Source organism: Pseudomonas sp. WS 5079 (genome assembly GCF_012985465.1).
Classification (GTDB): Bacteria; Pseudomonadota; Gammaproteobacteria; order Pseudomonadales; family Pseudomonadaceae; genus Aquipseudomonas.
The window spans coordinates 1-55,757 of the sequence record NZ_JAAQWN010000006.1 but is presented as its reverse complement, the minus strand read 5'-3'; the positions used below and the strand labels follow the sequence as shown (position 1 = coordinate 55,757).

The window sequence follows — 55,757 nt, the reverse complement described above, 5'->3', positions numbered from 1 at the left end:
CCAGAACAAGGTACCGCTGCCCGAATCCTTCGGTGCGCGAACCCCGATCTTGCCCTCGATCTGCCAGCCATCAATGCTGCTGAGCTGATCCTTGTGCTGTCGCCATTGTGCCGGGTTGCCCTGGCCTTCGACGGACTCACGGGCACCGAAGCCCGCACAACCGGCGAGCAAGGCGATAAAACTGAAAACGATGGCGTGGCGCAAAAACATAGAATTAAAGAGTCTCGGATCCGGTCAGGCGCTTGATGGTGCTGCGCAGGATAGGGCTGTCGGGTTGTTCCTTGAGGAACTTGGCCCAGATTTGTCGGGCTTCGCGCTGGTTGCCTTTGGCCCAGAGCACTTCGCCCAGGTGCGCGGCGACTTCCTGGTCGGGGAACCGCTCCAGGGCCTGGCGCAGCAGGCGTTCGGCTTCGTCGAGGTTGCCCAGGCGGTAATTCACCCAGCCCAGGCTGTCGAGCACAGCCGGGTCTTCCGGGTTGAGCTGGTGGGCCTGTTCGATCAGGGCCTTGGCCTCGGCATAGCGCGTCGTACGGTCTGACAAGGTGTAGCCCAGGGCGTTCAGTGCCATGGCATTGTCCGGGTCGCGCTTGATGATCAGGCGCAGGTCTTTTTCCATCTGGGCCAGGTCATTGCGTTTTTCGGCCTGCATGGCGCGGGTGTACAGCAGGTTCAGGTCGTCGGGGTATTGCAGCAGGGCCTGGGCGAGGATTTTCCAGGCGCGCTCCCCCTGATTGTTGGCCGACAAGGTTTCGGCCTGGATCAGATACAGCTGGATAGCGTAGTCCGGCTCGGCATCACGGGCAGCGGCCAGGCGTTTTTCGGCTTCGTCGGTGCGGCCGTTGTTCATCAGGATATCGGCCTGGCGCAGTTGTGCCGGCAGATAGTCGTTGCCGGGGCCAACCTGGGCGTATTCGATCAGTGCGCCTTGCGGGTCATCCCGTTCCTCGGCGATGCGCCCCAGGTTCAGGTGGGCCGAATCGACATGGCTTTCCCGCGCGATCAGGTCTTCCAGGTAGCCCTTGGCTTCTTCCCAGGCCTTGGCTTCCAGGCAGACCAGTGCCAGGGAGTAACGCAATTCGTCATCGTCCGGGTATTGCTGGACCAGGCTGGCGAACTCTACCTTGGCGTCTTCCATGCGGTCCTGTTCCACCAGCATGCGTGCGTAGGTCAGGCGCAGGCGCTTGTCGTCCGGATACTTCTTGATGCTTTTTTGCAGCAGCGGCAAGGCTTCCTTGCCGCGATTGAGGCTTTGCAGCAGGCGTGCGCGCAGCAGCAGCGGGGCGATTTCACCTTCTTCCGGCGGGTTCTGCTCCAGCAGCTTGAGAGCCGCTTGCGGTTCATCATCCTGTTGCAGCAGCAGCGCCTTGCCAAAGACCAACTGGCCATTGCTTGGGTGCTTTTGCAGCAGGCGGTCGAAACTCTTCATCAGGCCATCGCGGGTGTCCTGGTCGGTGTCGGCGGCCGACAGGGCGAGGAAGTCGAAATGAGTGTCGCCCTTGCCCTGCAAGACTTTCTCCATATAGACCATGGAGTCGTCGTAGCGCCCGGCACGTGCCAGTTGGATCGCCGCGGCGCGCTGGGCTTCCAGGTCGTCCGGGGCGTTTTTCGCCCAGATCAGCGCGGTATCCAGGGCGGCCTGGTCGGCGCCCAGGTACTCGGCGATGCGAAACGCGCGCTCGGAGATCCCCGGGTCCTGGGTGTTGATGGCCTGGGTCACGTAGTTATCCAGGGCAATGTCGAAACGATTGCGCTGGCCGGCCAGCTCCGCGCTCAGCAGGCTGAACACTGTTTCTTCGCTGAACGAGGAATAAACCTTGGGTTTTTCAGGGGCGGGGGTGCTGTCTTCCACCGGCGCAGGATTCTGCGGCGATACGGGGGCCATGGACTGGCAGCCGCCGAGGAAGGCAAGGGCAAGGAGCAACGCGGAAGATCTATTCATATAGGAAGAGGACGACTAACCTGCGGTCGGATCATCATGACACAAGCCCTCGGCCAAACATAACCGAGTCTCAATTGGCGCCTTTATAGACACAAGGCATTAGGACAATAGACGACGGTGGTTGTTCTGGATGAGTCGAAGTAGGACAATTGTCGGCTTCTCGACATCATCAGCGATATTGAATGGCCTTCCTTGCTCTGGGTATCAACCACAAGACTGCTTCTGTAGACGTCCGCGAGCGCGTGGCGTTTACCCCGGAGCAGTTGGTTGAGGCTTTGCAGCAGCTGTGCCGGCTCACCGACAGCCGCGAAGCTGCGATCCTTTCCACCTGCAATCGCAGTGAGCTCTATATAGAGCAGGAACATCTTTCGTCGGATGGGGTGCTGCGCTGGCTGGCTGATTACCATCATTTGAGCCTGGATGACCTGCGCGCCAGCGCTTATGTGCATGAAGATGATGCGGCAGTTCGTCACATGATGCGTGTGGCATCCGGGCTCGACTCCCTGGTTTTGGGCGAGCCGCAGATCCTCGGCCAGATGAAATCGGCCTACGCCGTGGCCCGTGAAGCCGGGACCGTGGGGCCGTTGCTGGGGCGTCTGTTCCAGGCCACCTTCAATTCGGCCAAGCAGGTGCGTACCGATACGGCGATTGGCGAAAACCCGGTCTCCGTGGCATTCGCCGCTGTCAGCCTGGCCAAGCAGATCTTCAGCGACCTGCAACGCAGCCAGGCCCTGCTGATCGGCGCCGGCGAGACCATCACCCTGGTCGCCCGGCACCTGCATGACCTGGGGGTCAAGCGGATTGTGGTGGCCAACCGAACCCTGGAGCGCGCCAGCATCCTGGCCGAAGAGTTCGGCGCCCACGCGGTGCTGCTCGCCGACATCCCGGCGGAACTGGTGCGCAGCGATATCGTCATCAGCTCCACCGCCAGCCAGTTGCCGATCCTTGGCAAGGGCGCGGTGGAAAGCGCGCTGAAGCTGCGCAAGCACAAGCCGATTTTCATGGTGGATATCGCCGTTCCCCGGGATATCGAGCCGGAAGTCGGCGAGTTGGACGACGTTTACCTCTATAGCGTCGACGACCTGCACGAAGTGGTCGCCGAAAACCTCAAGAGCCGCCAGGGCGCTGCCCAGGCCGCCGAGGAAATGGTCGCGATCGGCGCCGATGACTTCATGGTGCGCCTGCGCGAGCTGGCCGCGGTGGATGTGCTCAAGGCCTATCGCCAGCAAGGCGAGCGCCTGCGTGACGAGGAATTGATCAAGGCCCAGCGCCTGCTGGCCAATGGCGGCAACGCTGAAGATATCTTGATGCAATTGGCCCGTGGCCTCACCAACAAGCTGTTGCATGCTCCCAGCGTACAGCTTAAAAAACTGACAGCCGAAGGCCGCCTCGATGCGCTGGCCATGGCCCAGGAACTCTTTGCCCTCGGTGAGGGCGCGTCAGACAGCTCTTCGGATAAAAAACTGCAATGAAAGCGTCACTGCTCAATAAACTGGACGTGCTCCAGGACCGTTTCGAAGAACTGACCGCCTTGCTCGGCGACGGCGAGGTTATTTCCGATCAGACCAAGTTCCGTGCCTATTCCAAGGAATACGCCGAAGTTGAGCCGATCGTGACCACCTATTCGCAACTGCTCAAAGTGCAGGCCGACCTCGAAGGCGCCCAGGCGCTGCTCAAGGACAGCGACCCGGACATGCGTGAAATGGCCGTGGAAGAAGTCCGCGAAGCCAAGGAAAAGCTCGTCGAGCTCGAAGGCGACCTGCAACGCATGCTGCTGCCCAAAGACCCTAACGATGGGCGCAACGTCTTCCTGGAAATCCGCGCCGGCACCGGCGGTGACGAGGCGGCGATCTTCTCCGGCGACCTGTTTCGCATGTATTCGCGTTATGCCGAGCGGCGCGGCTGGCGCGTGGAAATCCTCTCCGAAAACGAAGGCGAGCACGGCGGCTACAAGGAAATCATCGCCCGCGTCGAAGGCGAGAACGTCTACGGCAAGCTGAAGTTCGAATCCGGCGCGCACCGCGTACAACGTGTGCCCGCCACCGAGTCCCAGGGCCGTATCCACACCTCGGCCTGCACCGTGGCGGTATTGCCAGAACCGGACGAGCAGGAAGCCATCGAAATCAACCCGGCGGACTTGCGCGTCGACACTTATCGCTCATCGGGCGCCGGTGGCCAGCACGTCAACAAGACTGACTCGGCGATCCGCATCACCCACTTGCCGTCCGGCATTGTGGTGGAGTGCCAGGAAGAGCGTTCCCAGCACAAGAACCGGGCGCGGGCCATGTCCTGGTTGTCGGCCAAGCTCAACGACCAGCAGACCAGCGCCGCGGCCAACGCAATTGCCAGCGAGCGCAAGTTGCTGGTGGGCTCGGGTGACCGCTCCGAGCGCATTCGCACCTATAACTACGCCCAGGGCCGGGTCACCGACCATCGGGTCAACCTGACCCTGTATTCCCTGGACGAAATCCTTGCCGGTGGCGTGGACGCAGTGATCGAGCCGTTGCTCGCCGAATACCAGGCCGACCAACTGGCCGCGATAGGTGAATAAATGACCATTATTGCCAGCTTGTTGCGCGCCGCCGACCTGCCAGATTCGCCTACCGCCCGCCTGGACGCCGAATTGCTGCTGGCCGCTGCCTTGGGCAAGTCCCGCAGCTACCTGCACACCTGGCCGGAAAAAATCGTCAACAGCGAAGACGCGCTGCGCTTTGCCGATTACCTGCAACGTCGCCGCAGCGGTGAGCCGGTGGCCTATATCCTCGGCCAGCAAGGCTTCTGGAAGCTCGACCTGGAAGTCGCGCCGCACACCCTGATCCCACGCCCGGACACCGAGTTGCTGGTGGAAGCAGCCCTGGAGTTGTTGCCCGCCACCCCGGCCACTGTCCTGGACCTGGGCACTGGCAGCGGCGCCATCGCCTTGGCCCTGGCCAGCGAGCGCCCGGCCTGGCGCGTGACGGCGGTGGATCGCGTGCTCGAAGCGGTGGCCCTGGCCGAGCGCAATCGCCAGCGCTTGCACCTGGATAACGTCACGGTGCTTAACAGTCACTGGTTCAGCGCCCTGAAAGATCACACCTATCACCTGATCATCAGCAACCCGCCCTACATTGCCGACAGCGATCCGCACCTGGTGGCGGGCGATGTGCGTTTCGAGCCGGCCAGCGCACTGGTGGCCGGCCACGATGGCCTGGACGACCTGCGCCTGATCATCGCCCAGGCGCCGCAGCACCTGGAGGCTGGTGGCTGGTTGCTGCTCGAACACGGTTATGACCAGGCCCCGGCCGTGCGTGACTTGCTGCTGACCCAAGGTTTCGAAGAGGTCCACAGCCGTATCGACCTCGGCGGCCACGAGCGCATCAGCCTGGGGCGCCGGCCGTGCTGACCGATCAGGAGCTGTTGCGCTATAGCCGACAGATCCTGTTGCAACAGGTGGACATCGACGGCCAGTTGCGCCTGAAAAACAGCCGCGTGCTGATCGTCGGTCTCGGCGGCCTCGGTGCCCCGGTGGCCCTGTACCTGGCGGCTGCCGGCGTGGGTGAGCTGCATCTGGCGGACTTTGATACCGTCGACCTGACCAACCTGCAACGCCAGATCATCCACGACACCGACAGCGTTGGCCTGAGCAAAGTGGACTCGGCCATCCGCCGCCTGAGCGCGATCAACCCCGAGGTCCGGCTGGTTGCCCATCGCACGGCGCTGGACGCCGACTCGCTGGCCGCCGCCGTGGCCGATGTGGACCTGGTGCTCGACTGCTGTGACAACTTCACCACCCGTGAGGCGGTGAACGCGGCGTGCGTGGCGGCTGGCAAGCCCCTGGTCAGCGGCGCGGCGATTCGCCTCGAAGGCCAGCTCTCGGTGTTCGACCCACGCCGCCCGGAAAGCCCCTGCTACCACTGTTTATATGGGCACGGCAGCGATACCGAATTGACCTGCAGCGAAGCCGGCGTCGCCGGCCCATTGGTAGGCCTGGTCGGCAGCCTGCAAGCCCTGGAAGCCCTGAAGCTGCTGGCTGGCTTTGGCACACCGCTGGTTGGGCGCCTGCTGTTGATCGACGCCCTGGGCACACGTTTTCGCGAACTGCGGGTCAAGCGCGACCCCGGTTGCAGCGTCTGCGGTAGCCAGCATGGTTAAGGATGCACCGATTGGTGTGTTCGACTCCGGTGTCGGCGGTCTGTCGGTGCTGGACGAAATTCATCGGTTGTTGCCCCATGAATCGCTGCTGTACGTGGCAGATTGCGGGCATATCCCCTATGGCGAGAAAACCCCTGCATTCATTCGCGAACGTTCGCGGGTGGTCGCAGAGTTTTTCCGTGGGCAGGGCGCCAAGGCCTTTGTGATTGCCTGCAACACGGCAACCGTGGCGGCGGTCGCGGATTTGCGCAGTGATTACCCGGACTGGCCGCTGGTGGGCATGGAGCCAGCGGTCAAGCCAGCCGCCGCCGCAACCCGCAGCGGTGTGGTCGGGGTGCTGGCCACTACGGGCACCCTGCAAAGTGCCAAGTTCGCTGCGCTGCTGGATCGTTTTGCCACCGACGTGCGGGTGATTACCCAGCCATGCCCGGGGCTGGTGGAGCTGATCGAAGCCGGCGACCTGGACAGCCCGGCGCTGTGCCAGATGCTGCAAGGTTATGTCGCGCCGCTGGTCGAGGCCGGATGCGACACCATCATCCTTGGTTGCACTCACTATCCTTTCCTCAAGCCACTGCTGGCGACGATGCTGCCACCGTCGATCATCCTGATCGACACCGGGGCGGCCGTGGCGCGCCAACTGCAACGCCTGCTGGGTGAGCGTCAACTGCTGGCCGAGGGCAATCCTCGGGCCGCGCAGTTGTGGACCAGCGGTGATCCGCAACATCTCAGAAATATCCTACCCACACTATGGAAATTCAGCGGCGTTGTGCGAAGCTTCGCCCTGTGAAAAATTCGTGAAATAGCGGGTTTTCCGGCTGAACTTCTGCGTTGTCCGTGATTTCTATAGCTCTTGATGAGCAGTACAAAACCATACAACTTCGTTTGGAAAGGATGTTTCTTATGAGGCGCTTGTTCTGTTTGGCTGCGATTGCGGCCGTCGTGGTGGGACACTCGGTTTCGGCCCAGGCTGCCGGCCTGGAGTTTGCGGTGGGGCATACCAGCGATTCGACCATGACTTATCGTCTGGGCCTGCAATCGGACTGGGACAAGAGCTGGTGGCAGAGCGATGTGGGGCGCCTGACTGGCTACTGGAGCGGCGCTTATACCTTCTGGGACGGTGACGAACGGGCGAGTGTCAGCAGCCTGTCGTTTTCGCCGGTGTTTGTGTATGAATTTGCCGGTGAGTCGGTCAAACCCTACATAGAAGCGGGGATCGGGGTGGCGCTGTTCTCACGCAGCCGGGTCGAAGACAACAACATTGGCGGCGCTTTCCAGTTCGAAGACCGCCTGGGCTTTGGCTTGCGCTTTGCCGGTGGGCACCAGGTGGGGATCCGTGCCACGCACTATTCCAACGCTGGCATCAGCAGCCACAACGATGGTATCGAGAGCTATTCGTTGAACTACACCATGCCGCTCTGATTTTCCCCAGCACAGCAGAACCCATGTAGGAGCGGGCTTGCCCGCGATGCAGACGACTCGGTGCTTCAGACAAACCGAGGTGATGCTATCGCAGGCAAGCCAGCTCCCACATTTGCCCTGGGATCAGCGGTAGACCGTCGCAATCCCCAGGCGCTCTTCAAGGCACTCCGGCGCGCCCATCTCGAATTCCCGGCAGATCAGCGGTCGTTTCTCATAGATCGTGCACATCATCGTGTCGCGATCCAACGCCGCGCACCAGCCGTCGTCCAGGCGCAGCATGACTTCGCCGCCCCAATCGTCCGTATCGATAAAGCGATCAGGCACGCCAGTGTCGGTGATCAGCATGACTTCCAGCTGGCAGCAGCAGGCTGCGCACGTGGAGCAGGTGACGGCAGGTTCGGTGATTTGGGTGTGCGGGATGGTGGTCATAGGCGCGCAGTGTAAGGCAAGCCGGTCTAGCGCGTGTGAAAGCTCTGACAAACGTCAGCGCGCGAGCCGGTGCAGGCCAGGAAATACCACAGCCCACAGCAGCGCGATTGCCACCAGGGTTGGCACGGTGGCAAACCCGAAGCTCACACCGGCCAACTGGCTGCCGGCGTAGTACGACAGCGGCCCGCCCACAGCTCCGAGCAGGCTTGCGCGCCACCAGGGCCGGGCGCTCCAGGCCAGGCAGTGGCGTAGGGTGGTCGCCAGCAGCGCCCACAGCAGGATCAGCCACGCAGGAATCAACGGGCCTGGATCACTGAATTCAAACACCCCGAGCGTGCGCAGCAGCGTGTCCAGCAGGGTGCCCAGCACGGTCACGCTCAAGATCAACCGCCACTCAACGGCCCACGAAGTTATCCACAGCAGGTGGACCGCCAGCACGCCCAGCCCGACCAACAACCACAGGCTGTCACCACCGATCACACAGGCAAACCAACCGCACTGGAACAACGCGGCGTTGGCCAGGTTTTTAAGCATTGAAGCGCCCGAGCAACGGTTGTGTCACCGCGCAGGGCTTGGCCAGCAGCAACTGCGCGGTGCCGATGGTGCGTTCCATAAAGCCGCCTTCGCAGTAGCACAGGTAGAACTCCCACAAGCGCAGGAAGTATTCGTCGTAGCCCAGTTCCGTCAGTCGACCGTGGGCGCGGCGAAAGTTCTCATGCCACAAGCGCAAGGTTCGCGCGTAATGCAGGCCGAAATCCTCCATGTGCAACAGGTTCATATCGGTGTCGCGGCTGACGATCTGCAACATCTTCTGTACACAGGGCAAGGCACCGCCGGGGAAGATGTAGCGCTGGATGAAGTCGACGCTGCCCTTGGCCTGTTCATAACGTTGTTCGCGAATGGTGATGGCCTGCAACAGCATCAACCCGTCGCTCTTGAGCAAGTGCGCGCATTGCTTGAAGTAGGTGGGCAGGAAACGATGGCCCACGGCCTCGATCATTTCGATGGACACCAGCTTGTCGTACTGCCCGCTCAGGTCGCGGTAGTCCTGCAACAGCAGCGTCACCTGGTCCTGCAGCCCCAAGGCCTGGATGCGCTGTTCGGTGTAGGCAAATTGCTCCTTGGACAAGGTGGTCGTGGTGACCTGGCAGCCGTACTGCTGCGCTGCATACAGGGCCATGCTGCCCCAGCCGGTGCCGATTTCCAGCAGGTGGTCCGATGGCTTGAGTGCCAGTTTCTGGCAAATGCGCTCCAGCTTGTTAAGTTGTGCCTGCTCCAGCGTGTCGTCGGCGGTAAGGAACTGCGCCGCCGAATACATCATGGTCGGGTCAAGAAACTCCTGGAACAGGTCGTTACCCAGGTCGTAGTGGGCGGCGATGTTTTTTTGCGAGCCCTTGCGGGTGTTGCGATTGAGCCAGTGCAGGCCTTGGGTGAGCGGGCGGGCCAGCTTGGCCAGGCCGCCTTCGAGGGCGTCCAGGACATCGAGGTTGCTGACCATCACGCGCACCACGGCGGTCAGGTCCGGGCTGCTCCAGAACCCATGGATAAACGCCTCGCCGGCGCCGATGGAACCGTTGGCGGCCACCAGGCCCCACACCGCCGGGTCGAGGATCTGGATCTCCCCCAGCAAGTGCGCTTCCCGTGCGCCGAACACCTGGCGCTCGCCGTCCTCGATCACCACCAGTTGGCCATGGCGCAGCTTGCCGAGTTGGCGCAGCACGGCTTTGCGCAACAGCGCGCCGGTCAGGCCGTTGACGTTCAGGCGGTTGGATTTGACCGATAAGCTAGGGGATTTCATGGCGACGATCCTTGGGATAGCCAATTGCACAGGCGCCATCGGCGGCCTGATGGGGAAAAATCGGTGTGCGTTTAAAGAGCAGGCGCAGCGCTTGCCAGTAGATGGCCAGGCAGGTCTTGGCGGTCATCCACGGAAAGCGCCGCAAGTAGCGATGCAGGCTGGCGCGGTCGAGGGCTTCGCGTTGCAGGCTCAAGGTGGCATCGAACACCTTGGTCTCGCCTTGCCAGTCGGCCATATGCACGCCCAGGCGCTGGCTCGGCGGGCTGAAGCTCATGCGGTATTCCAGGTCTCGGGGCAAAAACGGCGACACATGAAACGCCTTGGCCACCGCGAAATGCTGATGCTCGCCAACCGCCAGGGCCTGGGCCGGCAGCACGTAGTGATAACGCTCGCGCCATGGCGTGTTGGTCACTTCACAGACAATCGCCGCCAGTTGCCCGTCGGCCTCAAAGCAATAGAAGAAACTCACCGGGTTGAACGCCAGGCCCCAGCTGCGGGCCTGGGTCAGCAGGCAGATGTTGCCCTGGGGGGTATGCCCCAGCGCCGTGCCGACCACTTGGCGCACGGCATCGATCAAGCAGGTGCCGTCGCGGGTCAATTCACGCAGGTAATCCTGCTGGCGAAACGCAAAGGGCGCGAAGCGGCCATGACCTGCTAAGGGCGACAGCCCCAGCACCTGTTCCTGTTCGCTCAGATCCAGGTACAGCAGGCCGATGCGATAGCGAAAGGCATGGCCTTTGGGGGTGAAGCGCCGGTGGGCGATCCAGCCGCTGTAGAGCGCGCTGTTCACAGGGTTTCCCCAAAGGCTTGGGCCACGCGCAGGGCGCTGACCACGCCGTCTTCATGAAAACCGCTGGCCCAGTAGGCCCCGCAATAATAGGTGTGCCGGGCGCCATGCAGTTCTTCCCAGCGCGCTTGCGCCGCCACCGCCGCCAGGCTGTATTGCGGATGGGCATAGGTATAGCGGGCGAGAATCTTCAGCGGGTTGATAATCGCCGTCTGGTTGAGGCTCACACAAAAGGTGGTGGGGCTGTCGATGCCTTGCAGGATGTTCATGGCATAGGTGACGGCTGCCGGCTTGTGCGTGCTGGCGTCCATCCGATAGTTCCAGCTGGCCCAGGCCAGGGGGCGATCGGGCAGCAAGCGGGTGTCGGTGTGCAGGGCCACGTCATTGTCGGCGTAGGTTATCGCCCCAAGAATCTGCTGTTCAGCCTGGCTGGGATCGTCCAGCAGGGCCAGGGCCTGGTCGCTGTGGCAGGCGAAGACGACCTTGTCGAAAATTTCACGGCCATCGGCACTGTGGATAACCACGCCTTCTGGCGTGCGCTCGACTTTTTGCACCGGGCAGTTGAGGCGGATCTGCTGGCCAAACGAGCGGGTCAGCGGCTCGATGTAACGACTGGAGCCACCCTCGATCACACACCACTGCGGCCGATTGTTCACCGACAGCAAGCCGTGGTTCTTGAAGAACCGCACGAAGAACTGCAGCGGGAACCCGAGCATGTCCGCCAGGGGCATCGACCAGATCGCCGCGCCCATGGGCACGATGTAGTGGCGGATAAACCGCGGGCCGTAGTTGCCCGCCTGCAAGTATTCGCCCAGGGTCATCTGTGCGCTGATGCGCTGCTCCTGCAAATCCAGGGGCGCCTGGCGATTGAAACGCAGGATGTCGCGCAACATGCCCCAGAAACCCGGGGACAGGAGATTGCTGCGCTGGGCGAACAGGCTGTTGAGGTTGTTGCCGTTGTACTCGACATTTTCCTCAGGGTCGCACACCGAAAAACTCATTTCGGTCGGCTTGAACGGCACGCCGATCTGCCCCAGCAGGCGAATGAAGTTGGGGTAGGTCCAGTCGTTGAACACAATAAACCCGGTGTCCACCGCATACCGCGTGCCCTCGACGGTCACGTCTACCGTATGGGTATGGCCGCCAATCCGGTCGGCGGCTTCGAACACCGTGATGTCGTGACGGCGGCTGAGCAGATAGGCACTGGTCAGCCCGGAAATACCGCTGCCGATTATGGCGATCTTCACAGGTCGTCCTTCTGCGGCGGCGGGCTGCGCAGCATGCGTTTGCCGATGATCAGTTGCGCGCGGTTCGGCAGTTTCGACAGTGGCCACAGGGTGGCGATGAACAGCGCTGGGAAGGCGATTTCCAGCGGGCGTTTTTCCAGTTTGCCGAAAATATGCCGCGCGGCCTTGTCGGCCGGCCAGCTCAGGGGCATGGGGAAATCGTTGCGTTCGGTCAGTGGCGTATCGACGAAACCAGGGCTGACTACCGTGACATCAATGCCTTCGGGAGACAGGTCAATGCGCAGGGATTCGAACAAGTAGCGCAGGCCGGCCTTGGACGCGCCATAGGCTTCTGCGCGGGGCATCGGCAGGTAGGTGACGGCACTGGCGACCCCCACCAGGTGCGGGGTGTGACCGGCACGCAGCAGCGGCAGCGCGGCTTCGATGCAATAACTGCTGGCCAGCAGGTTGGTGCGCACCACGTGTTCGATAATCGACGCATCGAACTGCCGGGCATCCACGTACTCGCAGGTACCGGCATTCAGGATCACGGTGTCCAGGGCGCCCCAGGTCTGTGCGATCTGCTCGCCGATTTCCCGTACGACCTGGCTGTTGGTCAAGTCTCCGGCCACCACCAGCACTTGGCCGGGGTAACGTTGGGCCAGTTGTTCCAGCGGCGCCTTGGAACGTGCACTCAGCGCCACCTGCGCGCCACTGCCGAGCAACTCTTCGGCCAGGGCGGCACCGATGCCACTGCTTGCTCCTGTCAGCCAATAACGGCGTGGCGATTTCAGGCTCATGCCATTCTCCCTTTCAACCAACGGACCAGCCGGCCAAGTACCGGCAGGTGTTCGTAAAGCAGCGCTCCAGCATCAAAGTAATCGCGGTGCCGGTAGACCTTGTCGTGCCATAGCAGGTGGGAGCAGCCTTGCACCTGAATCTGTTGGCCGCCCGCCAGGCGCGGGTGGCAGAAACTCATGGTCCAGCGTAGATAACCCTCGCCTTCGGCCACGTGGTCGAAGCCGTGGAAGTCAAAATGCAGTTGCCTGACGTTGCTGTAAAGCTCGGCGAAGTACGCATTCAGCGCGCTGATGCCGTGGACCTGGTGCAGTGGATCGCTAAACGATATGTCCTGGCTGTACAGGCTGTCGAGCCGGTGCAGGTTGTGTTTGTTAAGACCGGCGAAAGACTGGGCAAACTGGCGCAGGAAATCACTCATACCCACCTCCTGCCGCCTGGCGCGGGGGCAGGGCACGAAAGGCCGCCAGCGCCCGCTCGCGGGAAGACTTCAGGTCGACGATGGGCCGTGGGTAGTCGGCCACGCCAAACAGGCCGCCGACGGCGTCGGGGTTGTGCACTTCCTTTTTGTTCAATCCCGCCAGTTGCGGCAGCCACTGCTTGATAAAACGCCCTTCGCCGTCGAATTTCTCGGACTGGCTCAACGGGCTGAAAATGCGGAAATACGGCGCCGAGTCGGTGCCGGTGGACGAACTCCACTGCCAGCCTCCGTTATTGGCCGCCAGGTCGCCGTCGATCAGGTGCCGCATAAAAAAGCGCTCACCCTCGCGCCAGTCGATCAAAAGGTTCTTGGTCAGGAACATCGCCACCACCATGCGCAGGCGGTTATGCATCCAGCCGGTTTCCAGGAGCTGGCGCATCGCGGCGTCGATGATCGGCAGGCCGGTGCGCGCCTCTTGCCAGGCGGCCAGGTCGGCGGGCGCGTGGCGCCAGGCCACGGCTTCGGTTTCCGGGCGAAAGGCACGATGGCGCGACACCCGTGGGTAGCCCACCAGGATATGTTTGTAGAACTCACGCCACAGCAGCTCGTTGATCCAGGTGATTGCACCGATATCGCCGCTTTCGAATTCACCCTGGTTGCTTTGCAGCGCCGCATGCAGGCACTGGCGCGGCGAGACCACGCCAGCAGCGAGGTACGCAGAGAGTTGGCTGGTGCCGGGCTTGGCCGGAAAGTCGCGTTCGTCCTTGTAGTAGCTGATCTGGGCATCGGCAAATTGCCCGAGGCGCCGCTGTGCCTCGTCTTCACCGGCCGGCCACAGGGCGCGCAGGGTGTCGCTGGGCGGGATGAATCCTCTGACCTGTTCGGGAACCTCGTCGCTGGCCAGTGCCAAGGCCGCCTGGGCCTTGGGCGTCGGCACCCGGCGTGGCAGGGCACTGTGCAGGCGGTTGTAACAGACCTTGCGAAACTGGCTGAACACTTGGAAGTAGGTGCCGGTCTTGGTCAGTACGCTGCCGGGTTGGAACAGCAGTTGGTCCAGGTAACTGTAAAAATACACCCCTTGTGCTTCCAGGGCCTGGGCTACGGCGGCATCACGCCGGCTTTCGTGGATCCCGTACTCTTCGTTGGCGTGGACGGTCTCGACCGCCAAGGCCTGGCACAGCTCGACCAATACCTGTGGCACTTGATCCCATGTATCCGCGTGGCGGATCAGCAGTGGGATATTCAATTCACCCAGGGCCAGGCCCAGACACTTGAGGTTGCGCAGCCAAAAGTCGACTTTGCACGGCGCATCGTCATGGGCCAGCCATTGGTCTGGCGTGATCAGGTACACCGCCGCCGTCGGGCCACGCTGGCAGGCGGCAGCGAGGGCGGTGTTGTCATGTAGGCGCAGGTCGCTGCGCAGCCAGATCAGGTGCATTTAAAGAAGCCCACGCTGGATCAGGAGCTGATGGGCCGACAACGGGTCTTCGGCCAGCAACAGTTCAGGGATGTCTTGGGTTAATACCGCCAACTCGGCCTGGTGGATGCACACCGTTGGTCCGGCGATGAGGATTGGGCAACTACTGCCGCTCAAGAGTTTCGGCAGCGCCGCCAGATTGATGGCCTTGCTGGAGTAGAGCACCACGGCGCGTGGTTGCAGGTGTTCGACCGCCAGGGCCAGTTCGCCGGTGGGCAACGGCCAGTCGAAGACTTCCACCGGGCAATCGGCGCTGCTGGCCAACCAGGCGCTCAACCACAGGTGCGGCTCCAGCGGCAGGTCGCAATGGTTGATCAGCAATAACGGGGAGCCACTGAGTTGGCGATTGTTGTGATACATCCGCGCGCCAAATTTGCTGCGCAGCCAAGAGTGGAAAAACACCCGCTCCATCTGCGCGCCGAACTGGCCTTGCCAGCGCTGTTCCAGTTCCTTGAGCAGCGGCAGCAACAGTTGCTCGCACAGGGTGCGCGGCGGGTAGAGGGCCATGGCCTGGTTGAACACATCATCGACCCGGCGCTCGGCCAGTTGGCTGATGGCTTGCACCAGGGTCTGGCGCAGGCCCTGCCATTCGTTTTCGCCGCTGTCGTCCACCGGCTGGGCGCTGTCGATCAACTGCTTGACCTGACTGACCGGCACGCCACGGTTGAGCCAGGTCAGGATGGCCTGGATGCGCTGCACATGCTCGGTGTTGAACAGCCGATGGCCCTTGGGCGTGCGCTGCGGCACGATCAGGCCATAGCGCCGTTCCCAGGCACGCAGGGTCACGGCGTTGACCCCGGTCTGGCGCGCCACTTCGCGAATCGGCAGCCAGCCTTGTTCCAGGGCCTGGGCGACGTCTTCGACGGGGTGGGTGGGGTGGTGCAGGGAAGCATTCATGGGTTAGATCGCATTACGCAGGCTGAGATTTTCCGGATGCGGTTGCAGGTAGGCCTGCTGCGCGATGTAGCGGTCCGGATGTTGGCGAAAGTGATGTTTGAGCAAGGTCAGCGGCACCACCAGCGGCACGATGCCGTGGCGGTATTGGCCGATCAGGGTTTGCATCTCCTGTTTGTCCTCGGCGCTGAGGGCTTGCTTGAGATAGCCGCTGATGTGCTGCAGCACGTTGGAATGGGTGCCACGGGTGGCGCACTTTTTCAGGGCACTCATCAGCTCGCTGAAATAGTCCCTGGCCAAGGCATGCAGGTCGCAGCCCTTGCCCATGCTGCCCAGCAGATGGCCGAGGCTTTTGTAGTGGGCCGGGCTGTGGGCCATCAGCAGGTATTTGTAGCGCGAGTGAAAGGCCAGCAGGCGGTGGCGGGTCAAGCCCTCGGCCAGTAGTTGCTGCCAGCTGGCATACACAAACACCCGGGTGAGGAAATTTTCGCGCAGCACCGGGTCATGCAGGCGGCCATCTTCTTCCACTGGCAGATTGGGGTGGCGGGCGCAGAATGCCTGGGCATAGATGCCGCGCCCGCCGCCATCCACCGGGGTGCCGTTGTCGCGGTAGACCTTGACCCGTTCCAGGCCGCACGACGGTGACTTCTGCATGAAGATGTAGCCGCACAGGTCGGTGTGCTCGGCGGCCATGTCCTGGCCGTAGGTGTCCAGCGCGGCGGTCACGTTCAGTTCGCGGTGCACCGTGCCCACGGCCTGCGGTTGCTGCGGGTCGCCCACCAGGCGAATCGGCTCACGGGGGATGCCCAGGCCGATGGCCACTTCCGGGCACAGGGGCACGAAGTCGAAGTAGTCAGCGAGGGTCTGGCTGCACAGAGGGGATTGTTTGTGCCCGCCATTGAAGCGCACGTTCTCGCCGAGCAGGCAGGCGCTGATGGCGATCTTGGGTTTGCCGGTGGCGGACACAGGGGTGGACATGGCAAAACCTCTACAAGATTCCTGTACAGCATGTAATTCCTGTACAACTTAATCTCATCATAGGTCTGAAGCTATACAAGTCAAATTATTTGTACAGGTTTTTACTGCCAGCCGATTTTCCACTGCCCGGCATCTTGCAGGCTTTGCCAGGCCAGGCGCTCTGCGCGACGGGTCAGGACCGCTTGCAGTTCTATCTCCAGCACGCGGCCTTGTTCATCGCGAAACAACTCAGTGACCAGGAAATGCTTTTCCTTGTGCCGAGGCTGGGTGGCGGTCCATTTCGAGAGCAGCAATTTCGCCGGGTTGATGCGCTTCATTGCAGGTGCTCAAGCAGGCGCCGCGCGGCTTCCTGGCCGCTGAGCCATGCGCCTTCGACCCTGCCTGACAGGCACCAGTCGCCGCAAACGTAGAGGCCCAGGTCGGCATCCGCCAGCACTCCCCATTCATGGCTGCCCGCCGGGCGGGCGTACAGCCAGCGGTGGGCGAGGCTGAAGGAGGGCGCCGGCATGCTGCAATGCAGCAGTTCGGCAAAGGCGCCGTGGAGCAATTCGATGATGGCTTCCTTGGGCAGGTCCAGGTGCCTTTTGCTCCAGGCACTGGTGGCGTGCAGGATCCAGGTGTCTGGCGTGGCGTCACGCCCTGGTTTGCTGCGGTTGCGGGCCAGCCAGTCGAGGGGGCTGTCTTGTACGAAACAGCCTTCCATCGGCGTATCCAGCGGCGTGTCGAAGGCCAGGGCGACAGCCCAGGTCGGGTCCATTTTTACCCCGGCCGCCGTGCTCGCCAGTTTGGGCGCCGCCGCCAGCAATGCCGTGGCCTGGTGGGCCGGGGTGGCGATGATCACATGGCTGAAGGGGCCATGGTTGCCGCCGTCGGCGTCCAGCAGGTTCCAGTGTTGCTGGCCCTGGAACACTTCGGTGATCCGGCAGCCAAACTCCACCGGCAGGTCATCCAGCAATGCACGGGTGATGGCGCTCATGCGCGGGGTGCCGACCCAGCGGGTCTGTTCGTCGGGGGAGGGGCTCAGTTGGCCGGATTGGCAGTTGTAGAGTTGCGGTTCCCACTCGGCGGCCCAGCCATTGGCTTGCCAGCGTTGCACTTCATTGACGAAGCGTCGGTCGCGCGCGGTGAAGTACTGCGCGCCCAGGTCCAGTGCGCCGGCCTCGCTGCGCTTGCTGGACATACGCCCGCCGCTGCCACGGCTTTTATCGAAGAGTTGTACAACGTGCCCGGCATCTTTTAACGCTCGGGCGGCCGAAAGTCCGGCGATGCCGGTACCGATGATCGCGATGGGAACAGTCATGGGAGGCCTCGTTTTACCGTTGGGTACAGACTACGCCGACACCAATAGCTGTACAATATTGTTTTTTGGTATAAGTTTCGGCATGCCTGAATGTGTCGCGTGACCTATGGTTAAACCCAGGTCGCGGCCGATTAAAAAGATCCCTGCTTATAAAATAGACCAGCGATGCCCGGCCAACGTTACAGGAGGAAGATCTCATGCATATTTTGCTGACCGGCGGTACAGGTCTGATCGGCCGCCAGCTCTGCCAGCACTGGAGCGCCCAGGGGCATCGGTTGACGGTCTGGAGCCGCAACCCCGCGCAGGTCGCCACGTTATGCGGTGCGCAGGTGCAGGGCGTGGCCCGTTTGCAGGACGTGACGCAGCCGGTGGATGCCGTTATCAACCTGGCCGGCGCGCCGATTGCCGACCGCCTCTGGACCCACAAACGCAAGGCGCTGCTGTGGAGCAGTCGCATCAGCCTGACGGAAACCCTGCTGGCCTGGCTTGAAGGCCTGGCGGTAAAACCTGCGGTATTGATCAGTGGTTCGGCGGTGGGCTGGTACGGCGATGGCGGTGAGCGCGAGCTGACCGAAGCCAGCGGCCCGGTGCAGGACGATTTCCCCAGCCAGTTATGCATTGCCTGGGAAGAAACCGCCCAGCGCGCCGAAGCCTTTGGCCTGCGGGTGGTGCTGGTGCGTACTGGCCTGGTGCTAGCGGCGCAGGGCGGCTTTTTGTCGCGGCTGTTGCTGCCCTTCAAGCTGGCGCTGGGCGGGCCTATCGGCAACGGTCGGCAGTGGATGCCGTGGGTGCATATCAAGGATCAAATCGCCCTGATTGATTTTCTTCTGCACAAACCTGACGCCAGCGGTCCTTATAATGCCTGCGCGCCGCAGCCGGTGCGTAACCGCGAGTTCGCCAAGACCCTGGGCCAGGTGCTGCACCGCCCGGCGTTCATGCCGATGCCGGCGTTTGCCTTGCGGGTGGGTTTGGGCGAGTTGTCCGGGCTGTTGCTGGGCGGGCAGAAGGCGTTGCCCGAGCGGTTGTTGGCCGCCGGTTTCACTTTTCAGTTCACTGAGTTGCACGCGGCCCTGGACGACTTGTCCAGCCGCCTCTAGAGATAGGATGTTGCATGACGGATCACGCGTTGTTACTGGTCAACCTGGGCTCACCGGCGTCCACTTCGGTGGCCGATGTGCGCAGCTACCTCAATCAGTTTTTGATGGACCCGTATGTGATTGACCTGCCGTGGCCGGTCCGGCGCTTGCTGGTGTCGCTGATCCTGATCAAGCGTCCCGAGCAGTCGGCCCACGCCTACGCCTCGATCTGGTGGGATGAAGGCTCGCCGCTGGTGGTGCTCAGCCGTCGCCTGCAACAGCAGATGACTGCGCAGTGGACCCAGGGCCCGGTGGAGCTGGCGATGCGCTATGGCGAGCCGTCGATTGAGAGCGTGCTGACTCGCCTTGCTGGCCAAGGTATCCACAAAGTCACGCTGGCGCCGTTGTATCCACAGTTTGCCGACAGCACCGTGACCACGGTGATCGAAGAAGCGCGGCGTGTGGTGCGCGATCAGCAGCTCAACCTGCAGTTCTCGATCCTGCAACCGTTCTACGACCAGCCGGAATACCTCGACGCCCTGGTGGCCAGTGCCAAGCCGCATTTGCAGCAGGATTACGATCACCTGCTGTTCAGCTTCCACGGCCTGCCGGAGCGGCACCTGAACAAGCTCAACCCCGGGCATTCCCTGGAAGGCGCGGGCGACTGCTGCGCCAATGCGTCGCCGCAGGTGCGCACCACCTGTTATCGCGGGCAGTGCTTCAGCGTCGCCCGCGATTTTGCCGCGCGCATGGGCCTGGCGGACGATAAATGGTCGGTGGCGTTCCAGTCGCGCCTGGGCCGGGCGAAGTGGATCGAACCCTATACCGAGGCCCGCCTGGAGGCCTTGGCCCAGCAGGGGGTGAAGAAGTTGCTGGTGATGTGCCCGGCGTTTGTCGCCGATTGCATCGAGACCCTGGAAGAGATTGGTGATCGCGGCCTGGAGCAGTTCCGCGAAGCCGGCGGTGAGGAGTTGGTGCTGGTGCCGTGCCTCAATGATGATCCGCAATGGGCGGCGGCGCTCAATACCTTGTGCGAAAGAGCGCCTGTCAGCCTCTAATGTGGGGGCTTGTGTAGGAGCTGACTTGCCTGCGATGCAGGCACCTTGGTGTGTCATTCATACCAAGGTGATGCTATCGCAGGCAAGCCAGCTCCCACACAAGTCAGCCCCAGGCAAGTCCTACACAAGCAGGCTCCCACATGGCTTCAGTGGTGTTCACTCATGATGGGGCTGGCCGAGGAAGGTCAGTGAGCTGAACAGCGCGCGGGCCTGTACCTGGCTGTCACCCTTGACCGGCACTTCTGTCTGCGCCGCAATCACATTCAATGCCTCGTTGCGCACCAGTACCTGGGCCCGGCCATCCTTGTCGGTCTCGGTGCTCAGGGTATTGGGCGCGCTGCGGTAGTCACCAATCAACTTGATCCCGGCGGCAGGCTTGCCGTCGATCAGCACCCGTACGGGCAGCGATTGGCCGGGGCCGACGGTCAGCGGGTCGACCTCGGGCACAATCACCATTCTCAATTGATCCAGCTTGGGCAGCTTGGCCCCGGCCTGATAGATCGCCAGGCTGTACTTCAGGGCCTGGGTGGTTTCAACGGCGCCAGGTACCTGGCTGCGGCCCTTGTTCACCCACTTCTTGTCCGGGGTTTGCGACCACAAGCCGTTATCAAAGGCCACCGCCAGCACGGCAGGCGGCTTGAGCGGTTGCAGGCGCGCCTGATCGTCCAGACGCTGCACTGTCACCGGGATCATCCGGCCACTGGCGTCGTAGGCCCAGGCGCCGCTGACTTTCCTCGCCTTGAAGGCTTCATCCTCGGCACCGTGGCCGTAGACCACCTCGACATGGCCCCGGCGTTGTTCGGTCCACAGGCCATGGGCCGAGAGCTGGGTGGCGAACAGCAGGCCGAGCACGGCCAATGATTTGAGCGCTTGCATGGTGAGGTCCTTTTACAGGTTGAGGGTCAGGCTGACGGTGAAGTTGCGCGGCTCTCCGGGGTTGACCCAGTAGTTGCTGTAGGAGCGCTCGTAATACTTTTCGTCGAACAGGTTGTTGAGGTTCAGGCCCACGGTGACGTTATCGCTGGCCTTGTAATGGGCCAGCAGGTCGACGGTGTGGTAGGCCGGCAACTCGAAGCTTTTACCGGCCTCGCCCGAACGGTCGCCGACGTAGGTAAACGCCGCGCCCAGGTCCGAGCCACGCAGGGCGCCATCCTGGAACTCGTACACGCCCAACAGGCTGCCACTGCGCTTGGCCACGCCGAGAATGCGGCTGCCGGCGGGGATCTCTTTGTCGCCCTTGGTCACTTCGGCATCGATGTAGGCAAACGCGCCAATCACCCGTACGGCATCCGTCAGTTGCCCAGTCAGTTGCAGGTCGAAGCCCTGGCTGCGGGCCTTGCCGATGGCGCGCTTGGTGTCGGTGGCCGGGTCCGTGGCCAGGGTGTTTTCCTTTTCGATATGGAAGGCGGCCAGGGTAGTGCTCAGGCGGTCGTCGAACAGCTCGCTCTTGATCCCCACTTCATAGCCGATGCCTTCCTCGGGCTTGAGGAAATTGCCGGCTGCGTCCAGCTCACTTTGCGGTTTGAACGAGGTGGAGGCGTTGGCAAACAGGCCCACTTGCGGGGTCAGTTGATACAGCAAGCCCGCCCGTTGGGTCATGACATCGTGGGTTTTCTGGCTCTTGGCACCGTTCCGGGTGAAGTCCTTCGAGCTTTGCTCGACATGCTCCAGGCGCACGCCAACCACACCGCGCAGGCGGTCGGTAAAGACGATCTGGTCTTGCAGGTTCAGCGCCTGGCTTTTCACCTGGGTGAAAAAATCACTGCCGGTGCGCTCGCCATTGGGCTTGGGCTGGCCATAGACCGGACGGTAGATATCAATCGGGTAACGGCCGGCGATGGCGGTCACCCGTTCTTTCTTGCGGTAGTCCTCGTACTCGGTGCCGATCAGCAGTTCATGCTGCCAACTGCCCACCTCGAACAGGCCGCGCAACTCCAGTTGGGTGATGCTGTCGTGCCAACCCATGGAGCGTTGGCGGTAGCGGCGGTTGATAGTATGGCCGTCGGCATTCAGCGCGCGGTTTTCCGACGCTTCGCCCCACAGGCTGCCCTCTTTGTAGTGGCTGGCCAGGCGCAGCTTCCAGGCATCGTTCAAGTGATGTTCGAGGGTGGCTTGCAGGCGGTTGTTGTGGTTGTCGATATCGCCGTCGTTGGGCTCGCCGAGGAAGGTCGAGCGGGACATGCCGCTCCAGCGGTTGTTGGGGGCGACGAGGCCGCGGTCGAAGGTCGAGCTGTGGCGCACGAACTCACTTTCCACCAGCAGGCTGGTGTCCGGGTCCAGTTGCCAACTGAACGAGGGCGCGACAAACACTCGCTTGCTCTGCACATGGTCGCGGAAGCTGTGGTTGTCCTCCACTGCCAGGTTGACCCGCGACAGCACATTGCCTTCGCTGTCCAGCGGGGTGTTCATGTCGATGGCGGTACGGTAGCGGTCCCAGCTGCCGGCGCTGGTCTGCACGGTGGTGAAGGCTTCGGCTTGGGGCTTCTTGGTGACGATGTTCACCGTGCCGCCGGGATCACCACGGCCATACAGGCTGGCGGCGGGGCCCTTGAGCACTTCGATGCGTTCGATATTGGCCACGTCCGGTGTGCTGGGGTAGCCGCGGTTGGCGCTGAAACCGTCCTGATAGAACTGCGAGGTGGTGAAGCCACGAATGCTGTATTCGTAAAGGGTCAGGCCACCAAAGTTGTTCTGCTTGGACACGCCGCCGGCAAATTCCAGGGCGCGCTCGACGTTGTTGCTGCCCAGGTCCTTGAGCACCGTGGCGGGAATCACACTGATCGATTGTGGGATATCGCGCAGGGCCGTGTCGGTCTTGGTCGCGCTGGCCGAACGGGTTGCGCGGTAGCCCTTGACCGGGCCGGTGGCGGACTCATAGGCCTCGCCGGTGATGCTGGTGGTGCCCAGTTCAAGGGGGTGGGTGTCTTCTGCAAATACCGGGTCTACCAGTAATCCCAAGGCGAGACCGGCCAGGGGCGCAAACTTTCGAGACGTCATGGTCTAACATTCCAATATCAATATTGAAATAATATAACATGACTATTGAGAGTGTATCTCTTTAAGGGTCGCCGTTTATTCCTGCTCTTTCACCGTTGCCGGTGCCGGCGGCGGGCGCAGGCCCACTTCGGCCAGCAGCTTGATTTCCTTGCCGTTGCGCATCACCTGGATCGCGACCTTTTCCGTCGGTTTGATTCGCGCCACCTGGTTCATCGAACGCCGGCCGTCGCCCGCCGGTTCGCCGTCGATACTGAGGATCACATCGCCCACCTGCATCCCGGCCTTTTCCGCCGGGCCGCCGCGCAGGATGCCGGCAATCACGATGCCTGGGCGCCCGGTCAGGCCAAAGGACTCCGACAGCTCCTTGGTCAGCGGCTGCACTTCAATCCCCAGCCAGCCGCGAATCACCTGGCCGTGCTCGATGATCGACTTCATCACTTCCATCGCCAGCTTGACCGGGATCGCGAAGCCGATGCCTTGGGAGCCACCGGATTTGGAGAAGATCGCGGTGTTGATGCCGGTCAGGTTGCCACTGGCATCCACCAGCGCGCCGCCGGAGTTGCCCGGGTTGATCGCCGCGTCGGTCTGGATGAAGTCTTCGTAGCTGTTGAGGCCCAGCTGATTGCGCCCGGTGGCGCTGATGATGCCCATGGTCACCGTCTGGCCGACGCCGAACGGGTTGCCGATCGCCAGCGCCACGTCACCCACGCGCAGGCCCTCGGAGCGGCCGATGGTGATGGATGGCAGGTTCTTCAGGTCGATCTTCAGGACGGCAAGGTCGGTTTCCGGGTCGCTGCCCACCACCCGCGCCAGGGTTTCGCGGCCATCACGCAGGGCCACGACAATCTGGTCGGCGCCGGTGCTCACATGGTTGTTGGTCAGGATGTAGCCTTGCGGGCTCATGATCACCCCGGAACCGAGGCTCGACTCCATGCGGCGCTGCTTGGGCGAGTTGTCGCCGAAAAAGCGCCGGAACTGTGGGTCTTCGAACAGTGGGTGCGCCGGTTTATTGATGACTTTGGTGGTGTACAGGTTGACCACCGCAGGCGCGGCCACCACCACCGCATCGGCGTAGGTCACCGGGCCCTGTTGCACCGCGCTGGTTTGCGGCGCCTGTTGCAGGTTGACGTCCAGGCTTGGCAGGCCGACCCATTGCGGATAACGCTGAATGATCAGCATCGCGATCAGCACGCCGGCCAACAATGGCCATCCAAAATAACGCAGTGCCTTGAGCATCAAGTAAGTCCTGACAGGTTGCAGGGGGCGCGGGAGCGCCCATAATGTCGCGCATTATACGAGGCCGCGAGCGCCTCTGAACGGGATATTTAGGAGTCTTTTATGGCCGTCGCCCTGAGCACCTTGGTTGAAGAAGCGGATCGCTACTTGAACAGTGCGAAAATTGCCGATTACTGCCCCAATGGCCTGCAGGTAGAAGGCCGGCCGCAGGTGTTGCGCATTGTCAGTGGCGTGACCGCCAGCCAAGCGCTGCTCGACGCGGCGGTGGAGGCCAAGGCCGACCTGGTGCTGGTGCATCACGGCTATTTCTGGAAAGGCGAAAGCCCGTGCATCACCGGCATGAAGCAGCGCCGCCTCAAGACCCTGCTCAAGCACGACATCAGCCTCTTGGCCTACCACCTGCCGCTGGACCTGCACCCGGAAGTGGGCAACAACGTGCAATTGGCCCGCCAGTTGGACATTACCGTCGAAGGCCCGCTGGACCCGGACAACCTCAAGGTCGTGGGGCTGGTGGGCTCCCTGGCCGAGCCGCTGTCGGCGCGGGATTTCGCTCGGCGCGTGCAGGAAGCCATGGGCCGCGAGCCGTTGCTGATCGAAGGCAGCGCGATGATCCGCCGCGTGGGCTGGTGCACCGGCGGCGGCCAGGGCTACATCGACCAGGCCGTGCTGGCCGGGGTGGATTTGTACCTCAGCGGCGAAGCCTCGGAGCAGACCTTCCACAGCGCCCGGGAAAACGACATCAGCTTTATCGCCGCCGGTCATCACGCCACCGAGCGTTATGGCGTGCAGGCCCTGGGCGACTACCTGGCCCGGCGCTTTGCCCTGGAACACCTGTTTATCGATTGCCCCAACCCGATCTAAGCCCCCATTGCATCCACTGTAGGAGCCGGCTTGCCGGCGATGAGGCCCTTGAGTCATGCATTGATTTCAAGGACACCATCGCCGGCAAGCCGGCTCCTACGGGGCGATGTACGGCCAAACGAGGCGGTATATCCATATACCGTTTCGATCTAGCTGGCTCCCTGAATAGAAGAAGGTGCTGTGCTAGCATGCCCCGCTCGAACACGGCCCGCAGGCCGTCCAAAAAGAATCGTTTTTCCGTGAGTAGCCATGGTCGATAAACTGACGCATCTGAAACAGCTGGAGGCGGAGAGCATCCACATCATCCGTGAGGTTGCCGCCGAGTTCGACAACCCGGTGATGCTCTACTCCATCGGCAAAGACTCCGCCGTGATGCTGCATCTGGCGCGCAAGGCATTCTTCCCGGGCAAGCTGCCGTTTCCGGTGATGCATGTGGACACTCAGTGGAAATTCCAGGAAATGTACAAATTCCGCGACCGCATGGTCGAGGAACTGGGCCTGGAGCTGATCACCCACGTCAACCCGGACGGCGTGGCGCAGGGCATCAACCCGTTTACCCACGGCAGCGCCAAGCACACCGACATCATGAAGACCGAAGGCCTGAAACAAGCCTTGGACAAGTATGGTTTCGACGCAGCGTTCGGCGGCGCCCGTCGCGATGAAGAGAAATCCCGCGCCAAAGAGCGCGTGTACTCGTTCCGCGACAGCAAGCACCGCTGGGACCCGAAAAACCAGCGTCCGGAGCTGTGGAACGTCTACAACGGCAACGTCAACAAGGGCGAGTCGATCCGCGTGTTCCCGCTGTCCAACTGGACCGAGCTGGATATCTGGCAGTACATCTATCTGGAAGGTATCCCGATCGTGCCGCTGTACTTCGCCGCCGAACGCGAAGTGATCGAGAAGAACGGCACGCTGATCATGATCGACGACGAGCGCATCCTCGAGCACCTGTCCGACGAAGACAAAGCCCGTATCGTCAAGAAGAAAGTACGTTTCCGTACCCTTGGCTGCTACCCGTTGACGGGCGCGGTGGAGTCCGAAGCCGAGACGCTGACGGACATCATCCAGGAAATGCTCCTGACGCGAACTTCCGAGCGCCAGGGCCGTGTCATCGATCACGATGGTGCAGGCTCGATGGAAGACAAAAAACGTCAGGGTTATTTCTAAGGGGTTGTCATGTCGCATGTATCTGATTTGATCAGCGAGGACATCCTCGCCTACCTGGGCCAGCACGAACGCAAGGAAATGCTGCGCTTTCTGACCTGTGGCAACGTCGACGACGGCAAGAGCACCCTGATCGGGCGCCTGCTGCACGACTCGAAGATGATCTACGAAGACCATCTGGAAGCCATCACCCGCGATTCGAAGAAAGTCGGCACCACCGGTGACGATATCGACCTGGCATTGCTGGTCGACGGCCTGCAGGCCGAGCGTGAGCAGGGCATCACCATTGATGTGGCCTACCGCTATTTCTCCACCGCCAAGCGCAAATTCATCATCGCCGACACCCCCGGCCATGAGCAGTACACCCGCAACATGGCCACCGGTGCGTCCACCTGTGACCTGGCGATCATCCTGGTGGACGCGCGCTACGGCGTGCAGACCCAGACCCGTCGCCACAGCTTTATCGCCTCGCTGTTGGGCATCAAGCACATCGTCATCGCGATCAACAAGATGGACCTCAACGGTTTCGACGAGAGCATTTTCGAGTCGATCAAGGCCGATTACCTGAAGTTCGCCGATGGCATTGCGTTCAAGCCGAGCACCATGGCCTTTGTGCCGATGTCGGCGCTCAAGGGCGACAACGTGGTGAACAAAAGCGAGCGTTCGCCGTGGTACACCGGCCAGTCGCTGATGGAGATTCTCGAAACCGTCGAGATCGCCAACGACCGCAACTACACCGACCTGCGTTTTCCGGTGCAGTACGTCAACCGTCCGAACCTGAACTTCCGTGGTTTTGCCGGCACCCTGGCCAGCGGCATCGTGCACAAGGGCGACGAAGTCGTAGTGCTGCCGTCGTGCAAGAGCAGCCGCGTCAAATCCATCGTCACCTTCGAAGGTGAACTGGAGCACGCAGGCCCAGGCCAGGCCGTGACCCTGACCATGGAAGACGAGATCGACATCTCCCGTGGCGACCTGCTGGTGCATGCCGACAACGTGCCGCAAGTCACCGATGCCTTCGACGCCATGCTGGTGTGGATGGCCGAGGAGCCGATGCTGCCGGGCAAGAAATACGACATCAAGCGCGCCACCAGCTATGTGCCGGGTTCGATCACCAGCATCGTGCATCGTGTGGATGTGAACACCCTCGAGGAAGGCCCGGCCAGTGCCTTGCAGTTGAACGAGATCGGCCGGGTCAAGGTCAGCCTCGATGCGGCCATTGCCCTGGACGGTTACGCCAGCAACCGCACCACCGGCGCCTTTATCGTGATCGACCGTTTGACCAACGGCACCGTGGCTGCGGGCATGATCATCGCCCCGCCGGTCAGCCATGGCAGCGCCGCGCAGCACGGCAAGTTGGCCCATGTGGCCACCGAAGAACGCGCCCAGCGCTTCGGCCAGCAGCCGGCCACCGTGTTGTTCAGCGGCTTGTCGGGCGCTGGCAAGAGCACCCTGGCCTATGCGGTCGAGCGCAAACTGTTCGATATGGGCCGTGCGGTGTTTGTGCTGGATGGGCAGAACCTGCGCCATGACCTGAACAAAGGCCTGCCCCAGGATCGTGCCGGGCGTACCGAGAACTGGCGGCGTGCGGCCCACGTGGCGCGTCAGTTCAACGAAGCCGGCTTGCTGACCCTGGCGGCCTTCGTCGCACCGGATGCCGAAGGCCGGGAACAGGCCAAGGCGTTGATCGGCAGTGACCGTTTGCTGACCGTGTACGTGCAGGCCTCGCCGCTGGTGTGTGCCGAGCGTGACCCGCAAGGCTTGTACGCCGCCGGTGGGGATAATATCCCTGGCGAGTCGTTCCCGTACGACGTGCCGTTGAATGCTGACCTGGTGATAGATACCCAGGCACTGTCGCTGGACGACAGCGTCAAGCAAGTGCTGGAGCTGTTGCGCCAGCGCGGCGCGATCTAAACCTCGCCGCCACAAAAAAGCCCGCCACCGAGCACTCGGTGGCGGGCTTTTTTCACACTCTAAAGGTCAACACCGTCAATGTGGGAGCTGGCTTGCCTGCGATTGCAGGAGGCCAGGCAATGCACTTACCTCTGACAGACCGCTATCGCAGGCAAGCCAGCTCCCACATGGTGATCACCTATTGCCTGGGTACTCGATGTGAAGTCGGCTCAGCAGAGCATCCTTGTCTTCCCATAACTGGTTGATCCAGCCCTGGAACGCCAGCCGATATTCCCCATCCTGCTCATAATTCTTGCCAATGAACTCGGCCGGGATCTGCACCTCTTCAAACTGCACCACCACCTCCTGCACATTGCCGCACAGCAAGTCCCAGAAACCCGGGCGGCCGCCCGGATAGTGGATAGTCACGTTGACCAATGACTTCAACTGCTCCCCCATGGCATCCAGCACAAACGCAATGCCACCAGCCTTGGGCTTGAGCAGGTAACGAAACGGCGACTGCTGCTGCGCATGTTTGCCTGGGGTGAAGCGCGTGCCTTCGGCAAAGTTGAAAATACCCACCGGGTTGTCGCGAAACTTCGCACAGGTCTTGCGGGTGGTTTCCAGGTCCTTGCCTTTCTTCTCCGGGTGTTTTTCCAGGTAGGCCTTGGTGTAGCGCTTCATGAAGGGGAAACCCAGCGCCCACCAGGCCAGGCCAATCACCGGCACCCAGATCAGTTCCTGCTTGAGGAAAAACTTCAGCGGGCGGATCCGCCGATTGAGCACGTACTGCAGCACCATGATATCGACCCAGCTCTGGTGGTTGCTGGTCACCAGGTACGAGTGCTGGTAGTCCAGGCCTTCCAGGCCCTTGAGGTGCCAGCGTGTGCGGCGCACCAGGTTCATCCAGGTGTTGTTATTGCTGATCCAGGCCTCGTGGGTCTGGTTCATCAGCCATTCGCTGAAGCGCTTGGCGAAGGGCAGTGCCTTGAACAGCGCGACGATAAACAGGAATGAACACAGCAGAATTGTGTTCAACGCCAGCAACAGCGAGGCGATTACCCCACGCAGGGGGGCAGGCAGGAATTCCAGCATTTAGGCATCCATAGGTCGGTTGGCGGCTTGAATCGCGGTCAGGGCGATGGTGTAGACGATATCGTCCACCTGGGCCCCACGGGGCAGGTCGTTCACGGGTTTGCGCAGGCCTTGCAGCATGGGGCCGAGGCTGACGCAATCGGCACTGCGTTGCACCGCCTTGTGGGTGGTGTTGCCGGTGTTGAGGTCGGGGAATACAAAGACCGTGGCCTTGCCCGCCACCAGGCTGTTGGGCGCCAGTTGCCGGGCGACGTTTTCGTTGGCGGCGGCGTCGTACTGCAACGGGCCGTCGATCAGCAGCGAGCTCTGTTGCTCGTGGGCCAGCAGGGTGGCTTCGCGGACTTTCTCCACTTCCTCGCCACTGGCCGAGTCACCGCTGGAATAGCTGATCATCGCCACGCGTGGGGTGATGCCGAAGGCGGCGGCCGAGTCGGCGCTTTGCAGGGCGATTTCCGCCAGTTCCGCAGCGCTTGGGTGTGGGTTCATCACGCAGTCGCCGTAGACCAGCACTTGTTCAGGGAACAGCATGAAAAACACCGATGACACCAGGGTGCAGCCCGGCGCCGTTTTAATCAGCTGCAAGGCCGGGCGGATGGTATTGGCGGTGGAGTGGATGACCCCGGAGACCAGGCCGTCTACTTCATCCAGCGCCAGCATCATGGTGGCGATCACCACGGTGTCTTCCAGTTGCTGCTCGGCCATCGGTGCGTTGAGGCTTTTGCTCTTGCGCAGCGCCACCATGGGCTCGACATAGCGCTCGCGGATCAGGTCCGGGTCCAGAATTTCCAGGCCTTCAGGCAGCTCGATGCCATGGGCGCGGGCTACGGCTTGGACATCGGCCGGCTTGGCTAGCAGCACGCAACGGGCAATGCCGCGGGCCTGGCAGATGGCGGCGGCTTGCACGGTCAGCGGCTCGCTGCCTTCGGGCAACACAATGCGCTTGTTGGCGGCCTGGGCGCGCTGGATCAACTGGTAGCGGAACACCGCCGGCGACAGGCGCATCTCCCGTGGCGTACCGCAACGCTGGTGCAGCCAGCGCGCATCCAGGTGGCTGGCGACGAAATCGGTAATGATCTCCGCACGTTCGCGGTCATCAATCGGGATTTCCTTGTTCAGGCTGTTGAGCTGGTTGGCAGTGTCATAGGAGCCGGTACTCACCGACAGCACCGGCAACCCGGCCTGGAATGCACCACGGCACAGGTCCATGATCCGTGGGTCGGGCAGGGTGTCGCTGGTCAGCAGCAGGCCGGCCAGGGGCACGCCATTGATCGCGGCCAGGCTGACGGCGAGGATGATGTCGTCGCGATCCCCCGGCGTCACCACCAGCACGCCGGGCTTGAGCAGCTCCACGGTGTTGCGCATGGTGCGCGCGCAGATGATGATTTTGTTCATGCGCCGGGTTTCATAGTCGCCGGCGTTGAGCACTTGCGCGCCCATCAGGTCGGCCACATCGCGTGTGCGCGGGGCGTTGAGCTCGGGCTGGAACGGGATGCAGCCGAGCAGGCGGAAATCGCCACTGCGCAGCAACGGCGAATGCTCCTTGAGGCGGGCGGCGAAGGCCTCCATGCTCTCGTCGGTCTGCACCTTGTTGAGGATCACCCCCAGTACTTTCGGGTCTTTCGGGCCGCCGAACAGCTGCGCCTGCAATTCCACACGGCCGGACAGTTCGGTCAGCACCTCGTTTTCCGGGGCCGAGACGAGGATGACTTCGGCATCCAGGCTTTTTGCCAGGTGCAGGTTGACCCGTGCCGCATAGCTGGCGCTGCGGGTCGGCACCATGCCCTCGACAATCAGCACGTCCTTGCCCACGGCCGCCTGTTGATAAAGGGTGATGATTTCTTCGAGCAACTCATCGAGCTGGCCATCGCCGAGCATCCGCTCGACATGGGCCAGGCCCAATGGCTGCGGTGGTTTGAGGCCATGGGTACGGGCCACCAGCTCGGTGGAGCGCTCAGGCCCCGTGTCGCCGGGATGGGGCTGGGCAATGGGCTTGAAAAAGCCGACTTTCAGCCCGGCCCGTTCAAGGGTACGCACCAGCCCAAGGCTGATGGAGGTCAGACCCACACCAAAATCGGTGGGCGCGATAAAAAAAGTCTGCATGCGAATTCTCTGAAGGTGCATGGCTTCGGTGGTGCGCTATGGCTGCGCGCCGACCGGGAATCAGCTGCCAAGGGTATCGTTATCCGGGCGCTGCGCACACCAGCCACAGGCAAAGGGCTGGCCTATTTTTGCCAGGCGTTGCGCCGGATCCATCACCCAGCCCCGGGATTGCCAGGGCGGCTGGTGGCGCAGGTGCTGCGTATGGCCGCAGGACAGCGCGACGACCCAGTGGCCATCTGCATCCTGGTGAAATCCGACGACCGTCGGGTCACCGGATCGACTCCGTCTGTCCGGGTTGTGTTCGCTTTCGGGCAAATCCTTGTTTAGACTTGTCCGTTCTTCATTCTTATGCAAAAGGTCTCGCCCCATGCCGATCGCCGCCAACAAGGCTGTCTCCATTGACTATACCCTGACCAACGACGCTGGTGAGGTCATCGACAGCTCCGCCGGCGGCGCGCCGCTGGTCTACCTGCAAGGCGCAGGTAACATCATCCCTGGCCTGGAAAAGGCCCTGGAAGGCAAAGAGGTTGGTGATGAACTGACCGTTGCCGTAGAACCTGAAGATGCCTACGGCGAGTACTCGGCCGAACTGGTCAGCACCCTGAGCCGCAGCATGTTCGAAGGCGTCGACGAACTGGAAGTGGGCATGCAGTTCCACGCCTCCGCTCCGGACGGCCAGATGCAGATCGTGACCATCCGCGACCTGGACGGCGATGACGTGACCGTCGACGGCAACCACCCGCTGGCAGGCCAGCGCCTGAACTTCCAGGTCAAGATCGTTGCCATCCGCGACGCTTCCCAGGAAGAAGTGGCTCACGGCCACGTACACGGCGAAGGTGGTCACCACCATTGATTGACGGGCCACGTCCAGTCAGTTGAAAAGAGAGGCGCCTTCGGGCGCCTTTTTTGATTGGCGGCTATTCTTGCCGACTTGGCGGCTGTAATCTCGAATGGCCGTTACACAGAATATGGGAAACCTGGAGTTCTTCATGAGTGCTTTCCACGACCTTAAACTCAAAGCCCTGGATGGTCAGGAGCTGCCTCTGGCGCCCTACAAGGGGCAAGTCGTGCTGGTGGTCAATGTCGCCTCCAAATGTGGGCTGACTCCACAATATGCCGCGCTGGAAAACCTCTACCAGCAATACAAGGGCCAGGGTTTCACCGTGCTGGGCCTGCCGTGCAATCAGTTCGCAGGCCAGGAGCCTGGGACCGAAGAAGAGATCCAGGAGTTCTGCAGCCTCAACTATGGCGTGAGCTTTCCCCTGGGCAGCAAGCTTTCGGTGAACGGCCCTGATCGCCATCAGTTGTACCGCCTGCTGGCGGGTGAGGGGGCAGAGTTTCCGGGGGATATCACCTGGAACTTCGAGAAATTTTTGCTGGGCAAGGATGGGCGAGTATTGGCGCGGTTTTCTCCGCGTACCGCGCCTGATGATCCGAGCGTGGTCCAGGCCATCGAAAAAGCCCTGGCCTGACCTGCTGTAGGCGCCGGCTTGCCGGCGACCCGCAGTAACGGCCATCGCCGGCAAGCCGGCTCCTACGGTGTTTTATGTGGCTCACGGCTTTTACCCCTTAATCACCGCAATCAATAGTGCTATCCAGCACTGCCCGTGCTCCATATTATCCGCATCATAAAATCCCTCTCGTGCGGAGTGCTCCCATGCCTGTCCAAGCCTTGTTCAAACCTTTCCAGCTCGGTGCGCTGCAATTGCCGTCCCGTGTGGTCATGGCGCCGATGACCCGTTCGTTTTCCCCGGGTGGCGTACCCAATTCCAAAGTGATCGAGTACTACCGCCGTCGCGCGGCGGCCGGCGTAGGCTTGATCATCACGGAGGGCACAGTGGTGGGCCACCAGGCTTCCAACGGTTATCCGAACGTGCCGCATTTCTACGGTGAAGCGGCATTGGCCGGCTGGAAGAAAGTGGTCGATGCGGTGCATGCCGAAGGCGGCAAGATCGTCCCGCAGTTGTGGCATGTCGGTAGCGTGCGGCGCATCGGCACCGAGCCGGATGCCAGCGTCCCGGCCTATGGCCCGATGGAGAAACTCAAGGACGGCAACGTGCTGGTTCGTGGCATGACGGTCGAGGATATCAAGGAGGTGATTGCCGCCTTCGCCCAGGCCGCCAAGGATGCCCAGGCCATCGGCATGGACGGCGTGGAAATCCACGGCGCGCACGGTTACCTGGTCGATCAGTTCTTCTGGGAAGGCAGCAACCAGCGTACGGACGAATACGGTGGCAGCCTGGCCAACCGTTCGCGTTTTGCCATTGAGTTGATCCAGGCCGTGCGGGCCGCCACAGGTCCTGGATTTCCGATCATTTTCCGTTTCTCCCAATGGAAGCAGCAGGATTACACCGCGCGCCTGGTGCAAACCCCTGAGGCGTTGGGTGAGTTTCTCAAGCCGTTGTCTGACGCGGGCGTGGATATTTTCCACTGCTCCACGCGGCGTTTCTGGGAGCCTGAGTTTGAGGGTTCCGAGCTGAACCTGGCGGGTTGGACCCGTAAGCTCACCGGCAAGCCGACCATCACTGTGGGCAGTGTCGGCCTGGATGGCGAGTTCCTGCAGTTCATGGTCAACACCGACAAAATCGCACAGCCGGCAAGCCTGGAAAAACTGCTGGAGCGCTTGAATAACGACGAGTTCGACCTGGTGGCCGTGGGGCGTGCGCTGCTGGTCGATCCGGATTGGGCGCTGAAAGTGCGTGAAGGGCGTGAGGGCGATATCTTGCCGTTCAGCCGTGAGGCGTTGACTACCCTGGTTTAAGGGGGAATTGACGGGCCCTATCGCGGGCAAGCCCGCTCCCACATTGGAATGCAAGCAACCTGTGGGAGCGGGCTTGCCCGCGATAGGGCCCGTCAGGTCAGCTTCGAGCTGCCCGTCTCCAGCAAGTCCTCGCCACACGCCCCGCGCAGTTGATGTTCAAACCGCTCAATAATCGCCGGCCAGCCCTGGCGACTGGCATGCTGGCGCGCATTCAGGCGCACGCGGCGTAAACTCTCCGGCTCTTCCAGCAACCAACTGGCGGCATCGCAAAACGCATCCTCATCCCCCGGCATCGCCACTGCACCGCTGTAGCCGTGGCGGATATGCTGGGTGGCGGCCGCCTGGTCGTAGGCCACCACACCCAGGCCCGATGCCATGGCTTCCAGGACCACGTTGCCAAAGGTCTCGGTGAGGCTGGGGAATAGAAACAAATCCCCGGACGCATAGTGCCGGGCCAGTTCCTCACCGCGTTGCGTGCCGCAGAACGCTGCTGCCGGGAGGGTCTTCGCCAGGGCTTCGCGCTGCGGCCCGTCGCCGACCACGATCAGCTTCAAGCGACGCTGTGGATAAGTCGACTGCAACGCCTCGAAGCAACGTTTGAGCAAACCGAGGTTTTTTTCCGGTGCCAGGCGTCCGACATGCAGGACGGCAATATCTTCATTACCCAGGCCCCATTGCTCACGCAAGCCATTGTCACGCCTGGCCGGGTGGAACAATTGGCTGTCGACGCCGCGTGACAGTAGGTCCAGGCGCTCGAAGTGGCGGCGCTCCAGCTCCAGGCGCTGGCTGACGCTGGGCACCAGGGTCAGGGTGGAGCGGTTGTGGAACCAGCGCAGGTAGTGGGTCAGGAAGCGGCTGAGCATGCCCAGGCCGTATTGGCTGGAATACTGCTGGAAGTTGGTATGGAAACCGCTGACCACGCTGATCCCCAGGCGCCGTGCCGCACGCAAGGCGGACAAGCCCAGCGGGCCCTCGGTGGCAATGTACAGCACGTCCGGGCGCTGGCGTTTCCAGCGCCGCAGCAGCTTGTGCATCGAGGACTGGCCCCATTGCAGGCCGGGATAGCCCGGCAAAGGCCAGCCGCGACACAGCAGCAGGCCGTCGTCGCTGAGGCGACTCAAGTCGCCACCCTGGCGCGGGCGCACCAATTCCACCTGATGCCCACGCGCGCGCAGGCCATCACACAGGCGGCCAAGGGTGTTGGCCACGCCGTTGATTTCCGGTGGGAAGGTTTCGGTAATCAGGGTGATGTTCAGGAAGGCTGTCGTCATGCAGCCAGTGTCGGCGCGGGCCATGTCGCCATTGTGTCATCGCAATGACGGATTTGTGACGGCAGGGCCCGGCATTGGCTTAGTTGAACGGCGTAGGACGCGGGGTCTTGGCCGAGGACGGCGGCAGGATCGGCAGCTTGAAGTCCGGCTGGTCGCCGGTCAGGGTGTCGAGGAACGCGACAATCTGGCTGACCTCATCGGTGCTCAACTTGCGGCCCAATTGCAGGCGGGCCATGACGTCCACCGCTTCGCTCAGGTTCCAATAGGCACCGTCGTGGAAGTAGGGGTAGGTCAGGGCGACGTTACGCAAGGTGGGCACCTTGAACATCATCCGGTCCTGATCCTTGCCGGTCAGGCCGGCCACGCCCTGGGCCGGGTTCTTGGTGGCGTAGGCTTCGACCATGCCCATTTTCTGGAAGGTGCTGCCACCGACCGCCTCGCCGTTGTGGCAGGCCACGCAGCCGATGTTCTTGAACAGCTGGTAGCCCTGGGCAGCCGTGGCGCTGATGGCTTTTTTGTCGCCCAGCAGCCAGCGGTCGAATGGGGCGTTGGGGGTGACCAGGGTTTCTTCGAAGGCCGCGATGGCGTTGGTCACATCGTCGAACTTGATGCCGTCATCGCCATACACTTTCTTGAACGCGGCCTGGTACTGCGGGATCGAGCGCAGCACGTCCACCGCCAGGTCATGGGTAAAGCCCATCTCACCGGGGTTGGCGATCGGGCCGCCGGCCTGCTCCTGCAGGGTCGCCGCGCGTCCGTCCCAGAACTGCGCGACGCTCATGCTCGAGTTGAGCACCGTCGGTGAGTTGATCGGCCCCTGGTGCCAGTTATGCCCGATGGAGGTGGGCAGATTGTCGCTGCCGCCCATGCTCAGGTTGTGGCACGAGTTGCAGGAAATGAAGCCGGACTTGGACAAGCGTGGGTCGAAGAACAATTGCTTGCCCAGTTCGACCTTGTCGGCATCGGTGATCTTCGCCGGTTGTACCGGCAATATGGGCTCATTGGCGGCGGCGGCCCCCCAGGCCTCACCGCCCAACATCAATCCGAACATCAGCATCAACGGTCTGTACATGGTGCGCTCCCCACAGGCTTATAGTTTTAATAACCATGTGCTCTGTATGGGCAAATCGCCATGATCCAGGTCAATCGAACAGCCTAGGGGTTTTTCGCCAGCATCGTTTCGGCGCCTTGCTCACGCACCCAGAACAACGTCGCCCCGGCCACCGCTGCTGGCATCATCAGCAGGTTGACCACCGGCACCAGCAGCACCAGGTAGACGATCCCGCCAAAGCTCATGCTCTGCCAGCGCTTCTGGCGCAGCCAGGCGAGCATTTCGTTCCAGCCCAGCTTGTGGTTGTCGGCCGGGTAGTCGATGTATTGGATCGCCATCATCCACACCCCGAACAGCAGCCACAGCGGTGCGGCAATCAGGTTGACCACCGGGATGAACGACAGGATAAACAGGCCGATGGCCCGGGGCAGGAAGTAGCCCAGTTTGCGCATTTCCCGGGCCAGGGTGCGCGGGACCATGGCAAACAGCTCGGCCCAGCTGAAGGCGGGGAAGTCATCGGTGCCGCGCACCACCACTTCGACTTTTTCCGCGAGAAAGCCGTTAAACGGTGCAGCGATGATGTTGGCGAGCATGGTGAAGCTGAAAAACACCATAAACGCCACCAGCAGCACGAACAGCGGCCACAGGATGTAGCTGAGGAAACTCAGCCAACTGGGCAGCGTCGGCATCAAGGTGTCGACCCACAGGCTGAACTGATGGCCAGCAAAATAGATCAATCCGACGAACAGTATCAGGTTGATCGCCAGGGGCAGCAGGACGAACAGGCGCAGGCCTGGGCTCAAGACCAGTTTCAGGCCTTCACGCAGGTATTGTGGGCCTGACAGAACGGGGGCGGGCATGGATAACTCCGGGCAAAAGGGCGAACGCGCCGACCTTACCGGCTTTGCCGATACGGTGAAAGCACGGTCAGCAAGCCGACATTAACGGTAACAAACATGTTGATTAATAGGTGCCACGGAATAGAGACCGCCTATGAGCTGGATTGTTAATCCGTATTTCCTTAATCTTGCCCCCCTCTATACGCTGCACCCATTATTTTCAGGGCCTGCGAGTTCAAGCCTTCCCCAAGTGCTTCGCGGTCCTTTTTTATTCCAGCCGCCCTGTAGTCCGGGCGGTCGATAGGAGTGAGTCATGTCTGATACCCGTCATTCGCGAGTGATTATTCTCGGTTCCGGCCCTGCCGGTTACAGCGCTGCGGTCTACGCGGCCCGGGCCAACCTCAAGCCGTTGCTGATCACCGGCATGCAGGCGGGTGGTCAGTTGACCACCACCACTGAAGTCGACAACTGGCCGGGTGACGTCCACGGCCTGACCGGCCCGGTGTTGATGGAGCGCATGAAAGAACACGCCGAGCGTTTCGAGACCGAAATCGTCTTCGACCATATCAATGCCGTGGATTTCTCGAAAAAGCCCTACAGCCTGACCGGCGACAGCGGCGTCTACACCTGTGACGCGCTGATCATCGCCACTGGCGCCAGCGCTCGCTACCTGGGCCTGCCATCGGAAGAAGCGTTCATGGGCAAGGGCGTTTCCGCCTGCGCGACCTGCGACGGTTTCTTCTACCGCAACAAGCCGGTGGCTGTGGTCGGTGGTGGTAACACCGCAGTGGAAGAGGCGCTATACCTGGCCAACATCGCCAGCACCGTGACCCTGGTTCACCGCCGCGAAACTTTCCGCGCCGAGAAGATCCTGATCGACAAGCTGCACGCGCGGGTTGCCGAAGGCAAGATCATCCTCAAGCTCAACGCCACCCTGGATGAAGTCCTGGGCGACAACATGGGCGTGACCGGTGCGCGCTTGAAAAACAACGACGGCAGCTTCGACGAGCTGAAAGTCGACGGCGTGTTCATCGCCATCGGCCACACCCCGAACACCTCCCTGTTCGAAGGCAAGCTGACCGCCAAAGATGGTTACCTGGTGGTGCAGGGCGGCCGTGAAGGCAATGCCACTGCAACCAACATCGAAGGGATCTTTGCCGCTGGCGACGTGGCTGACCATGTCTACCGCCAGGCCATCACCTCGGCCGGCGCCGGTTGCATGGCGGCCCTGGATGCCGAGCGTTACCTCGACGGCTTGAAAGACGCTTCTTTCTAAACCGTTGCCATAAAAAAACCGGCCAAAAGGCCGGTTTTTTTTGTGTGTAACTGGACGAACAGCGCAATCTCAATCTGGAAATCCAATCAATGTGGGAGCTGGCTTGCCTGCGATGGCGGTGTGACAGCCACCACCGCCATCGCAGGCAAACCCGGCTCCCACATTGACCGGGTTTGCAAGCTGGCTCAGCGGCGGGTCAAAGGCGGCTGGACAAACTTCACTCCCGCCAACCCATGCTCGATCAGCGCGCGGATATTGGCGTGATCCGTGCCCTCAGGCGTCGCCAGCACCGAACGATAATGCTCGCCAAACGCCAGCAAGGCCTGCTGGTCGCTCAACCCTTCCAGCAGCGCCAGGCCCAGGGTCTTGCACGAGCCTTCATTCTGCCCGGCGGCGTTTTCTACGCTGCCATTGGTGAAGGCTTGTGGCTGGTAGTCGTAGCCGGCGGCGATAAAGGCCAGGGTGTCGGCAAACAGGTGTTCGCCGCTGTCGAGGCTGGTGCGCAGGGTGTTCAGGTCAGTCATGGGGTTTTCCTTTGGCAAACGCCGCTTGTTGTTCGGCGCTGGCTTCTTGCTGGTATTGGGCTTTCCACTCGGCGTACGGCATGCCGTATACCACTTCGCGGGCGTCATCGAGGCTGACCTCGATCTGGCGTTCGTCGGCCTCGGCCTTGTACCACTTGGACAGGCAGTTGCGGCAGAAACCGGCGAGGTTCATCAGGTCGATGTTCTGTACATCCTTGCGGCTGTCCAGGTGCGCTACCAGCCGGCGGAAGGCGGCGGCTTCGAGTTCCAGGCGTTGTTGGTCGGTCATGGGATTCACACAGATTCAGGGGGGTTAACGGCTGGCTGCCAGGGTGATCGACACCGACTCGGCAAAGCGCAGCGCATGGGGCTTGTCGACTTCGACTTCGGCATACAGCACCGACTCGTTGCTCATCACCAGGTCCAGCAGCTCCTGGGTCAGGCGTTCGAGCAGGGCGAAGCGGTTGCCTTCGACGTGGGCGATGATGGCCTTGGTGATGGTGCGGTAGTTCAAGGCGTGGTCGATATCGTTGTCGCGCACGGCGTCTTGTGCGGCATACAGGATGGTCAGGTTGATCAACACATCCTGCTTGTTGAGGATCTCTTCCTCGTTGATGCCAATAAAGGTACGCAGACACAGGTCCTTGACCCGGATGCGCGCCATACCTGGTTGAAGTTGTGGCATTGCTACTTGCTCCGTCCAATCAGTTGCAGGAACCCCAGGCCGCTGGTGTTCGGGTTTACTTGACATGCCGCCCGCCATTGACGGTCAGGGTGGTGCCGGTCACATAAGGGTTGTCCAGCAGGTAACGCACGCTCTGGTAAATCACCTCGGGCCCGGGTTCGATACCCAGTGCCGACTTGGCCAGGACCTTGGCACGATAAGCCGCGTCGTCGCCGTCGTTGAACATCACCATCGCTGGCGCGATGCCATTGACCTTGATCCGGGGCGCGTATTGGGCGGCGAAGGACAGGGTCAGGCTGTCGAGCCCGGCCTTGGTGGCACAGTAGGCAATATGCTGGCGGCTGCCCTTGCGGGTCACGTCGTCGCTGATGTGCACAATGTCGGCCGGCGTCGAGCGCCGCAACAACTCAGCACAATGCAGGTTGATCAGGTACGGCGCAAGCATGTGCACGCTGAACATATCGATAAAGGCGTTGGCCTCGTCACCGGGTGTTTCTGGGGCCCAGGTCGAGGCGTTGTGGATGATCGCCCGCAGGCTGTCGGTATGGGTCTTGAGTTCGCTGATGAACGCCAGGATACCGGCCTCGGACGAGAAGTCGGCAAACACGCCAATCGCCCCGCGCTCGCGCAGGGCCTGCACGCCTGGACGTTCACTGCGATAGCTGAAGATCACCGGTTGCTGTGCGTCCAGCAGGCGCTGGGCGCAATGCAGGCCGACACGTTGGCCGGCGCCGGTAATCAGGATCGGTGCGGGAGAGGTCATGGGAGGCTCGGGTCGCGGGCAAGCTAAAACTATACCAGCGACCGGCCTGTTGCGGATCGGCTCAAACGGCCGCTTCGGCAGGTTTTACCCGCGGCGGGGCAGGATTGAGCCAGCCCGCCAGCAAATGGGTCGACAGCGGAATGAACAGATAGACCATCAACGGCGTCAGGGCCAGGGTGCTGACCAGCACGCGGCTGAACATGCCCAACTCGGCGAGCAACGGCTCAAGGCCAAAGTTGAACAGCAGTGAAACCGGGAAAAACGCCAGCCAGATCGCCACGGCCTGTTTCCAGCGCGGCGGGCGCTGGCCCACGGCACCAAACCAGCCCTCCATGCCGCTGACGCGATGCTCCATGGGGTTGGCGAACAATTCGCTGCCACGGCCCAGCCAGGCGCTGCGCGAGGCCGAGAACTCCCAGGCATGCAGGGTCTGCTCGTCGGCGAAGCGGAAGATGATCTGGAATTCGCCGCCATCGGCAGGCGGCGCAAGTACGCCTGAACCCAGGTAGCCGGGGAAGTCCGTGGCCAATTGCTCGCCTTCGCGCAGCCAGCTCATCATGTCTTGATAACGGCCTTGGGCAGCACGGCGTGCAACCATCAAGGTGACGGGTTGGGTAGACATTGTGTATCTCCGAATGTGTGGGCGCGTTGCACCGGGTAGGTGGCGTCCCAGGCGAAGCCGCAGGGTAGGGCGGCGACGCAAAAAAACAGGCAAGGATTATTCCTGATTTGACGAAATACGCCAGCGGCATTGGACGGCTGGGCAGATCCCTTGAAAAAGACAGGTATAAAAGCGTTAAATGGGATCCAACTACGTGCCAATCTTCGGTCCTTTGATGTCTGTAATCACAGCTCCATCCCCCGGTCTTGAGCAAGGTGCCCTACGCACTGGCGATGAGTTGTTCCCGATTCGTGAAGTCTCAAGATTGACAGGTATCAATCCGGTCACCCTGCGCGCGTGGGAGCGCCGTTATGGGTTGATCCAGCCGGTGCGCACCGAAAGTGGGCATCGCCTGTACACGCAGAAGGACATCGAGACCGTTCATCGCATTCTGGATTGGATCGAGCGTGGTGTGGCGGTCAGCAAAGTCGGCAAGATCCTCGCTCGGGACGATGGGCAATCGTCATCACTGCACCACCTGCAGGAAGGCAGCGACCATCATGAATGGGCCCAGTGGCAGCAGCAGATGCAAACTGCCATCGGTGCGTTTGATGAGCTGCAACTGGAGCGCCTGTACGGCCAGGTCTTTGCCGCGTACCCCGCTGCGGTGGTGTTCCAGGACATCCTGATGCCCCTTTGGCACCAGTTGTTGCGCCATCAGGGACGTTTCGGCCAAGCCAGCGAATGGCTGTTTTTCGACAGCTTCCTGCGTGCGCGGATCTCCCAGCGCCTGCAACTGGCCCGCGCTGGCCGCACGCCGCAGGTATTGCTGGCGGCGATTGCCGGTGAGTGCCGCGAACTGGAACTGCTGGTGGCCGGGCTCATGCTCGGTGGTGATGAACGGGTGGTGCATGTGCTGAGCGTCGGCCAGCCCCTGGATGAGTTGACGCTGATCTGCGAGAAGATCCGCCCGCAGGCCCTGGTGCTGTTCTCCAATCGCGCGCCAACCCACGAACTACCCAAGCGCCTGGGGCGCCTGGCCTTGACCCTGGACTGTCCGCTGCTGCTGGCCGGTGATGCCTCGGACATGGCCCAGCAGCAACTGGCAGGTAGCGTTATCGGTTGCCTGGGCAGTGAAGGAAGGTTGATGCAGCGGCGCTTGCGGCAGTTTCTCAGTGGAACCCTGGATACCTGAGATCAGGCATGCACTTCAGGGTGGGCCAGGCGATGCTGTTGCAGGATGAACTGGCGCAGGCGCTCGGTTTCATCCACATCGCCCTGGTTCAAGCGGTAGGCAAACAGCCCGCGCGCGGTCTCGCGTTCCAGGGTGCCACGCACCGCAATTCGCTCGTAGCCAGAGGGGCTGAACCACATCGAGAACGTCCTGGGTGGTTTGCTACGGCCCCGGGACTGCACCAGCAGGCCCTTGAACGACACTTCATGCACCCACAGTGAACCAGGCTGGCCCCTGACATTTTCCAGGGCCACCGGCTCTTCGAGCACCAGGCGCCACGGCCGGATCATCGGCCCGTCTTCGAAAATGCTCGGCACCCCAAGGCGCAAGTGCAGCGCATGGAACTCGTCTTCCACCAGTTGCAGAGGAAACGTCATTTGCTGGTTATCGAACTGCGCCTGGATCGTCACCTGCTCATGGGCCGCCAAGCGCGTGAGCAGGTCGCGGATCTGCGCGCCGCCGTTGACCGTCAGGCTCGACGACACATCCCGCACATTCAGTTGTGGGTTGTGGTGCATGTTCTGGATGAAGTCCAGTTCGTCCTGCGTCAAAAGCGCGTCGCGTTGCATTGATGTGGCTCAAGGAAATGCGTGATTAAACGGATTATCACCCTAAAGACCGTATTTTCTAAAGTTTGTTAGATCCGCTCGTCGCCCGGAGCGCGGCCAACTCGGCTGTAAGCTGCGCCACCTGGGCTTCCAGCTGGGCAACACGCTGCTGGGCCTTGACCTGAACCGTGACGTCTTTCTGCACGCCGACGAAGTAAGTCTGCCCATCCGCCTGGTTATAAACCGTCGATAATGACAGCTCATTCCAAAAGTGCGTGCCGTCCTTGCGGTAATTGCGCAGGATTTCCCGGCAGGCTCCGCCACTGTCCAGGGCTTCGCGAATGGCCATCAGCGCTGGCTGGTCACGGTCGCCTGACTGCAGGAAGCGGCAATCCTGATAAAGGATGTCGTCCAGGTTATAGCCGGTCATGCGTTCGAAGGCCGGGTTCACGTAAATCAGCGGCTTGTCCTTGCCTTCCCGTTCCGCCACGACAATCCCGTCGTTAGAAGCATTGACAACCATCTGCATCAGCTTGGCGTTGATCATTGAACGATCCATAGCGTGTTTGTGGATTTCTTAGTGTAGGGCAACCGAGCCGGCTGCCAGCTGTTAATATCCCAGGTTTTCAATCAACTACAGGATCAGATTGATGAAAGTCGCCATCCTTTCCGGCTCGGTCTATGGCACGGCAGAAGAAGTTGCCCGCCACGCCATGGGTATCCTCAACGCAGCCGGTTTCCAGGCCTGGCATAACCCGCGGGCGACCCTGGCCGACGTGCAGGCCTTCGCCCCGGACGCCTTTCTGGCCGTCACTTCCACCACCGGCATGGGCGAACTGCCGGACAACCTGATGCCGCTGTATTCGACGATCCGCGACCAACTGCCCGCCGCCTGGCGCGGTTTGCCAGGTGCGGTGATCGGCCTGGGCGACGCCAGCTACGGCGACACCTTCTGTGGCGGCGGCGAGCAGATGCGCGAGCTGTTTGGCGAGTTGGGCGTGCGTGAAGTGCTGCCGATGCTGCGCCTGGATGCCAGCGAAAGCGTCACCCCGGAAGCGGATGCCGAGCCTTGGCTGGCGGAGCTGGTCACGGCACTGCGCGGCTGATCGGGTACTCGCGCAAAAGCGCGAGCCAGGCCTGGGCGGCTTTCGACAGATAGGCGCCTTTGCGCCAGATAAAGGCGATGTCCCAGCGTAGGAAATCGGGCGCCCTGAGTGTCAGGCGCACCACACCGGGGCGCTCCAGGCCGCGCGCGACCACACTGGGCAGCAGCACTACGCCCTGGCCTGCGGCCACCAGTGCGACGAGAAAATCCGCCTGGCCGCTGCGCCCACTTTCCCGTGGCGTGAAGCCCAGTTGCTGGCAGGCCTGGAGCAGCCGGTCATTGAGCACAAAGCTGCGCTGGTACATCAAGAACGGCGTGTCGGCCAATTCCTCCAGGCCAATCTGGGCCCGCTGTGCCAACGGGTGGTCCACGGGCAGCAGCGCATCCAGCGGCTCATCGCAGAAGGCTTGCCAGGCAAACGCCGGATCGGTGGGCAACAGGCTGCCGCCGACGTCCAACTCACCCGCGAGAATGGCCTGCTCAATATTGCGGCTACCACCTTCAAGCAACTGGATGCTGACATTGGGGTAGCGCCGGCGATATTCGGCAAACAGCCCGGCAAACAGCATATCGCCCCCCAGTTGCGGCAGGCCCATGCGCAATTCGCCACGGGTCATTTGATTAAGGTCGTCCAGCTCACTCACCAGCTCGGTCTGCAAGCGCAACATGGCTTCGGCCCGTTGCAGCACCACCTGCCTGGCGGCGGTCAGGCGCACGTGCGAACCGATGCGGTCGAGCAGGGGGGTACCGAGGCTCTGTTCCAGTTGCGCCACTTGCTTGCTCACGGCGGACTGGCTGATATGCAGGGTTTTCCCGGCCTGGGTAAAACCGCCACGGTGCACCACTTCGATAAAACTGCGCAGCTGTTTGAATTCCATCGCACCAATTCCAGTTTGGAATGGCTTGCAGTCTAACAATTCGCTTTGGGGATGCCAGGGGGCTCTTTAAAATGAGGGCCTGCGAGGAACCCATGTCGACTAAACGTTTCACCTTCAAACACCTGGGCCGGCTGCTGGTTGAGCTGCTGGTATTGCTGGCGATCTACCTGCTGGGCTGCCAACTGGCCGTATGGCTGGCCTGGCCGATCCCCGGCGGAGTGATTGGCCTGGGCCTGCTGTTGCTGGTGTTCGCCAGCGGCCTGATCAAGCCGGCGGCCCTGCAATTGGGCGCTGGCATGCTGATGGCAGAAATGCTGTTGTTTTTTATCCCGGCGCTGATGAGCCTGCTCGATTACGGTGGCCTGCTGCGCCATGACGGCTGGCGGATCATGCTGGTGATCGCCCTCAGCACCCTGATGGTGATGCTGGTCACGGCGTTTACCGTCGAACTGGTCTGCCGCTGGAAGCTGCGCCATGAAGCTTGAACTGATGCCGCTGTTCTGGCTGGCCCTGACCCTGCTGGCCTATGGTTTCAGCCGCTGGATCTACCGGCGCACCGGGCGCTACCTGCTGTCACCGCTGATTTTGGTGCCCGCGCTGCTACTGGCGGTGGCCGTACCGCTGAACACCGCCTATGCCGAGTACGCCACCGACACCCATTGGCTGATGCTGGTACTGGGCCCGGTCACGGTGGCATTCGCCATCCCGATCTGGCAGCAGCGCCAATTGTTGATGCGGCACTGGTCGGCGTTGCTCCTGGGGATGCTGGCCGGTAGCGCCGCCTCCATTGGCACCTCCTTTGGCTTGGCCAAGGCGCTGGCCCTGGACAGCGCGGTGACGATGTCGTTGGTGCCACGCTCGATCACCACCCCCTTTGCCATGCCCCTGGCCCACGATCTGGGCGGCGTACCGGAGCTCACGGCGGTGTTTGTGATGTTCACCGGTGTGTTCGGCGCCATGCTCGGCGGGGTCCTGCTCAAGTGGCTGCCGCTGCGCAGTGCCTTGGCGCGGGGCGCGTTGTTTGGGGTGGGCGCCCACGGTGCGGGCGTCAGCCGTGCCCACGAAGTGGGCGGCGAAGAAGGCTCGGTGGCCGGGCTGGTGATGGTCCTGACGGGCTTGCTCAACCTGTTTGCCGCACCTTTACTGGCGTCGCTTCTCTGACACCACATTGTACGAATCCGAACTATCCTCACGGTTGACTCGCTCGGTCATCAAGCTGGCTGCCAACGCAACTACGGCAGGCCTGTGGTCTGACTAGACTGGCCCTTCAGCCCAAAAATAATAAGAACACCACAGCGTCAGCGTCGAGGTCCTTGCCGTGAGCCTAGCCCCCGTTCCATCGACACAGAGTGTAAAAGACCAGGTCAGCGCCGCCGAATGGCAGGCACGGATCGACCTGGCCGCCTGCTATCGCCTGGTGGCCATGCATGGCTGGGATGATCTGATTTTCACCCATATCTCGGCCAAGGTGCCGGGCACCGAAGACTTCCTGATCAACCCGTTCGGGCTGATGTTCCACGAAATCACCGCCTCCAGCCTGGTCAAGGTCGACCAGGCCGGCAACAAGCTGATGGACAGCCCCTACGAGATCAACCCGGCGGGCTATACCATCCACAGCGCGGTACACGAGGTACGCCACGACGTGGTCTGCGTGCTGCACACCCACACGGCGGCGGGCGTGGCCGTATCGGCGCAGAAGCAGGGCGTGCTGCCCATCAGCCAGCAGTCGCTGTTCGTGCTCTCGAGCCTGGCCTATCACGCCTACGAAGGCGTGGCGCTGAACCACGAGGAAAAGGCCCGCTTGCAAGCCGACCTGGGGCCGAGCAATTTTTTGATGCTGCACAACCATGGCCTGCTGACCTGCGGCGCGACCATTGCCGATACCTTCCTGATGATGTTCACCTTCCAGCGCGCCTGCGATATCCAGGTGCTGGCGCAAAACGGCGGGGCCGAATTGATCGCCATCGAGCCGCAGATTCTGGCGGGGGCCAAGGCCATGATTGCCGGTGTGACCAAGAGCGCCCAAGGCATGGGCGGCGCGCTGGCCTGGCCGGCGCTGCTGCGCAAGCTTGATCAACAAGACCCTGGATACCGACTCTGATGCCACTGGCCGAGATCCCCCTGAGCGCCTGGCGCAAGCGCGGGCAGAGTTTTGTCTTTCGCGGGCAGACCATCCGTTACTGGGTGGCCGGGCAGGGCGAGCCCTTGCTGCTGATCCACGGTTTCCCCAGCGCCAGTTGGGACTGGCATTACCTCTGGCAGCCGCTGGCCCAGCGCAACCTGGTGATTGCCTGCGACATGCTCGGCTTTGGCGACTCGGCCAAGCCCCTGGACCACACCTATTGCCTGCTGGAACAGGCCGACCTGCAACAGGCGCTGCTGGCCCATCTGCGGATTCAACAGCCGGTGCATGTCATGGCCCATGACTACGGCGACAGCGTGGCCCAGGAACTGCTCGCCCGGCACTATGAGGGGCGGTTCCAGCTGGCCAGTTGTGTGTTTCTCAATGGTGGGCTGTTCCCCGAGACCCACCGCGCGGCGCTGGTGCAAAAACTGTTGCTCAGCCCGTTGGGTTGGATGATCGGCCGCGCATTCGGGCGCAATGCCCTGGCCGACAGCTTCAAGCAGATCTTCGGCCCCGACACCCGCCCCAGCGAAAGTGCCCTGGATGACTTCTGGAGCCTGATCGAAAACAACGATGGCCCACGGATCCTGCACAAACTCATCGCCTACATCCCCCAGCGCCGCCGTCAACGCGAGCGCTGGGTGGCGGCGATGCAGCGCGGCGAAGTGCCGTTGCGGGTGATCGATGGCGAAGTCGACCCGATCTCCGGCGCGCATATGGTCGCGCGCTACCGCGAGCTGATACCGGATGCCGACACGGTGTTACTGGCCAACATCGGCCACTACCCGCAGATTGAAGCGCCGGTGCAGGTGCTCAAGCATTACCTGGCGTTTCGCGAGGGTATCGAGGCCAGCAAAGACTCGCTATGGGAACTGGCTTGTGTGGGAGCTGGCTTGCCTGCGATGGGTACACCTCGGTAAATCAGTTGTATTGCGGTGATGCAATCGCAGGCAAGCCAGCTCCCACACAAGCCAGCTCCTATACGAGCCGATCATCCCCGTGCCTTATTGCGCACCATTCACCCCCGCCCGTATTTATTGTGACCACAAGCCCCGTGCCTGACACTCAACCCATCGTCCACTGTCTTCGCTGGAGTTCCCTATGAGTGAGTCTGTGCAGTTCCAAGATAAAGTCGTGATCGTCACCGGTGCCGGGGGTGGCTTGGGGCGTGCCCATGCGCTGCTGTTCGCCAGGCACGGGGCCAAGGTGCTGGTCAACGACCTTGGCGGCTCGACTCAGGGCGAAGGCGCCAACGCTTCGGCGGCCGACCGTGTGGTGGCCGAGATCCGTGAGGCCGGCGGGATTGCCGAGGCCAACCACGATTCGGTGACCGACGGCGAAAAGATCGTGCAACACGCCCTCGAGGTGTTTGGCCGCATCGACGTGGTGGTGAACAACGCCGGGATCCTGCGTGACAAAACCTTCCACAAAATGGAGGACAGCGACTGGGACCTGGTGTACCGCGTGCATGTCGAAGGTGCCTACAAAGTCACCCGCGCCGCCTGGCCGCATCTGCGCGAGCAAGGCTACGGCCGGGTGATTTTCACCGCCTCCACGTCGGGCATCTACGGCAACTTCGGCCAGTCCAACTACGGCATGGCCAAGCTCGGCCTGTATGGCCTGACCCGCACCCTGGCGCTGGAGGGGCGCAAGCACAACATCCTGGTCAATGCCATCGCACCTACCGGCGGCACGCGCATGACCGAAGGCCTGATCCCCCCGCAGGTGTTCGAAAGGCTCAAGCCTGAACTGGTCAGCCCGCTGGTGGTGTACCTGGGCAGCGAGGCGTGCCAGGAAACTTCTGGGCTGTTTGAAGTGGGCGGCGGCTGGATCGGCAAGACCCGCTGGGAACGCAGCCTGGGCGTCGGGTTTGACCCCGAGGCGGGCTTCTCGCCAGAGGATGTGGCGGCGCACTGGCAGCAGATCTGCGACTTTGAAGGGGCGGCCCATCCCAAGGACAACATCGAAGCCTTGAAAGAGATGATGGACAACCTGCAGAAATACAGCCTGTGATCGTTACCTGAAAAACAGTCAATCCTGCGGGGCGCTTATGGCGCCCCGCTTTGTTTCAGGCATAAAAAAGGCCGCTGCATAAGCAGCGGCCGAAGTAAGACGTTGGATCAAGGAGCTACAAATCAACGTCAGTGAACACCGGTAACAGACTGAAAATACGCTTCAATCCGTCAAAAATTGGCTTTCGTGAAGCAGGCGGTTCGCCTTGAAAGCCCGGTAAGAATAGTCCGTTGTAACAGAATGAAAAACACTGATTCAGGACAAGGACTGTTACCAAAACAACAACAGTGGCGCGCCTGACGGGCGGGGTATCCATTCTCTTGATGGCGCTCCATCCACTGCGTCGATAGCCCCGCCAATACCCACGCTAGAGCCTGCGTTAATCCTTTGGAGCGACACAACGAATACCTCCTTGGTGCGCTTATCGCTCCTGATGGCGGGCAGTAGGGTGGGGCCTTCTGTCACACCACCGGGGAAGACGCATGACAAAAACAACAATGCGCGCCATCTTCAGGCCACAGGCGCTGGCCGCTGCGGTTGCTTTGGGTTGCTGCGTTCAGGCGCAGGCTGTTTCATTCAATATCGGCGAGATCGAGGGGCAGTTCGATTCGTCGCTGTCGGTGGGTGCCAGCTGGGGCATGCGCGATGCCGACCGCAAGCTGGTGGGCACGGTCAACGGCGGCAGTGGCCAGGCTTCCACCGGGGATGACGGGCGGCTGAACTTCAAGAAGGGCGAAACCTACTCGAAAATCTTCAAGGGCCTGCACGACCTGGAGCTCAAGTACGGCGATACCGGGGTGTTTGTACGGGGCAAGTACTGGTACGACTTCGAACTCAAGGACGAAGACCGTGAGTTCAAGCCGATCAGCGACCACAACCGCAAGGAAGGCTCCAAATCCAGCGGTGCACAGATCCTCGATGCCTTCGTCTATCACAACTATTCCCTGGGCGACCTGCCGGGCACCGTGCGTGCCGGCAAGCAGGTGGTCAGTTGGGGCGAAAGTACCTTCATCGGCAACTCCATCAACAGCATCAACCCCGTCGACGTCTCGGCCTTCCGCCGGCCTGGCGCCGAGATCAAGGAAGGCCTGATCCCGGTGAACATGCTGTTTGCCTCCCAGGGCCTGACCAACCAACTGACCGTGGAAGGCTTTTACCAGTTGGAATGGGACCAGACCGTACTGGATAACTGCGGCACCTTCTTTGGTGGCGACGTGGCGGCCGATGGCTGCACCAATAACTACACGGTCGGTAGCCCGGCGATCCGCCCGCTGCAACCTGTGGCCGCTGCGTTCGGCCAAGGCTTTGGCGTGACCAACGAAGGGGTGATCGTGCGCCGCGCTGCCGACCGTGATGCACGGGACTCCGGGCAGTTCGGCATGGCCTTGCGCTGGCTCGGCGATGACACCGAGTACGGCCTGTACTTCATGAACTACCACAGCCGCACGCCGACCGTGGGCACCCTCACGGCCAACACTAACCTTGCGACCATCGGCAATATCATCAATACCGCCAACGGCATTGCCCCCGGCAGCGGCGCCGGCCTGGCGCAGAGCGTGATGCTCGGACGCGGCCAGTACTACCTGGATTACCCGGAAGACATCCGCCTGTACGGCGCCAGCTTTTCCACGACCCTGCCCACCGGCACCGCCTGGACCGGGGAAATCAGCTACCGCCCCAACGCCCCGGTGCAACTCAACACCACCGACCTGACCCTGGCCCTGGTCAACCCGATTGCCGGTAACACCGTGTCGCCGATCAAGAGCTCATTCGGCGCTGACAACACCGGCTACCGGCGCAAGGAAATCACCCAGTTCCAAACCACCATGACCCAGTTTTTCGACCAGGTGCTGGGCGCCGAACGCCTGACCGTAGTGGGCGAGGCAGCCATCGTGCGGGTGGGCGGGCTGGAGAACAAAACCAAGCTGCGCTACGGCCGTGATTCGGTGTACGGCCAATACGGTTTTGGCGGTGACACCGACGGCTTCGTCACGGCGACTTCCTGGGGTTATCGCGCCCGGGCGATCCTGGACTACAACAACGTGATCGCCGGGATCAACTTCAAGCCCAACCTGTCCTGGTCCCATGACGTCAAGGGTTACGGCCCCAATGGCCTGTTCAACGAAGGGGCCAAGGCGCTCAGCGTCGGGGTCGATGCGGACTACCGTAACACCTACACCGCGAGCCTGAGTTACACCGACTTTTTTGGCGGTGACTACAACACCCTGACCGACCGTGACTTCCTCGCCCTCAGCTTTGGCGTGAACTTCTGATTCGGCTAAAAAAGAACAAGGACAACAACCATGCGTAAGATGATTTTGCAGTGCGGTGTACTGGCCCTCAGCCTGGTGGCCGCCAACGTGATGGCCGCCGTGTCACCGCAAGAAGCAGCCAAGCTCGGTACGACCTTGACCCCAGTGGGCGCCGAGAAAGCCGGTAACGCCGATGGCTCGATCCCGGCCTGGACCGGTGGCATCCCGAAAAACGCCGGCGCGGTGGACAGCAAGGGCTTTTTGGCCGACCCGTTTGCCAATGAAAAACCGCTGTTCGTGATCACCGCGGCCACGGTCGACAAGTACAAGGACAAACTGTCGGACGGCCAGGTGGCGATGTTCAAGCGCTACCCAGAGACCTACAAAATCCCGGTCTACACCACCCACCGCACGGTCAACCTGCCCGACGATATCTACGAGTCGATCAAGCGCAGCGCGCTCAACGTCAAGTCGATCAACGACGGCAACGGCCTGGAGAATTTCACCGGCAACCGCTACTACGCCTTCCCGATCCCGAAAAATGGCGTCGAGGTGTTGTGGAACCACATCACTCGCTATCACGGCGGCAACCTGCGACGCATCATCACCCAGGCCACACCGCAGACCAACGGCAGCTACACGCCGATCCGCTTTGAAGAAGAAGTGGCAGTGCCACAACTGATCCCGGACATGGACCCGGCCAAGGGCGCCAACGTGCTGACCTTCTTCAAGCAGTCGGTCACCGCGCCCGCCCGCCTGGCGGGTAACGTGCTGCTGGTGCACGAAACCCTCGACCAGGTGAAAGAACCGCGCCTGGCATGGATCTACAACGCCGGCCAACGCCGCGTGCGCCGTGCACCGCAAGTGGCCTACGACGGGCCGGGCACTGCGTCCGACGGCCTGCGCACCTCGGATAACTTCGACATGTTCTCCGGCGCGCCAGACCGCTACGACTGGAAACTGGTGGGCAAGAAGGAAATGTACATTCCCTACAACGCCTACAAGCTCGATTCGCCATCCCTTAAATATGACGACATCATCAAGGCCGGCCACATCAACCAGGACCTGACCCGCTACGAGCTGCACCGGGTCTGGGAAGTGGTGGGCACGGTGAAACCAAGCGAGCGGCACATCTACGCCAAGCGCCACATGTACATCGACGAAGACAGCTGGCAAGTGGCGCTGGTGGATCACTATGACGGCCGCGGCCAACTGTGGCGCGTTGCCGAAGGTCATGCGCAGTTCTACTACAACCACCAGACCCCGGCCTACACCGTCGAGACCCTGTACGACATCATCGCCGGCCGCTACATCGCCCTGGGCATGAAGAACGAAGAGAAGAGCAGCTTTGTATTCGGCTTCAACGCCAAGGCGGCGGACTACACCCCATCGGCCCTGCGCGCCTCGGGCGTACGCTGACCTGAGGTTGTAAAGCCAATCACTGTGGGAGCTGGCTTGCCTGCGATGGCGGTGGACCAGGCAAAACCCATCAACCTGACCCACCGCCATCGCAGGCAAGCCAGCTCCCACATAGGCTCGGGTTTTAACCTGCCAATCCTGTGCCGGGCTCAAATGAAGCCCGGCTTTTTTATGCCCGGCAATCAGCCCGCTGAATACTTCTTCAACAACGCCCATTGACAGGACTACGGTAGACCGCACGCCGCATAACAATAAAAAAGGGACGTTGTAATGACCGCCATGACCCGTCGCCTGGATCGCCCTGGATTCATGCCACGTCTGTCTTCCCACCATTTGCTGCGCCCACGCCTGGCCGAGCCGTTGCTGGGGGCCGAGGCGCGGGTCCGGTTGCTGTGCGCGCCGGCCGGTAGTGGCAAGAGTGCCTTGTTGGCCGAATGCGCCCTGCAGGCCCCGGCGAGTTGCCAAGTGTATTGGCTGCCCCTCAACGGTGCGGCCCTGGACCCGCTGGATTTCTGTCAGCGCCTGGCCCAAAGCCTGGGCCTAGTGTTTGTCGATCAAGCCAGCTTGTTGCTCGACCTGAGCCGCTGGCAAGCGCCGGCCTGGCTGTTTCTCGATGACTATTGCCGGGTGGCGGCGCCCGCATTGGATGCCTTGCTCGATCGGGTGCTGGCGGCCAGCAGCCCGGCCTTGGTCTGGTGGCTGGGCGCGCGGCGCCGGCCGGCCTGCAATTGGCCACGGCTGTTGCTCGATGATGAGTTGTGGGAGTGCGGCGGCACCGAGTTGGCGTTCGATCAGCGCGAGGTCCAGCAACTGCTCGAGCATCACGCCGCGGGCGGGCAGGCCGCCGATAAAGTCCTGCAGTTCAGCGCCGGCTGGTGCGCCGGCGTGCGTATCGCCCTGCTCGAAGGCGACAGCCATCCCGACAGCGGTGCCTGGCATGGGCGCTCCCAGACCTTGCTCGATTACCTGCAACACGAGCTGTTCAGCACCTTGCCCGAAGAGTTGGAGGAGGCCTGGCGCGTGTTGGCGCACCTGCCGCGTTTCAACCCGGGGCTGTGCGAACACCTGTTCGGGTTTGGCGATGGCGCCGACTACCTGCGCGAGCTCCAGGCCCTCGGCGCGTTTATCGAGCCCTGGGAAGATTCGCCGGAGTGGCTGCAGGTCTTCGCGCCCCTGGCCCAGTTACTGCGCGACGAACCCTGGCCGGCCCGGCGTTCCTGGCACCGGCGCGCCTGCCAATGGTTTACCGCAGCCCAGGACTGGCAGGCGGCGTTTGAGCAGGCGCTGCTGGCTGAAGAGTACGAAGTGGCGGTCAGCCTGTTGGAGCACTTCAGCTTTGAAGACTTGTTCCGCCAGCAAAACGCCGTGCTGTTGTTGCGCCTGCATGAGCAACATGGCGACGAGTTGATGCTCGGCTCGGCGCAACTGGTGGGGCTGGTCACGGCGGCCTTGCTGTTTGCCGGGCGATTCGACCAGGCCGCGCAATGCATCGATCAACTGGCGCGCTTCACCCCGCAACCCACCGCCGCGCTGCAACGCCATCTGCTGGCGCGCTGGCAGGCGCAGTGGGGTTGGTTATTGCACCTGGGAGGGGAAGCGGTGCCTGCGCGTGGGCATTTTCTGGAGGCATTGAATGACTTGCCGGACAGCGCCTGGACGTCGCGCCTGATGTGCCTGTCCGGGCTGACCCAGCAAGCACTGTTGCGCGGCGAACTGGACGTGGCCCAGGCGCTCAATCGCGAGGCGCTGTGCCTGGCGCGGGCCCATGGTTCGTTGCTGCTGGAAGCGGTGCTGGAGCTTGATCACGCGCAACTGCTGGAACAGCGGGGCGCGCCGTACCGGGCCCAGAGCCTGTTGGAAGGCGTGCAGGCCATGCTGGTGCAGCAGCGCCTCAAGGCCGGGCCGCTGATGGGCCGGATTGCCTTGCGCCGTGGGCACCTGGCACTGCGCCAGGGGCATGACGCGCTGGCCACCGACTGCCTCGAAGCCGGCCTGGGCATGTGCCTGCATAGCCAGGATAAGCGCGTGCTGTACGGCTTCCTTGGGTTGGCGATGCTGGCGGCCAACCGTGGCGACTACGCCCAGGCGTTTATCCAGTTGCGCGACGCCGAGCGCCTGATGCAGCGCCGGCAGGTGCCCGACACGGTGTACCGGGCGGTGTTGTTGTTGCTCAGTGGGCACTTTTGGTTGCAGCAGGGGCGCGCCGAACTGACCCTGGAGGCCGTCAGCCGGGTGCTGCGCCACTATCATGGCCCGCAGGCGAAACAGGCACCGCCGGCGACCCTGGAGCTGATCCCCCGGCTGGAATACTTGCTGGTGCTGGCCCAGGTCAAGCTGCGCCGGGCCGAGCAACCCATCCAGCGGCTCACGGCCTTGCTCGATACGGCCCGCGAGCGTGGCATGCAGTGCCTGGAAGTGGAGTTGCACCTGGTGTTGGGCGAGGTGGCCTGGCAACTGGGCGAGCGCGCGAACGCGGTGCGCGCGCTGCAAACCGGGCTGGCCCTGGCGGCGCGCTGCCAGGTGCAACAGGCGGTGCGCGAACTGCGCCTGCGCCAGCCGGGGTTGCTCAGTGAACTGGGGCTCGAACCTCAGGATGCAGTGGCGGCGCCAGGGGAAAACCCGTTGAGCCAACGGGAACTGGAGGTGCTGCAACTGATCGCGCTGGGCAACTCCAACCTGGAAATTGCCGACTTGTTGTTTATCTCGCTGCACACGGTGAAGACCCACGCGCGGCGGATTCACAGCAAGTTGGGGGTGGAGCGGCGCACCCAGGCCGTGGCCAAGGCCAAGACCCTGGGCCTGATGGCCTGATTACTCCCAGCAACGCCGATCAACAGGTGGGAGCTGGCTTGTCGGGTCGCCGCATCGCTGCGATAGCGGTAGGCCAGTCAACATATCCTCACATGACCCACCGCCATCGCGGGCAAGCCCGCTCCCACAGGGGATCTCGGCTGGGCACAGGACTTTACACACACCACACACCAACTGTGGGAGCTGGCTTGCCTGCGATGACGGTGTATCAGTCGCAGAATGTATCAACTGACCCACCGCCATCGCGGGCAAGCCCGCTCCCACAGGGGATCTCGGCTGGGCACAGGACTTTGCACACACCACACACCAACTGTGGGAGCTGGCTTGCCTGCGATGACGGTGTATCAGTCGCAGAATGTATCACCTGACCCACCGCCATCGCGGGCAAGCCCGCTCCCACAGGGGATCTCGGCTGGGCACAGGACTTTGCACACACCACACACCAACTGTGGGAGCTGGCTTGCCTGCGATGACGGTGTATCAGTCGCAGCATGTATCAACTGACCCACCGCCATCGCAGGCAAGCC

The 55,757-nt window shown here is 62.1% G+C and carries 56 protein-coding genes (1 of these 56 running past the window's edge); 25 read left to right on the top strand and 31 right to left on the bottom strand.

From position 1 onward, the window contains the following. Positions 1–210: the start of a lipoprotein insertase outer membrane protein LolB gene (gene lolB, locus HBO05_RS16875; RefSeq protein WP_070996768.1), read on the bottom strand. The gene continues 408 nt to the left of window position 1, outside the view; the window shows 210 of its 618 coding nt (coding positions 1–210); the start codon lies at positions 208–210; the stop codon falls past the left edge of the window. 4 nt (positions 211–214) lie between these two features. Next, positions 215–1,939 (bottom strand): tetratricopeptide repeat protein, encoded by a 1,725-nt coding sequence (locus HBO05_RS16870; protein ID WP_170043037.1) that lies wholly within the window; start codon positions 1,937–1,939, stop codon positions 215–217. Between the two features lie 182 nt (positions 1,940–2,121). Between HBO05_RS16870 and hemA the strand changes: the two genes are divergently transcribed. The 6 genes from hemA to HBO05_RS16840 all read left to right on the top strand — a co-directional run bounded on the left by hemA (position 2,122) and on the right by HBO05_RS16840 (position 7,489). After that, complete coding sequence (gene hemA, locus HBO05_RS16865; protein ID WP_169954856.1) at positions 2,122–3,411, top strand: glutamyl-tRNA reductase; 1,290 nt, start codon at positions 2,122–2,124, stop codon at positions 3,409–3,411. Next, entirely contained in the window at positions 3,408–4,490 is a 1,083-nt protein-coding gene (gene prfA, locus HBO05_RS16860) for a peptide chain release factor 1 (protein ID WP_169954857.1), read from the top strand. Before hemA ends, prfA begins: the two co-directional genes overlap by 4 nt. Continuing rightward, positions 4,491–5,321, top strand: a complete 831-nt coding sequence (gene prmC, locus HBO05_RS16855; RefSeq protein ID WP_169954858.1) for a peptide chain release factor N(5)-glutamine methyltransferase — start codon at positions 4,491–4,493, stop codon at positions 5,319–5,321. After that, the gene (locus HBO05_RS16850; protein ID WP_169954859.1) at positions 5,315–6,070 is read left to right on the top strand and encodes a molybdopterin-synthase adenylyltransferase MoeB; all 756 of its coding nucleotides are present in this window, start codon (positions 5,315–5,317) and stop codon (positions 6,068–6,070) included. Before prmC ends, HBO05_RS16850 begins: the two co-directional genes overlap by 7 nt. Beyond that, a complete protein-coding gene (murI, locus tag HBO05_RS16845) occupies positions 6,063–6,857 on the top strand; it encodes a glutamate racemase (RefSeq protein ID WP_170043036.1) in 795 nt (264 codons plus the stop codon). The genes HBO05_RS16850 and murI overlap by 8 nt, the downstream gene beginning before the upstream one ends. A 113-nt stretch (positions 6,858–6,970) precedes the next feature. Further along, entirely contained in the window at positions 6,971–7,489 is a 519-nt protein-coding gene (locus tag HBO05_RS16840; protein ID WP_169954861.1) for an acyloxyacyl hydrolase, read from the top strand. Positions 7,490–7,612: 123 nt separating this feature from the next. Here HBO05_RS16840 and HBO05_RS16835 read toward each other — a convergent pair whose 3' ends face one another. From HBO05_RS16835 to HBO05_RS16780, 12 genes are all read right to left on the bottom strand, one after another. Then, positions 7,613–7,918 carry a YkgJ family cysteine cluster protein gene (locus HBO05_RS16835; protein WP_169954862.1) on the bottom strand — a complete coding sequence of 102 codons (306 nt, stop codon included), beginning with the start codon at positions 7,916–7,918 and terminating at the stop codon, positions 7,613–7,615. A gap of 54 nt (positions 7,919–7,972) precedes the next feature. Beyond that, a complete protein-coding gene (locus HBO05_RS16830; RefSeq protein WP_172313476.1) occupies positions 7,973–8,452 on the bottom strand; it encodes a DUF2878 domain-containing protein in 480 nt (159 codons plus the stop codon). Beyond that, the gene (locus tag HBO05_RS16825; protein WP_169954864.1) at positions 8,445–9,716 is read right to left on the bottom strand and encodes a cyclopropane-fatty-acyl-phospholipid synthase family protein; all 1,272 of its coding nucleotides are present in this window, start codon (positions 9,714–9,716) and stop codon (positions 8,445–8,447) included. The genes HBO05_RS16830 and HBO05_RS16825 overlap by 8 nt, the downstream gene beginning before the upstream one ends. Beyond that, a complete protein-coding gene (locus tag HBO05_RS16820; RefSeq protein WP_169954865.1) occupies positions 9,703–10,506 on the bottom strand; it encodes a DUF1365 domain-containing protein in 804 nt (267 codons plus the stop codon). The genes HBO05_RS16825 and HBO05_RS16820 overlap by 14 nt, the downstream gene beginning before the upstream one ends. Further along, entirely contained in the window at positions 10,503–11,750 is a 1,248-nt protein-coding gene (locus HBO05_RS16815) for an FAD-dependent oxidoreductase (RefSeq protein ID WP_170043034.1), read from the bottom strand. Before HBO05_RS16815 ends, HBO05_RS16820 begins: the two co-directional genes overlap by 4 nt. Then, the gene (locus HBO05_RS16810) at positions 11,747–12,529 is read right to left on the bottom strand and encodes an SDR family NAD(P)-dependent oxidoreductase (RefSeq protein WP_170043033.1); all 783 of its coding nucleotides are present in this window, start codon (positions 12,527–12,529) and stop codon (positions 11,747–11,749) included. The genes HBO05_RS16815 and HBO05_RS16810 overlap by 4 nt, the downstream gene beginning before the upstream one ends. Beyond that, positions 12,526–12,948 carry a nuclear transport factor 2 family protein gene (locus tag HBO05_RS16805; protein WP_170058577.1) on the bottom strand — a complete coding sequence of 141 codons (423 nt, stop codon included), beginning with the start codon at positions 12,946–12,948 and terminating at the stop codon, positions 12,526–12,528. The genes HBO05_RS16810 and HBO05_RS16805 overlap by 4 nt, the downstream gene beginning before the upstream one ends. Then, on the bottom strand, positions 12,941–14,386 hold the full coding sequence (gene phrB, locus HBO05_RS16800) for a deoxyribodipyrimidine photo-lyase (protein WP_172313474.1): 1,446 nt from the start codon (positions 14,384–14,386) through the stop codon (positions 12,941–12,943). Before phrB ends, HBO05_RS16805 begins: the two co-directional genes overlap by 8 nt. Next, positions 14,387–15,322: a MerR family transcriptional regulator gene (locus HBO05_RS16795; protein ID WP_172313472.1), complete on the bottom strand. Its 936-nt coding sequence runs from the start codon at positions 15,320–15,322 to the stop codon at positions 14,387–14,389. A gap of 3 nt (positions 15,323–15,325) precedes the next feature. Next, complete coding sequence (locus HBO05_RS16790) at positions 15,326–16,297, bottom strand: DUF523 and DUF1722 domain-containing protein (protein ID WP_169954871.1); 972 nt, start codon at positions 16,295–16,297, stop codon at positions 15,326–15,328. Positions 16,298–16,398: 101 nt separating this feature from the next. After that, the gene (locus tag HBO05_RS16785) at positions 16,399–16,614 is read right to left on the bottom strand and encodes a TIGR02450 family Trp-rich protein (protein WP_169954872.1); all 216 of its coding nucleotides are present in this window, start codon (positions 16,612–16,614) and stop codon (positions 16,399–16,401) included. Then, positions 16,611–17,597 carry an FAD-dependent oxidoreductase gene (locus tag HBO05_RS16780; RefSeq protein ID WP_169954873.1) on the bottom strand — a complete coding sequence of 329 codons (987 nt, stop codon included), beginning with the start codon at positions 17,595–17,597 and terminating at the stop codon, positions 16,611–16,613. The genes HBO05_RS16785 and HBO05_RS16780 overlap by 4 nt, the downstream gene beginning before the upstream one ends. 197 nt (positions 17,598–17,794) lie before the next feature. Here HBO05_RS16780 and HBO05_RS16775 point away from each other — a divergent pair, with 197 nt between their 5' ends. Both HBO05_RS16775 and hemH read left to right on the top strand, forming a co-directional pair. Further along, positions 17,795–18,694, top strand: a complete 900-nt coding sequence (locus tag HBO05_RS16775; RefSeq protein ID WP_169954874.1) for a TIGR01777 family oxidoreductase — start codon at positions 17,795–17,797, stop codon at positions 18,692–18,694. Positions 18,695–18,708: 14 nt separating this feature from the next. Then, positions 18,709–19,731, top strand: coding sequence for a ferrochelatase (gene hemH, locus HBO05_RS16770; protein ID WP_172313470.1), 1,023 nt, complete (start codon positions 18,709–18,711; stop codon positions 19,729–19,731). A 156-nt stretch (positions 19,732–19,887) separates the two neighbouring features. On the opposite strand, the gene HBO05_RS16765 is transcribed toward hemH, so the two are convergent. The 3 genes from HBO05_RS16765 to algW form a co-directional block, all read right to left on the bottom strand. Next, positions 19,888–20,607, bottom strand: coding sequence for a DUF4198 domain-containing protein (locus HBO05_RS16765; protein WP_172313468.1), 720 nt, complete (start codon positions 20,605–20,607; stop codon positions 19,888–19,890). Between the two features lie 12 nt (positions 20,608–20,619). After that, positions 20,620–22,728 carry a TonB-dependent siderophore receptor gene (locus tag HBO05_RS16760; RefSeq protein WP_172313466.1) on the bottom strand — a complete coding sequence of 703 codons (2,109 nt, stop codon included), beginning with the start codon at positions 22,726–22,728 and terminating at the stop codon, positions 20,620–20,622. Between the two features lie 75 nt (positions 22,729–22,803). Beyond that, positions 22,804–23,964: a Do family serine endopeptidase AlgW gene (gene algW / locus HBO05_RS16755; RefSeq protein WP_169954878.1), complete on the bottom strand. Its 1,161-nt coding sequence runs from the start codon at positions 23,962–23,964 to the stop codon at positions 22,804–22,806. A gap of 102 nt (positions 23,965–24,066) precedes the next feature. Between algW and HBO05_RS16750 the strand changes: the two genes are divergently transcribed. The 3 genes from HBO05_RS16750 (at position 24,067) to cysN (ending at position 27,900) form a co-directional block, all read left to right on the top strand. Continuing rightward, on the top strand, positions 24,067–24,825 hold the full coding sequence (locus HBO05_RS16750; protein WP_169954879.1) for a Nif3-like dinuclear metal center hexameric protein: 759 nt from the start codon (positions 24,067–24,069) through the stop codon (positions 24,823–24,825). A 249-nt stretch (positions 24,826–25,074) separates the two neighbouring features. Beyond that, the gene (gene cysD / locus HBO05_RS16745; RefSeq protein ID WP_029295601.1) at positions 25,075–25,992 is read left to right on the top strand and encodes a sulfate adenylyltransferase subunit CysD; all 918 of its coding nucleotides are present in this window, start codon (positions 25,075–25,077) and stop codon (positions 25,990–25,992) included. A 9-nt stretch (positions 25,993–26,001) separates the two neighbouring features. Further along, positions 26,002–27,900 carry a sulfate adenylyltransferase subunit CysN gene (gene cysN, locus HBO05_RS16740; RefSeq protein ID WP_172313464.1) on the top strand — a complete coding sequence of 633 codons (1,899 nt, stop codon included), beginning with the start codon at positions 26,002–26,004 and terminating at the stop codon, positions 27,898–27,900. Positions 27,901–28,074: 174 nt separating this feature from the next. On the opposite strand, the gene HBO05_RS16735 is transcribed toward cysN, so the two are convergent. The 3 genes from HBO05_RS16735 to HBO05_RS16725 are packed head-to-tail and all read right to left on the bottom strand — an operon-like array spanning position 28,075 to position 31,473. Beyond that, positions 28,075–28,974, bottom strand: coding sequence for an acyltransferase (locus tag HBO05_RS16735; protein WP_172313462.1), 900 nt, complete (start codon positions 28,972–28,974; stop codon positions 28,075–28,077). Then, positions 28,975–31,074, bottom strand: coding sequence for a phosphate acetyltransferase (gene pta, locus HBO05_RS16730; protein WP_169954882.1), 2,100 nt, complete (start codon positions 31,072–31,074; stop codon positions 28,975–28,977). A 60-nt stretch (positions 31,075–31,134) separates the two neighbouring features. Further along, the gene (locus HBO05_RS16725) at positions 31,135–31,473 is read right to left on the bottom strand and encodes a DUF3565 domain-containing protein (protein ID WP_172313460.1); all 339 of its coding nucleotides are present in this window, start codon (positions 31,471–31,473) and stop codon (positions 31,135–31,137) included. Between HBO05_RS16725 and HBO05_RS16720 the strand changes: the two genes are divergently transcribed. From HBO05_RS16720 to HBO05_RS16710, 3 genes are all read left to right on the top strand, one after another. Beyond that, positions 31,442–31,927 carry a peptidylprolyl isomerase gene (locus HBO05_RS16720; RefSeq protein WP_017476012.1) on the top strand — a complete coding sequence of 162 codons (486 nt, stop codon included), beginning with the start codon at positions 31,442–31,444 and terminating at the stop codon, positions 31,925–31,927. The two genes, HBO05_RS16725 and HBO05_RS16720, sit on opposite strands and share 32 nt — an antisense overlap. Before the next feature lie 136 nt (positions 31,928–32,063). Continuing rightward, positions 32,064–32,546: a glutathione peroxidase gene (locus tag HBO05_RS16715; protein ID WP_169954884.1), complete on the top strand. Its 483-nt coding sequence runs from the start codon at positions 32,064–32,066 to the stop codon at positions 32,544–32,546. 185 nt (positions 32,547–32,731) lie between these two features. Next, entirely contained in the window at positions 32,732–33,835 is a 1,104-nt protein-coding gene (locus tag HBO05_RS16710; protein WP_172313458.1) for an NADH:flavin oxidoreductase, read from the top strand. Between the two features lie 92 nt (positions 33,836–33,927). On the opposite strand, the gene HBO05_RS16705 is transcribed toward HBO05_RS16710, so the two are convergent. The 3 genes from HBO05_RS16705 to cysZ form a co-directional block, all read right to left on the bottom strand. Then, a complete protein-coding gene (locus HBO05_RS16705) occupies positions 33,928–35,106 on the bottom strand; it encodes a glycosyltransferase family 1 protein (protein ID WP_172313456.1) in 1,179 nt (392 codons plus the stop codon). A 79-nt stretch (positions 35,107–35,185) separates the two neighbouring features. Continuing rightward, a complete protein-coding gene (locus HBO05_RS16700; RefSeq protein ID WP_172313454.1) occupies positions 35,186–36,178 on the bottom strand; it encodes a cytochrome-c peroxidase in 993 nt (330 codons plus the stop codon). Between the two features lie 83 nt (positions 36,179–36,261). Then, the gene (gene cysZ / locus HBO05_RS16695) at positions 36,262–37,017 is read right to left on the bottom strand and encodes a sulfate transporter CysZ (RefSeq protein ID WP_169954888.1); all 756 of its coding nucleotides are present in this window, start codon (positions 37,015–37,017) and stop codon (positions 36,262–36,264) included. A 292-nt stretch (positions 37,018–37,309) separates the two neighbouring features. Between cysZ and trxB the strand changes: the two genes are divergently transcribed. Next, on the top strand, positions 37,310–38,272 hold the full coding sequence (gene trxB, locus HBO05_RS16690; RefSeq protein ID WP_169954889.1) for a thioredoxin-disulfide reductase: 963 nt from the start codon (positions 37,310–37,312) through the stop codon (positions 38,270–38,272). Between the two features lie 185 nt (positions 38,273–38,457). Here the strand turns inward: trxB and HBO05_RS16685 are convergent, their stop codons facing one another. The 5 genes from HBO05_RS16685 to HBO05_RS16665 all read right to left on the bottom strand — a co-directional run bounded on the left by HBO05_RS16685 (position 38,458) and on the right by HBO05_RS16665 (position 40,866). Beyond that, positions 38,458–38,796, bottom strand: coding sequence for a HopJ type III effector protein (locus tag HBO05_RS16685; protein ID WP_172313452.1), 339 nt, complete (start codon positions 38,794–38,796; stop codon positions 38,458–38,460). Further along, positions 38,789–39,085, bottom strand: coding sequence for a DUF1244 domain-containing protein (locus tag HBO05_RS16680; RefSeq protein WP_057437796.1), 297 nt, complete (start codon positions 39,083–39,085; stop codon positions 38,789–38,791). Before HBO05_RS16680 ends, HBO05_RS16685 begins: the two co-directional genes overlap by 8 nt. A gap of 24 nt (positions 39,086–39,109) precedes the next feature. After that, a complete protein-coding gene (gene folX / locus HBO05_RS16675; RefSeq protein ID WP_057437798.1) occupies positions 39,110–39,481 on the bottom strand; it encodes a dihydroneopterin triphosphate 2'-epimerase in 372 nt (123 codons plus the stop codon). 55 nt (positions 39,482–39,536) lie between these two features. Beyond that, a complete protein-coding gene (gene folM / locus HBO05_RS16670; protein ID WP_169954891.1) occupies positions 39,537–40,244 on the bottom strand; it encodes a dihydromonapterin reductase in 708 nt (235 codons plus the stop codon). A 61-nt stretch (positions 40,245–40,305) separates the two neighbouring features. Continuing rightward, a complete protein-coding gene (locus HBO05_RS16665) occupies positions 40,306–40,866 on the bottom strand; it encodes an antibiotic biosynthesis monooxygenase (RefSeq protein WP_169954892.1) in 561 nt (186 codons plus the stop codon). Between the two features lie 214 nt (positions 40,867–41,080). On the opposite strand from HBO05_RS16665, the gene HBO05_RS16660 reads away from it, so the two are divergent. Next, positions 41,081–42,040, top strand: a complete 960-nt coding sequence (locus tag HBO05_RS16660) for a MerR family transcriptional regulator (RefSeq protein ID WP_169954893.1) — start codon at positions 41,081–41,083, stop codon at positions 42,038–42,040. Positions 42,041–42,042: 2 nt separating this feature from the next. Here HBO05_RS16660 and HBO05_RS16655 read toward each other — a convergent pair whose 3' ends face one another. Continuing rightward, positions 42,043–42,648 carry a hypothetical protein gene (locus HBO05_RS16655; RefSeq protein ID WP_169954894.1) on the bottom strand — a complete coding sequence of 202 codons (606 nt, stop codon included), beginning with the start codon at positions 42,646–42,648 and terminating at the stop codon, positions 42,043–42,045. 58 nt (positions 42,649–42,706) lie between these two features. Next, positions 42,707–43,174, bottom strand: coding sequence for a PAS domain-containing protein (locus HBO05_RS16650; RefSeq protein WP_169954895.1), 468 nt, complete (start codon positions 43,172–43,174; stop codon positions 42,707–42,709). A gap of 103 nt (positions 43,175–43,277) precedes the next feature. Between HBO05_RS16650 and HBO05_RS16645 the strand changes: the two genes are divergently transcribed. Continuing rightward, a complete protein-coding gene (locus HBO05_RS16645; RefSeq protein WP_169954896.1) occupies positions 43,278–43,733 on the top strand; it encodes a flavodoxin in 456 nt (151 codons plus the stop codon). Here the strand turns inward: HBO05_RS16645 and HBO05_RS16640 are convergent. Further along, positions 43,714–44,610, bottom strand: a complete 897-nt coding sequence (locus tag HBO05_RS16640) for a LysR family transcriptional regulator (RefSeq protein ID WP_172313450.1) — start codon at positions 44,608–44,610, stop codon at positions 43,714–43,716. The genes HBO05_RS16645 and HBO05_RS16640 overlap by 20 nt on opposite strands. Before the next feature lie 92 nt (positions 44,611–44,702). Here HBO05_RS16640 and HBO05_RS16635 point away from each other — a divergent pair, with 92 nt between their 5' ends. The 8 genes from HBO05_RS16635 to HBO05_RS16600 all read left to right on the top strand — a co-directional run bounded on the left by HBO05_RS16635 (position 44,703) and on the right by HBO05_RS16600 (position 55,230). Beyond that, entirely contained in the window at positions 44,703–45,095 is a 393-nt protein-coding gene (locus HBO05_RS16635; RefSeq protein WP_169954898.1) for a CidA/LrgA family protein, read from the top strand. Then, positions 45,085–45,771: an LrgB family protein gene (locus tag HBO05_RS16630; RefSeq protein ID WP_169954899.1), complete on the top strand. Its 687-nt coding sequence runs from the start codon at positions 45,085–45,087 to the stop codon at positions 45,769–45,771. Before HBO05_RS16635 ends, HBO05_RS16630 begins: the two co-directional genes overlap by 11 nt. A 157-nt stretch (positions 45,772–45,928) precedes the next feature. Then, positions 45,929–46,711, top strand: coding sequence for a class II aldolase/adducin family protein (locus HBO05_RS16625; protein WP_170058564.1), 783 nt, complete (start codon positions 45,929–45,931; stop codon positions 46,709–46,711). Continuing rightward, positions 46,711–47,655: an alpha/beta hydrolase gene (locus HBO05_RS16620; protein WP_172313448.1), complete on the top strand. Its 945-nt coding sequence runs from the start codon at positions 46,711–46,713 to the stop codon at positions 47,653–47,655. Before HBO05_RS16625 ends, HBO05_RS16620 begins: the two co-directional genes overlap by 1 nt. A 181-nt stretch (positions 47,656–47,836) precedes the next feature. Beyond that, on the top strand, positions 47,837–48,748 hold the full coding sequence (locus HBO05_RS16615) for an SDR family oxidoreductase (protein ID WP_169954902.1): 912 nt from the start codon (positions 47,837–47,839) through the stop codon (positions 48,746–48,748). Positions 48,749–49,230: 482 nt separating this feature from the next. After that, on the top strand, positions 49,231–51,021 hold the full coding sequence (locus tag HBO05_RS16610) for a DUF1302 domain-containing protein (protein WP_169954903.1): 1,791 nt from the start codon (positions 49,231–49,233) through the stop codon (positions 51,019–51,021). A 30-nt stretch (positions 51,022–51,051) separates the two neighbouring features. Next, positions 51,052–52,419, top strand: a complete 1,368-nt coding sequence (locus HBO05_RS16605; protein ID WP_169954904.1) for a DUF1329 domain-containing protein — start codon at positions 51,052–51,054, stop codon at positions 52,417–52,419. Positions 52,420–52,689: 270 nt separating this feature from the next. Next, entirely contained in the window at positions 52,690–55,230 is a 2,541-nt protein-coding gene (locus HBO05_RS16600) for a LuxR C-terminal-related transcriptional regulator (protein WP_170058562.1), read from the top strand. The last annotated feature ends 527 nt before the right edge of the window (positions 55,231–55,757 follow it).

Coding starts and splice junctions, on each gene's coding strand:
- HBO05_RS16870 (WP_170043037.1), bottom strand. CDS start 1,939: ATGAATAGATCTTCCGCGTTGCTCCTTGCCCTTGCCTTCCTCGGCGGC.
- hemA (WP_169954856.1), top strand. CDS start 2,122: ATGGCCTTCCTTGCTCTGGGTATCAACCACAAGACTGCTTCTGTAGAC.
- prfA (WP_169954857.1), top strand. CDS start 3,408: ATGAAAGCGTCACTGCTCAATAAACTGGACGTGCTCCAGGACCGTTTC.
- prmC (WP_169954858.1), top strand. CDS start 4,491: ATGACCATTATTGCCAGCTTGTTGCGCGCCGCCGACCTGCCAGATTCG.
- murI (WP_170043036.1), top strand. CDS start 6,063: ATGGTTAAGGATGCACCGATTGGTGTGTTCGACTCCGGTGTCGGCGGT.
- HBO05_RS16840 (WP_169954861.1), top strand. CDS start 6,971: ATGAGGCGCTTGTTCTGTTTGGCTGCGATTGCGGCCGTCGTGGTGGGA.
- HBO05_RS16835 (WP_169954862.1), bottom strand. CDS start 7,918: ATGACCACCATCCCGCACACCCAAATCACCGAACCTGCCGTCACCTGC.
- HBO05_RS16830 (WP_172313476.1), bottom strand. CDS start 8,452: ATGCTTAAAAACCTGGCCAACGCCGCGTTGTTCCAGTGCGGTTGGTTT.
- HBO05_RS16825 (WP_169954864.1), bottom strand. CDS start 9,716: ATGAAATCCCCTAGCTTATCGGTCAAATCCAACCGCCTGAACGTCAAC.
- HBO05_RS16810 (WP_170043033.1), bottom strand. CDS start 12,529: ATGAGCCTGAAATCGCCACGCCGTTATTGGCTGACAGGAGCAAGCAGT.
- HBO05_RS16805 (WP_170058577.1), bottom strand. CDS start 12,948: ATGAGTGATTTCCTGCGCCAGTTTGCCCAGTCTTTCGCCGGTCTTAAC.
- phrB (WP_172313474.1), bottom strand. CDS start 14,386: ATGCACCTGATCTGGCTGCGCAGCGACCTGCGCCTACATGACAACACC.
- HBO05_RS16795 (WP_172313472.1), bottom strand. CDS start 15,322: ATGAATGCTTCCCTGCACCACCCCACCCACCCCGTCGAAGACGTCGCC.
- HBO05_RS16790 (WP_169954871.1), bottom strand. CDS start 16,297: ATGTCCACCCCTGTGTCCGCCACCGGCAAACCCAAGATCGCCATCAGC.
- HBO05_RS16785 (WP_169954872.1), bottom strand. CDS start 16,614: ATGAAGCGCATCAACCCGGCGAAATTGCTGCTCTCGAAATGGACCGCC.
- HBO05_RS16780 (WP_169954873.1), bottom strand. CDS start 17,597: ATGACTGTTCCCATCGCGATCATCGGTACCGGCATCGCCGGACTTTCG.
- HBO05_RS16775 (WP_169954874.1), top strand. CDS start 17,795: ATGCATATTTTGCTGACCGGCGGTACAGGTCTGATCGGCCGCCAGCTC.
- hemH (WP_172313470.1), top strand. CDS start 18,709: ATGACGGATCACGCGTTGTTACTGGTCAACCTGGGCTCACCGGCGTCC.
- HBO05_RS16765 (WP_172313468.1), bottom strand. CDS start 20,607: ATGCAAGCGCTCAAATCATTGGCCGTGCTCGGCCTGCTGTTCGCCACC.
- HBO05_RS16760 (WP_172313466.1), bottom strand. CDS start 22,728: ATGACGTCTCGAAAGTTTGCGCCCCTGGCCGGTCTCGCCTTGGGATTA.
- algW (WP_169954878.1), bottom strand. CDS start 23,964: ATGCTCAAGGCACTGCGTTATTTTGGATGGCCATTGTTGGCCGGCGTG.
- HBO05_RS16750 (WP_169954879.1), top strand. CDS start 24,067: ATGGCCGTCGCCCTGAGCACCTTGGTTGAAGAAGCGGATCGCTACTTG.
- cysD (WP_029295601.1), top strand. CDS start 25,075: ATGGTCGATAAACTGACGCATCTGAAACAGCTGGAGGCGGAGAGCATC.
- cysN (WP_172313464.1), top strand. CDS start 26,002: ATGTCGCATGTATCTGATTTGATCAGCGAGGACATCCTCGCCTACCTG.
- HBO05_RS16735 (WP_172313462.1), bottom strand. CDS start 28,974: ATGCTGGAATTCCTGCCTGCCCCCCTGCGTGGGGTAATCGCCTCGCTG.
- pta (WP_169954882.1), bottom strand. CDS start 31,074: ATGCAGACTTTTTTTATCGCGCCCACCGATTTTGGTGTGGGTCTGACC.
- HBO05_RS16720 (WP_017476012.1), top strand. CDS start 31,442: ATGCCGATCGCCGCCAACAAGGCTGTCTCCATTGACTATACCCTGACC.
- HBO05_RS16725 (WP_172313460.1), bottom strand. CDS start 31,473: ATGGAGACAGCCTTGTTGGCGGCGATCGGCATGGGGCGAGACCTTTTG.
- HBO05_RS16715 (WP_169954884.1), top strand. CDS start 32,064: ATGAGTGCTTTCCACGACCTTAAACTCAAAGCCCTGGATGGTCAGGAG.
- HBO05_RS16710 (WP_172313458.1), top strand. CDS start 32,732: ATGCCTGTCCAAGCCTTGTTCAAACCTTTCCAGCTCGGTGCGCTGCAA.
- HBO05_RS16705 (WP_172313456.1), bottom strand. CDS start 35,106: ATGACGACAGCCTTCCTGAACATCACCCTGATTACCGAAACCTTCCCA.
- HBO05_RS16700 (WP_172313454.1), bottom strand. CDS start 36,178: ATGTACAGACCGTTGATGCTGATGTTCGGATTGATGTTGGGCGGTGAG.
- cysZ (WP_169954888.1), bottom strand. CDS start 37,017: ATGCCCGCCCCCGTTCTGTCAGGCCCACAATACCTGCGTGAAGGCCTG.
- trxB (WP_169954889.1), top strand. CDS start 37,310: ATGTCTGATACCCGTCATTCGCGAGTGATTATTCTCGGTTCCGGCCCT.
- HBO05_RS16685 (WP_172313452.1), bottom strand. CDS start 38,796: ATGACTGACCTGAACACCCTGCGCACCAGCCTCGACAGCGGCGAACAC.
- HBO05_RS16680 (WP_057437796.1), bottom strand. CDS start 39,085: ATGACCGACCAACAACGCCTGGAACTCGAAGCCGCCGCCTTCCGCCGG.
- folX (WP_057437798.1), bottom strand. CDS start 39,481: ATGCCACAACTTCAACCAGGTATGGCGCGCATCCGGGTCAAGGACCTG.
- folM (WP_169954891.1), bottom strand. CDS start 40,244: ATGACCTCTCCCGCACCGATCCTGATTACCGGCGCCGGCCAACGTGTC.
- HBO05_RS16665 (WP_169954892.1), bottom strand. CDS start 40,866: ATGTCTACCCAACCCGTCACCTTGATGGTTGCACGCCGTGCTGCCCAA.
- HBO05_RS16660 (WP_169954893.1), top strand. CDS start 41,081: ATGTCTGTAATCACAGCTCCATCCCCCGGTCTTGAGCAAGGTGCCCTA.
- HBO05_RS16655 (WP_169954894.1), bottom strand. CDS start 42,648: ATGCAACGCGACGCGCTTTTGACGCAGGACGAACTGGACTTCATCCAG.
- HBO05_RS16650 (WP_169954895.1), bottom strand. CDS start 43,174: ATGATCAACGCCAAGCTGATGCAGATGGTTGTCAATGCTTCTAACGAC.
- HBO05_RS16645 (WP_169954896.1), top strand. CDS start 43,278: ATGAAAGTCGCCATCCTTTCCGGCTCGGTCTATGGCACGGCAGAAGAA.
- HBO05_RS16640 (WP_172313450.1), bottom strand. CDS start 44,610: ATGGAATTCAAACAGCTGCGCAGTTTTATCGAAGTGGTGCACCGTGGC.
- HBO05_RS16635 (WP_169954898.1), top strand. CDS start 44,703: ATGTCGACTAAACGTTTCACCTTCAAACACCTGGGCCGGCTGCTGGTT.
- HBO05_RS16630 (WP_169954899.1), top strand. CDS start 45,085: ATGAAGCTTGAACTGATGCCGCTGTTCTGGCTGGCCCTGACCCTGCTG.
- HBO05_RS16620 (WP_172313448.1), top strand. CDS start 46,711: ATGCCACTGGCCGAGATCCCCCTGAGCGCCTGGCGCAAGCGCGGGCAG.
- HBO05_RS16615 (WP_169954902.1), top strand. CDS start 47,837: ATGAGTGAGTCTGTGCAGTTCCAAGATAAAGTCGTGATCGTCACCGGT.
- HBO05_RS16610 (WP_169954903.1), top strand. CDS start 49,231: ATGACAAAAACAACAATGCGCGCCATCTTCAGGCCACAGGCGCTGGCC.
- HBO05_RS16605 (WP_169954904.1), top strand. CDS start 51,052: ATGCGTAAGATGATTTTGCAGTGCGGTGTACTGGCCCTCAGCCTGGTG.
- HBO05_RS16600 (WP_170058562.1), top strand. CDS start 52,690: ATGACCGCCATGACCCGTCGCCTGGATCGCCCTGGATTCATGCCACGT.